This window comes from Canibacter zhoujuaniae, assembly GCF_011752005.1.
Taxonomy (GTDB): Bacteria; Actinomycetota; Actinomycetes; order Actinomycetales; family Microbacteriaceae; genus Canibacter; species Canibacter zhoujuaniae.
This window is the reverse complement of record NZ_JAAIJZ010000003.1, coordinates 57,672-115,342: the sequence shown is the minus strand read 5'-3', so window position 1 is coordinate 115,342 and position 57,671 is coordinate 57,672. Positions and strand designations below refer to the sequence as shown.

Genomic DNA, 57,671 nt, shown 5'->3' with positions numbered 1-57,671 from the left:
GAGTCTTTGGTGTTTTCGAAAACCTCGTCCCAAGCAGCTTCGTACTCTTCAGGGTTTTCCTCGGTTGAGAATCCTCGTGCCGTCATCTCCTGCACCGCAAGAAACTCTGCGTTACCTCCGAGCATAATGTCGGTGCCGCGACCGGCCATATTGGTGGCTACGGTTACCGCACCCAGGCGACCGGCCTGGGCTACGATGGCCGCCTCACGTGCGTGGTTTTTTGCGTTCAGCACCTCGTGGCGGATGCCCTTCTTCGCCAACAGGCGCGAGAGGTATTCGCTTTTTTCCACCGAGGTGGTGCCAACTAGCACAGGCTGACCCTTAGCGTGACGCTCAACAATGTCGTTTACTATCATGTCGAACTTCACCTGCTCGTTTTTATAAACGAGGTCTGGCTGGTCGACGCGCTGCATTGGGCGGTTGGTCGGAATTGGCACAACACCCAGTTTGTAGGTGCTCATAAACTCTGCGGCTTCGGTTTCAGCCGTACCGGTCATGCCGGAGAGCTTTTCGTAGAGGCGGAAATAGTTCTGCAGAGTAACGGTTGCCAGCATCTGGTTTTCCGCTTTTACCTGGACACCCTCTTTGGCTTCAATCGCCTGGTGCATTCCCTCGTTGTAGCGGCGCCCCGGCAGGATACGGCCGGTGTGCTCATCAACGATCATCACCTCGCCGTCTAGCACGACGTAGTCCTTATCGCGAGTGAACAGCGCGTTAGCTTTAATCGAGTTATTCAAAAACGAAATGAGCGGGGTGTTTACTGACTCGTAAAGGTTTTCGATACCGAGGTAGTCTTCAACCTTTTCGATGCCTGGTTCGAGCACTCCAACGGTGCGCTTCTTTTCATCAACCTCATAATCAACGCCGGCAACCAGTGTTTTTGCAATTTTCGCAAAGTCTGCGTACCACCGGTTTGCATCCCCCGATGAAGGGCCAGAAATAATCAGCGGTGTGCGGGCCTCATCGATCAGAATCGAGTCAACCTCGTCAATAATGGCGAAGTAGTGACCGCGCTGTACGCGGGCGTCGGCGCTTGAAGCCATGTTGTCGCGCAGATAGTCGAAGCCGAACTCGTTGTTCGTGCCGTAAGTGATATCTGCGTCATACTGTTTCCGGCGTTCTGCGGGGCTCTGGTTTGAGATGATGCAGCCCGTGGTCATACCCAGTGCGCGGAACACGCGACCCATTAGATCTGACTGATACTGCGCCAAATAGTCGTTTACGGTAATAACATGCACGCCGCGACCGGTGAGAGCATTTAGATATGCCGGCATGGTTGCCACAAGGGTTTTACCCTCACCGGTTTTCATCTCAGAGATATTGCCGAGATGCAGGTTTGCGCCACCCATGATCTGTACCGGATAGGGGCGCAAACCGATTGTGCGTTTTGCCGCCTCACGCACAGCCGCAAATGCTTCGGCCATAATGTCGTCGAGAGTTTCGCCAGCTTCGAGGCGTTGCCGAAACTCGGCTGTCTCTTCACGCAGCTCTTCGTCTGTTAACTCCTCGTAAAGTGGCTCTAGGTCTTCAACCTGCTTCGCAATCTTCTCAAGTTGTTTGCGAATACGACCCTCTCCAACACGGAGAATTTTCTCTATCACATTTGCCACGTGCGGCTCCATCAGGGTGTGCGTTAGTAAACCGTCTGCCGGGTTGGCAGACATACGTGACAAATTCTACCAATGCTGTCTGGGAACTACTCAGCCGCATCATCAAGCGAGATGACACCGTAGTTCCAGCCCTTGCGCCGATATACAACGCTTGGACGACCGTTAGCAGCATCAATAAACAGATAGAAATCGTGCCCGACCAGCTCCATCTGATCAACAGCCGCCTCTGCGGTCATCTCGACAGCTGGAAAACTCTTTGTGCGAATAAAAATGGGGGTGTAATCATCTTCCTGACCATTTTCATCTCGCCCAGCATCGCCGGTGTGCAAACCAAACGCCTCAGGCGGTGCTGCTTCAATATCCAAACCAGCAAAAGCGCCATCAGCAACTGAAACCTTTCCTTTACGGTGGTCAACCTTACGCTTATCTTTTGCGCGTCGCACACGCTCCAGCACACGACCGTAGGCGATATCGAACGCTGAGAATTTATCTCCGGATGTTGCCTCAGCGCGAATTACTGAACCGGGAACGACAATCGTGATCTCAACACGGTCACCGTGCTCGGGGCTTTTATCACTTGTGCGTGACACCCGCACCTCAAACTTTTGTGCCTTTGGTAGGAGAGAGGCAATCTTCTCTGTCTTGGCACCTACATAATCTTCAAAACGATCGGTGATGCTGACGTTACGTCCGCGAATGATGACGTCCATGATGGCCCTCCTTCAGTGCTACGCAAGGCGGGTGCCACCCAGGGTTGGGGGCAACTCTGCCCGCCTTAACCAAACCATACTCCCCTAAAGATGAGTTTTCAATCAAGACTTGTGACGTTTGGCGCTGCACAGTGTCACAGCCCCAAAAATCTTGCATCCCGTATCTGCAAGAACACTCGCCGCCGCGCTCAAAGTTGCCCCTGTTGTGCAGACATCGTCAACCAACAGTAACTGCGCTAATGGATATCGTTTGCGCAGACGTTGGAAATTACGTCGGTTGACTCGCACCCGCCGCGCGTTTCTCTCCCGATCACCCGCGGAGCTGCCAACTTGGGAGGTGCGAAAGTAACTCGCGCGCAGCAACCAACAAACTGGAATTCGTGCCGCAGTAGCGTCACGACAGCGCAGCAGCAACCGTAGGTGATTGTAGCCGCGCTCACGAGTTTTGCTGCGGCGCGAGGGCATCGGCACCAACACCAACTGCGGCGCAGCGGGGATTTTAGAGACAGCGCCGTTTAGAATAACCCCCAGCAGTTTCGCATACTGTGTTGCCCCCTGATGTTTGTAGCGCAGCAGACACTCTTTCAGAACACCTTCATAGCTTGCGAGATACCAAACTGAGAGGCCCCGAGCAGAATCTGACGTGCGGTAATAGACGGTGCGTGATTGCAGCGCCTCTTGACTGAGTGCTCGAATTTGGTGTCGACAGTCGCGGCACAGGAACCTGTCAAAACGGCCGCAGCCAAAACAGTTGCTGGGGAACAGCAGCGCTCGCAGATCAAGGAGCACGCGATACCAATAGGGGTGGGCAGTCATAAAATAATGGTTACGCAAGCTGGCCCCTACAAGCACAAACTCCTGAAAATCTGTGGATAATCTGTGCGAGAAATTCAGATACGTTTAGCCAGCAGCGCGATCTCGCTGGCAGCCTGCGTCCAGCCGTTGGCGCCTTGCGGGCGTAGCACAGTTCCGTCTGTATCAAGAACGCGCAATCCACGGCTGCTGTCTGCGGCGGCCACGCTAATACCGTTCGGCACTACGCCACGGTCGGTCGGCAACAAGCCGACACCGCCCACTGTCACCTTTGCCGCCTCGCTCACGCGGGACAGCACAACAAAGCGACTTCCGTCGATCCAGTCAATATCAACCGCATTACCGGTCTGAGTGAGCACTAGGTGGGCGGCGGGATCCAATCCGTTTGGGGCCCCGTGCGCATCACGGCTGATACCTGATACAAGCACACTGGTTTGTGAGTTGCGGGTGACGAGCATCGCGAGCAGATTGCCGTCAGCAGAGACGCGAATTTGCTGCAATCCGTCCAACTCCACCGCTGGAACTTGGAACTCGGTGGGTGCGCCCTCGCCGTTCTGCACGAAAATCTGACTGCTGCTACCGGGGGCAGCCGTCCAGACGTAACCCCACGGGTCTAGTGAGGGGTTTAACAGATCCTTACGTGCGTCAATCAGAGCCTCGCTATCGCCCTGCACAAGATGCACGCCCTTTGTTGTTAGCACCGCTGCGCGATCACCGGCGATATTCACCATTGCATCAAGGGGTTTTAACTTTTGCAGAGGCTCTGCCAACGCAGTCTGCCCCTCGATTAGTGAGCCGCGCAGCTCACCGAAGCTATTATTGCGCAGTGCGTAGGGGAACTTACTAAGCTCTTCTTCCTGCTTTGTCGCAACCCAGCCCTCTCTGACACTGCGGTTGCTGGCGGTTGAGATTGTGTAGTGATCGAGCACCCCAAGTGGCGCGAGCGTTGCGTTTAACTGGGCAGCGAAAGTGTCTATCGCGGTGTCGCTTAATTCAGCAAATGCGCTCGATAGCTCAACATTGATGCGGCCGTCGTCGATCAGTGGCGGTGACTGCAGCGCAACAGAGTTTGGAATAGCCGGGCTGTAGGCGAGCTGATGCATTGCAGAGGGCCCTGCAAGCAGTTGCTCAAGCACCCGCTGCATCAGCAGTGTATCGTTTACAAACCAGCGTTGATCGGCGAAAAGTGTGCCGGTGCTGTCGGGATAGTACAGGCTAATTTGCATCCACACAGTGGTAAACATGCTTCGATCGAGCACGATTCCGACGGGCGCGCGAGAGATGCGCCACTCGTTGCCGACCCGCTCAAACTCAAAATTTAGTTCGCTTGTTTGGCTCTGCGTTGGGTTGACGGTGAGGATGCCATTGCGATCAACCTGGGCGATGGTTGAAATCGAAACTGAGGCGGATGTTTCGCTAATCTGCTGAAAAGGTCTCGTGCCCTCATCGATCAAAGCGATAGCTCGTGGCTCCCAAACGTCAGCAAAAGCGGGAGTTAGGTATTCACGGGCGACAGCATAATCGTGGTTGGCTGATGAGGCGGCCACGAGGAAACCGCGCAACACCTCCTCCTGCGTTGCGCCGGGGAGCGGGCCGCTCGGATCAAAAACCACCTGTTCGTCAGTCTGTTTTAGATTGCTGAGCCCCGTTTGTACACTGCCAGAGGACGGCACACCAGCACAGCCTACTAATGCTAATGCGCTTGTGAGAAGCACAGTCAGCAGTACAAAAATTTTCTTGAAACGGTGCACTAGCGCCCTCCCTTCGAGAGCCATCGGCGCGGACGATCCAACCAGCCGGTTTGCTCTGACTGTGTAGCAGCGTCTGCAACATCTGCGGGGGTCAGCGGCAGCGGCGACAAAAACGTGTCTTGGTTGTCATTTTTCGGGAGGGTCAGCCTGAAGTTGGCGCCGGCATCTGGAGCAGACCAGACATCAAGCACACCGCCGTGTGCCTCAGCATCTTCACGAGCGATTGCAAGCCCTAACCCGGTGCCGCCGAGAGTGCGCTTGCGGCTCGGATCTGCGCGCCAAAAACGATCAAAGACGCGATCCACCTGTGCTTCGGTCATGCCGATACCGTAGTCGCGTACCGTAATCGCAACGGCGCTTGAGTTGGAATCCAGCGTGACGATAATTGGGCGCCCCTCACCGTGTTCAATTGCGTTACCCACTAGATTGCGCACAATGCGGCTAATGCGGCGCGGGTCTATTTCAATGGCGTTGTATGCCCCGAGTGGGCGCACCTCGATGATGCTTTGTGAGAGCGGCTGCAGTTGCTCGACCTGTTCCTGCACAAGCTGCACCAGTGATGTGGGCTCAGTGTCCAGCTGGACACGACCGGCATCGTAGCGTGAAATCTCGAGCAGATCATCAAGCAGCATGCCGAAGCGAGTGAGTTGTTCACCCATCACGCTCGCTGCTCGTTTCTCAACAGGCGGGAGATTTTCAGAATTTGTCAGCACCTCGCTTGCCAAGCGGATCGTGGTGAGCGGGGTGCGCAACTCGTGCGAAACGTCTGAGACGAAACGCTGCTGCATAACCGAGAGAGTGTCAAGCTCACTAATCCTGGCGCTTAGGGTGTCTGCCATCGTATTGAAGTTATTGCTTAGAGCATCAAAAGCGAAGTCACCCTGCTGTTCCATACGCGCCTTGGCGTCGCCTGACGCGAGACGTTTAGAAGCTTCAGCCGCCTCCCTAATTGGAGCAAAAAGCTGCACCGCTGCATACCACACTAGGAGCAACAGAATTATGAGCGTGAATACTCCGGTAACAACAAGGGTGCGGGTGATAAAAGTGAGCGAGTCATCAGTTTCTGCAAATGAATAACCGATGAATAGATCATAGGTGCCGATTCCGGCAGGAAAAACAAGCTCAGTGGCAACAATTATGCCGGGCAGGGTATCCGTGTCAAACCCAGAGGTGGGAAGCTCTACATACTGCCAGAGTTGTTCTGCGTCAGAGGTTGCAGCCGCGTTGCTCAACTCAGTAGTAACCGCCTCCATCACACCAGCTCCGGTGCGAAAATCTAGTGGCGCGTCTTGCGAGGCCGCTTGTCCGGCTTGCCTTCGCACATATATTAGTGAGCTGGAGGAAATATCGCGGATCGCTGAGCGCACTGACAGCATTAGTGATGACAAAGATGAACGGTCGCTCGCATCAGAGCTGTCGATTATTCGCTGTGCGGCAACGGTTGCGCGAGCGCTATCTTCTAAGGCGTTCTCGAGTTTGCTCGCGGTTAAATCTTCGCGCACGCTAGAGAGAATAAAAGTGCCACCAAATAGGGTTAGCAGAGAAGCAATAACCACCGTCATCGTAATAACACGCAACGGCAGGGAATTTTGCCAGCGGCGACGAATTGGGCCGAATACTGGATCGATCCGACGTAAAAACCGGAGTTTGCGCAGCCTCCGCCGCCGCCGTTTTTCTCTAGCAGGCATCGCCTGAGATTACTTCCCGCTACCTGCGCGGTAACCAACGCCGCGCACGGTCACTACGATAGTTGGGTTGTCAGGATCAACCTCAATTTTTGCGCGCAGGCGCTGCACGTGCACATTTACGAGACGATTGTCTGCTTTGTACTGGTAGCCCCAAACTTTTTCCAGCAGGGCATCTCGAGTGAATGCCTGATCCGGATAGCGGGCAAGCAATTCGAGCAGATCAAACTCCAGCGGTGTCAGCTGAATTACCTCGTCACCGCGCTTTACCTCGTGTTTGCTAACGTCAATGCAAACATCGCCAATGCGTAGTTTGCTGTCGTTTGAGCCCTCAATTTTGCGCAACCTGGCACGCACACGCGCAAGCAATTCGGTGGGGTTGAACGGTTTCATGACGTAGTCATCGGCGCCAGCTTCAAGCCCGGCGACAACGTCTTGCGTGTCGGTGCGGGCGGTGAGCATAATGATTGGGGTGCCGCTAGTTTCGCGGATGGTGCGGCAAACCTGAATACCATCCATCCCCGGCAGCATCACATCTAGGAGCACTAGATCGGGCTGCAGAGAGTCAAATTTTGCAACCGCGTCGTTGCCGTCCCCTGCATGTGTTGTCTGGAATCCCTCAGCTGCAAGCACCAGCCCAAGCATTTCAGCCAGATCAAAATCATCGTCAACAATTAGGACGTGCGCGTTCATTGCTTAGGGATCCTTACGTGATGAAAATGGTTTTTAGAAAATTTTACTTTGTATAAATAGTAAGTTCGTTTAGGCGGCTGCGACTCGGCAGCACAGGATAGGCGGCTGCGCCACTATCAGTGAATATACGCACACCGGCATGTATGGCTCCGTCGCTGGCAGGGTCCGTTTTAATAGTAAAAGTTTGGTCGGGGGCGCTCGCAGTAACAGCAGCTCGAGCGGGTATGGTGACGGTGCTTGATTTGCTGCTATCGGCCGTTGCAGTAAGGGTGACGGTTGCTGGTGCGGCGCTGCTGTTTGCGAGATACAGCTGCCCATTGGGAAGGATCGCGCCGGCGGCGCCATTATTTAACGCCGGAGCTGGGGAATACCACACCATATCGGTGTTTGCGCCACGGAGCGAGTCACCAACCGCCGCTGCGGCAATGTTTGTGTCTGCGATGATTAGCAATCCGGTGCTGTTTTGTGGCACCTCAATTTTGGTGTTCGTGAGGGTGTTTGCGGGCAGATCCACTTCGGCTAAGGCTATCTGCGTGCCAGCGTTGTCTAGTGAGTAGATTGTTGCGTGGCTTGCCGCTCCGGGTGAGATGATCTGGACATCAACAGCGGTGTCTGCGCCGGCATCAGAACCGGCCGTCGCGCGCTCGTTAGCGACACCCAATAGCAAGACCTCATTTGATCCTGCCACCTGTGAAGCGACAGTGTCTACCCCGTGCGGAGTGATGTCAGTGAGTGCGGAGGTGCCGAGCACCGCGCTGACCGCAGCACCGGTTGACTCAAGACGCAACGCAAGCGCCTCTGCGCCGGGGGTGATACCGTTTACCGAAACTGAGCGGGATTCACCAGCGGGCACCAAGAGACCGCTGATACTTGTGCTTTCGAGCTCACCTGCTTGTGTGAACCCCGTGATGTTGACAACAGCGGTTGTGTCGCCCGGGTTGGTGATAGAAACTGTGCTGTTGTTGCCGCCGAGTGTGCGCCCGCCGACAATCCACTGCACTGATTCGGGGGCGGCACAGGCGTGTGCTGCGAGGCCGCGCAGAGTTGGCTCGTTTAATTGCTGCCAGGCTGCTGCTGCCAGCGGGGTATCGCCGGAGCTGCTGTAGGTGTGGCCGGCGCTTTCTGGCGCACCGATGTTGCGTTTAATTTCACGCTGCGAGGAGCTGGTGGTCACGTACTGCGGGCTGCCGATTGGGGTGACTGCCGCAGGGTTACTCGGATCGGATCCGAGCTGCCCAAACCCACCGTCGCATGCTACTAGGCGGGTGCTGTTGCCAGCAGCATCAACCCCAATCGGTTGCGGGCTCGCCTCCCACGAGGGAAGGGAGATAACGTTGAGAGCGAAAACCGTTGCAACACCGACTGCGGTGACGGCGAAGCCGGTGACTACACGCCCGGTGTATTGACCCAATTTTGTGTGCTTAGTCATCGGCTCTCCTTCCCATTCTCAGCGTTATTTGCGTCGGCCTTTTCATGCAGAATCACGGCCGCATCGGTGTCACGTACGCGCATGCGCTTGCGCCGACGTGGCCGTTTGGGTGGTGTTTCCGTCACTTCGCCAGTCGGCAGTGCTAGCAGGAGCATCGCAAGGAGCAGCACAATCTGTGCCGCCCACAGGGTGTGTGAGGTTAACTGCAAAGCAGAGATGTTTAGGATCGGCAGTTTTGTGTCGAGTTCGGCTGCCTGATTCGCGGATGCAGTCGCGTTCTGCTGTGCGGCTTCTGTAGCAACTACGGTCCAGAGTTGACCCGCTTCGGTTGGGCCGGTTACCTCCAGCGCTACCTGCTGGTCGAAAACTTCTTGGAGGGCGGAGCGCAGCGCTGTGTCTCCGGTGTTGCGAAGCAGCACAAAGCTAACACCGTTTTGCACGAGTTGTTCGTTTAGTTCGGGGGAACCCTCGCTTGCGAGGATTGCTACCAGCTCAGCGAGCTGTTGATCCGCAGCAGAGAGTTCTGCCGTATAGTGGCCGGTGCGGATCTCGTCGAGCACAGTGCCAGAGCCGGTGATAATCTCAGCTTTAATGCTGTCGTCACCGAGTGCTTCAAGCGCCAGGGTGCGCATATTTTCGTTCGTGCTTCCCGCTGCTTGGATAATCGCCGGCACCGGAGTGCGGGTGTCGCGTGCCTCAGACTGGCCGGTCGCGAGACTTACCAGCAGCGGAGTCACAACGACCATATTTGCGATAATTGCTACCGCTGCAATTGGTGTTGCAGCTTTCCCGAGCATAGATGATCCTGATGCTGCGAGGGTGATAACTGCGATCCAGTAGAGGGCGAGACCCGAGCCTGTCCACAGCGGCACAACATTTTCGCCGCTGGTTGTGAGGTATGTGTTGGCGCTGAAAATAGCGGTAATGAGACCGAGCCCGCCGAGAATGGAAGCAAAAATTGTGACGTTTACTTTCCCGAGGTAGATGCCGATCGCGGCGAGCAGGGCGAGCGGCGCGAGGAGGACTCCAACCAAGAGGGTTGTCGGCGCATCGGCCAGACCGAGATTTGCAAAAATAGCAGCCCAACCCTCGAGCCCGTTGCGTGGAAAGCCGAGCAGCAGATGCCACAAATTGCCCGGTTCATAAGGAGTGTTTAGACCGGGATCACGCAACGCCAAAATAGGGTTACCCACTGAGAAGGAATGCCACACGATTGGAAACAGCAGCGCGGCAGGCGCGATTGCGGTAGCAGCAACGCGGGTGATTTGGCGTGGGTGCAATAACATTCCCGCAACCCACATGACAAGCGCCACCGGAATCAGCACCGGCGCTGTCGCAAGCCCTGCCGCAGCGAGGAGCGAGGCTGTGCCCGCCCACGACCATGATTGATGTGCACGCGTTGCTGCGATGAGTAGCCACGGCAGAATCACTGCCAGCGCAACTGTCTGCAGCCGGGCGTGGTCGAGTGAGCCCAGCAGCACGGGGCTGAGCGCCCAGCCAAACCCAGAGAGCACACGGCCCGCGGTGGTGTCGGTGAATTGCGCACCCCAGAACCAACCGCCCACTGTTGCAAGCGGAATTGCCAGCGCGAGGAAAAGCACAACAGCAAGGGATGGATTAAAGAATGTTGTTGAGCCGAGCGCGGCAAGCACCCACGTGAAAGGATCAGCCGGTATGCCGTCAGCCATTTGTGTGTTTCGCCACAGTTGGGTGAAGTTTGAGAGTGGCGCGGTGCCCCCCGCAGAGATCTGCTGCTCACCCGCGAGCCACCAGGTCAGCGCGGCCGACATCACAATGCTGATGAGCAGCGTCGCAAGCCCACCCGTAGAAATGAAATGAAGTTCTTTGCGGCTGCGACCCTGTGCTGCGAGAATCGCCTCACGGTCAATCATGCGTGCGGTGCGCACATCTTTCGGATCAGCGCGGAGCGGCCCGACAGCTCCCCAGCCCGCCACATTGTGTTTGCGCAGCCTTAGGCGGGCGCTAATAATTGCGCCCGGGTTAAAGAAGACTTTGAGAGCGGCTAGGAGCTCACCTAACATGTTGCCCGGTTGTTCACGCAGCAGCGCCCAGAAAATACGGAAAAGCCCGAGTAATGGGAGCAGCAGCCACATGCAGAAGGCGGAAATCGGATTTGCGTAAACGATTCGGCGGTGCATGTGTGAGGCGCGGGCGTGGTAGTGGTTGTGTCGCCTGGTTGTCGCGCGCCGATCCGAACGGGGGCCTGCAATACCTGAAAGCGCAACCCGCACGCGCGATTTGGGGGCAACAATTACACGGTGCCCAGCAAGCCTTGCGCGAACGCAAAAATCGAGGCTGTCATCGTAAATCGGCAGTGCCGGGTCAAAACCGTTAAGCTCTCGCCAGACATCGCGCCGCACAAGCACACCGATCGGGCCAACCCCGAGGGTGTCTTGCAGATGGTCATACTGCTGCTGGTCGAGCTCCTGACGGCGCAGCAGCCAGCGTGAGCCGTAGCGTGTCAGACTTTGACCGAGTTCGACGATACGCTCGGGGTGTTCCCAGTCGATGAGTTTTGGGCCGGCAACCGCTACTGATGGGGCGCTCATCACAACAGATAGGATGGCGCGCAGTGCTTTGGGCTCTGGCGCGGAGTCTTCGGTGAGCAACCACAGCCACTCAGAGACGGCATCGTCTGCGGCTTGCGCAAGCTGCAACGGCTCAATTTGACGCTCTGCTGCCGCTATTGCTGCGCCGAAAGAGGCCTGTTTTCCGGTCGCTACGAGCCTGGTTATACCAGCGTTTAAATACTGCTGTGTAATTTTGTCACTGCGCCCGTTAATAACGCCAATAATTCTGTCTGGTGGCAGAGTCTGACTACCCAGTGCTTCGAGAGTGGCGTCAAGCCATTCGCCAGACTGGGCTACAACGATTGCTGTAACTAAATTGCGCATACTGTTTCATACGATACGCGCGCCTGGGCTGGAAGTGTGTTGCCGCGCCGTTTAGCTTGCTTGTTGGCGGCGGAGTTTGCGGCGTTCGCGCTCTGATAGGCCGCCCCAGATGCCGAATCGTTCATCGTTTGCAAGCGCGTATTCGAGGCACTCTGCGCGCACCTCGCACTGTTCGCAGATGCGTTTAGCTTCACGGGTTGAGCCGCCTTTTTCTGGGAAAAACGCTTCGGGGTCGGTTTGTGCGCACAGTGCGTCTGCCTGCCAGGCGAGGGGGTTAGTGTCGTCGTCAGTGCTGTTACGTCGCACGCCAGGGATCCCAAGCAGCACTGGATCAATATGCCAGTCGCTTGGGACGGGGCCGTTTGCAATTGTGCTCACGCCCACTCCTTTCATCGTACGGCGGCGGGGGAGCCGTTGTTTAGTTATTTAATTACACCCGTGTAATTAGGGTGAAGTCAAACTAAAAAGCAAAAATCCTTAAACTTTTAAGTTAAGGTTTAAGGATTTTCGGCGTGTCGGATCGGCGTTACAGCAGTTGGGCGTTACCGGAGTCGCGCATATGGGAAACAAGTTTTTTGACGTCCTGAGCGTGTGCCTTATTCGTCACAAGCAAAACATCAGGGGTGTCGACGACGACAACATCATCCATTCCCACAACAGTTACAAGCCGCTTGCTGCCCGAAATTACAATGCCGTTTGATTTCTCAGCAAGCACACTAGAGCGCTTTCCCAAAACTGCCAGATCGTTTGCGCGACCGCGCGTCAAGAGGTTTGCGATACTCGCAAAATCTCCAACGTCATCCCAGCTAAAGTGCCCGGAGACGCAGAGCATTTTTCCGGCAGCGGCGGCTGGTTCTGCGACGGAGTAGTCGATAGCAATCTTCGGCAGCGTGTGCCAGAGACGCTCACGGGCTGCCGCTGCGTGCGGAGTGTTCCATGCATCCGCTATTTCATGCAGTGCCGCGACGAGCTCTGGCTCAGACTCCGCCATCTGTTCTAACAGAACGTCAGCGCGAGAGATGAAGATGCCGGCATTCCAGAGTTTGCCGTTGCGAATGTATCTCTCTGCGGTTTTTTTATCGGGCTTCTCAACGAACTTAGCGACGCGGAACACATCCATTGGCGCGATGTCTGGCCGCGGATCCGCCGTTTTTATATAGCCGAAGCCGGTTGCGGCGTGTGTTGGGCGAATGCCGATTGTGACAATTGCCCCCGTTGCCGCTGCGTTAACCGCGGTGTGCACCGCGCGCTGGAAAAGAAACTCATCACCGATGACGTGGTCTGCAGCAAAACTGCCGATAATGGCTTGTGGATCGCGCCGAAGGATCAACGCGGCGGCCAGGCCGATGGCGGCAGAAGAATCTTTGGGCTCTGACTCTGTTACGAGATTTGCTTCGGCAAGATCCGGAAGCTGCTCGCGCACTGAACGCTGATGCGCGTTTCCTGTGACCACCATAATGCGTTTCGGATCGGTGAGCGGAGTGAGTCGATCCCAGGTGGTTGCGAGCAGTGATTTACCGCTGTCGGTTAGATCTAACAGAAACTTCGGGGCGTCAGCGCGGGAGAGCGGCCACAGGCGAGAGCCCACGCCACCGGCCGGAATGACGCACCAAAAGTTTTCATTGTTTTGCATATTAAGCAGAGTAGCGCGCCGCCCGCCATTGGAACGGAGGCGCGGTGGGGCAATAAAAATCAGTAATTAAGCGCCTTAATAACATCAGATGAAGGAGCTTCGTAAATTCTTAAAATATGCCGTGAAAGGTGCGATAATTAGAGACACAGTAATTTCCCGCCAGAGGGTATTTAACATCTATCGAGGAGGATGTTCGTGGCAGCCGAAAAGGCGCAGCTCGCGCAGCCAGCTCAGCCGCAGGGTGAGCGACTGGGCGGCACTTTATACCGTGGAAACGAAGGCATGTGGTCGTGGGTGCTGCACCGGATTACCGGCATCGCAATCTACTTCTTCCTGCTTGTGCACGTGCTAGATACGGCACTCGTTCGGGTCAGCCCGCAGGTCTATGACGTTGTCATTGGCGCATATAAGAACCCAATTATGGGTCTTGGTGAGGTTGCGCTGGTGGGTGCGGTGGTTTTCCACGCACTGAACGGTTTGCGCATTATCTTGGTGGACTTCTGGAGTAAGGGCACCAAGTATCAGCGTCAGATGTTCTGGATTGTGATCGCAATCTGGGCGGTGCTGATGATCGGTTTCTGTGCTCGTCATCTACCAAACGTGTTTGCACACTAGGAGGCTCGTAAAAAATGTCAACTAACGCAAACAATCCGTTCATTAAGAATAAAAAGACCACCAACTGGGAAAAATGGGGTTGGATCTACATGCGCGTGTCAGGTGTCATCCTGGTCGTGCTGATCTTTGGCCACCTCTTCTACAACCTAGTGCTCGGTGACGGCATTAAAGCAGTAGATTTCGGTTTTGTCGGCGGCAAGTTTGCCAACCCTGTCTGGCAGTGGTGGGATGTTGCAATGCTGTGGCTTGCGATTATCCACGGTTCAAACGGTATGCGCACCATCGTGAATGACTACGTAAACAAGCCGAACCTTGCAAAGGCTTTGAAGATTGCAATCTGGTCTGCTGCAGCGCTGCTTATTCTGCTCGGCACCCTGGTTGTGTTTACCTTTGACCCCTGCCTGCCGGGGGCGCCTGAAGAGCTCGTTGCGAGCTTCTGCTCTTCCCTCTAAGTTTCGAGAAACAATTTTTAAGGACTGAAGTTGACTGACAACACAGCCGCAGAGGTAACCGTCAAAGACGGCGTAACCTATCACAAGTACGATGTCGTAATCATTGGCGCTGGTGGCGCCGGAATGCGTGCAGCGATTGAAGCTGCCCCGAAGGCACGCACCGCGGTAATCACCAAACTGTACCCAACCCGATCACACACCGGTGCGGCGCAGGGCGGTATGGCCGCTGCCCTTGCCAACGTGGAGGAAGACGGCTGGGAGTGGCACACCTACGACACTGTTAAGGGTGGCGACTATCTTGTAGACCAAGACTCGGCAGAGATTCTCGCGAAAGAAGCGATTGAAGCGGTTATTGACCTTGAAAACATGGGTCTGCCGTTTAACCGCACCCCAGAGGGAAAGATCGACCAGCGTCGATTCGGCGGTCACACCGCAGAGCACGGTAAGCGTCCGGTGCGCCGTGCATGCTACGCAGCCGACCGTACAGGGCACATGATTTTGCAGACCCTGTACCAAAACTGTGTAAAGCACGAGGTGGAGTTCTTCAACGAGTACTACGCACTCGATCTTGCAATGACCGAAGATGCGAACGGTCAAAAGCGTGTGTCGGCTGTTATCGCCTACGAGCTTGCAACCGGGCAGCTGCACGTATTCCAGGGCAAGTCATTCGTGTTTGCGACCGGCGGTTTCGGTAAGATCTTCAAAACCACCTCGAACGCACACACCCTCACAGGTGATGGTGTCGGTATCATTTGGCGCAAAGGTCTGCCACTGGAAGACATGGAGTTCTACCAGTTCCACCCAACAGGCTTGGCGGGTCTGGGCATTCTCCTCACAGAGGGTGCGCGCGGTGAGGGCGCAATCTTGCGTAACGCCAGTGGTGAGCGTTTCATGGAGCGTTATGCACCCACCATTAAAGACCTCGCACCGCGCGACATTGTGGCGCGTTCCATGGTGCAGGAGGTGCTAGACGGCCGCGGTGCCGGGCCGCACAAAGACTATGTCTACCTTGACTGCACCCACCTTGGTGCAGAGGTGCTTGAAACCAAGCTGCCAGATATTACGGAGTTTGCCCGCACATACTTAGGTGTCGATCCGGTTGTTGAGCCGGTGCCGGTTTACCCAACCGCACACTATGCAATGGGTGGGATCCCAACCAATAACGACGCAGAAGTTTTGCAGGATAACGACACCGTTGTGCCCGGCCTGTATGCCGCAGGTGAGTGCGCTTGTGTGTCTGTGCACGGCTCGAACCGTCTCGGCACCAACTCGCTGCTCGATATCAACGTCTTTGGTAAGCGCGCCGGAAATAATGCTGCCGCTTACGCTAAAACAGCAGATTTCGTGCCGCTGCCGAACGACCCGACCAAAAACGTCCGTGAGTGGGTTGACCGTCTGCGTCACACAACCGGCACTGAGAGCGTTGCGGGCATTCGCCGTGAGCTCCAGGAAGCAATGGACCAGGGCGCACAGGTGTTCCGCACCGAAGAGTCACTAACCTCTGTGCTTGAGACCATCCGCAGTTTGCGCAAGCGTTATGAAAACATCGCTATCCACGACCGCGGTCAGCGCTACAACACTGATCTGCTTGAGGGGATCGAGCTCGGATTCCTGCTCGATCTTGCAGAGATTCTGACGTTTACCGCCCGCAACCGGAAAGAAAGCCGGGGCGGTCACATGCGTGATGACTATCCAAAACGTGACGATGTGAACTACATGAAGCACACTATGGCTTACAAGGTTGAGGCAGACTCAGAGCTGCCTGAAGACCGCATCCGTCTTGACTGGAAGCCAGTGCGCATGACTCGATACGAGCCACAGGAGAGGAAGTACTAATGAGCACCGCAACAGTAGACGCTCAGAGTGTTGAGACGGCTGAAGCCGTTGAAGCTGCGGCACCAGAAGCCCCGCAGCCGTTCACTGTCACCCTCCTAGTGCGTCGTTACAACCCAGAAGTGCGTGAAGACGCCTACTGGGAAGATTTCGACGTTGAAATGTATCCGACAGACCGGATCCTCGACGCACTGCACCGCATCAAGTGGGAGCAAGACGGCACCCTCGCGTTCCGTCGCTCGTGCGCACACGGTATCTGCGGCTCAGACGCTATGCGTATCAACGGTCGCAACCGCCTGGCGTGCAAGACCCTGATTAAAGATCTTGACATCAGCAAACCGATCTACGTTGAAGCGATTAAGGGTCTGCCACTTGAAAAAGACCTCATCGTCGACATGGAGCCGTTCTTCGATGCGTTCCGCGCTGTGCAGCCGTTCCTGCAGACTGAGGCGAAGCCTGAGGGTGGAAAAGAACGCCTGCAGTCAATTGCGGATCGCGAGCGGTTTGATGACACCACCAAGTGCATTCTGTGCGCAGCCTGCACCACCTCATGCCCAGTATTCTGGACCGACGGCCAGTACTTTGGCCCGGCAGCGATCGTGAATGCGCACCGCTTCATTTTCGACTCCCGTGATGAGCAGGCTCAGGTGCGTCTCGACATCTTGAATGAGACCGAGGGCGTCTGGCGCTGCCGCACCACCTTTAACTGTTCAGAAGCCTGCCCGCGCGGTATTCAGATTACTAAGGCGATCGCCGAGGTTAAGTCTGCGCTGGTGTCTGGCAAAGTGAAGTAGTCGTAAGTCATTCAGCACCGTTTGCTAGAAATAGGCTGAACTGTTTGCAATAACCGCTGCTGGGGAGAGTTTCCCAGCAGCGGTTTTGTTGTGAGACGGCAAGCACAGCATTTTCAAAGACCGCTAAAATGTCAGGGTGACTAAGACCAATGACACAGCAGCTACTGCGGGCGCAGAAACAGCCAACCAGGGCAAATCATTGAAAGACAAAGTGCTGGCGCTCGTTGAGAAACTACAGCGCTCACGCCCGTTACGCGCAAACACGAACCTCACCGAAAATGGTGGCGAGGTGCTGTCTGCCGGCATGAGTTTCCAGGCACTTTTTGCAGTCTTTGCCGCCCTCTGGGTTGGGTTCAGCAGTTTTGGTTTCTATCTGCGCAGACAGCCGGAATTGCTGAAAGCGCTGATCGAAAATCTAGACACTCTGATTCCTGGCCTGTTTGGCGAGGGTGGTGCGATTGACGTCCAAGACCTGCTCGATAGTCCGGCGCTCGGCTGGTCAAACGCGATTGCTATTGCCTCTCTGTTTCTGTTGGTGCTCACTTGGTTCAACAGCACCCGCTCTTCAATTCGTCTAATTAACGGACTAGATGCCGTCCCCGGTCGGAATGGCATTATATTGAAGCTGCGCGATCTGCTGTTTGCAGTTGGTTTTGGGGTGCTCATTCTCCTGTCGTCAGTGCTGTCGATCAGCTCTACCGCGGTGCTAAATTTCATTGAAAACCTCGAAGTCCTGCCCGCTGACTCGTGGATTTTCGGCGGTCTCGGCACCCTCCTACGCTTTGGCACAATGTTCTTACTTAACTGGTTCGTGCTGTTTGCCATTCATAAATGGCTGGCTGAGCTCAAGATTCCAGCTAAGCGCATTTGGTTGGGCACGATCCCAGGCGCTATCGGGCTCGTAGTGCTCACCGTGCTCGGTTCTTCCCTGCTCGGCGGAGCATCTAGAAATCCGCTGCTCGCTTCCTTTGCGGTCATTGTCGGTTTGCTGCTCTGGTTCAACTTCATTTGCCGTGTGCTGCTGTTCACCGCGTCTTGGATCGCTGCCGGCGAAGATAAATCCTGCGGCCTGCCCGCTGCGCTGCGCGAAAAAGATTTAGAGCGGGCGCACTCTGAAGAAACTCTCGCCAACGCAGGTATCGCCTACACTGGAGCAGAATCTGGTGCGATTGACATTAACAGCATTGAGCCCGCTGCTCGAGTAAAACGCTAGACCGCAAGCAGTTTGCGGATCGCGGTTTCCAGCTCGACAAGCAGCCCCTCAGCCGCCCTTTTTCGCTCGGCAACTGTGCCCTCAGTGACGCACACATCAATGTAGAGTTTCAGTTTTGGCTCTGTGCCACTCGGGCGCACCATGACACGGCTCCCACCAGCAAGATCAAAACGCATAACGTTTGCGCGCAGTGTGCTCTCCGGGTGCTCAGCAAGATCCTGATATTTGACTACCGGAACAGTGCCAAACTGTTCTGGTGGATTTTGTCGCAGCCTTTCCGCGAGAGCTAACACCGCTTCAGACGACTCGAGTCGCACAGTAACCTGAGTGCTTGCAAATGCCCCAAACAGTTCGTAGGCGGCGTCAAGCTCATCCCATAAAGTTTTGCCCTGCGCGTGCAGTGCAGTCAGCATCTCAGCGGCTGCGACAGCTGCCGAAATGCCGTCTTTATCGCGAATTATGCTGGGGTTGACAAGATACCCCAAGGCTTCCTCAAAACCGAACACCAGACCGGGCACGCGCGACACCCACTTAAAACCAGACAGTGTTTCAAAATATGCGAGCCCGTAGTGGTCAGCCACAACCTTGAGCGCGGGTGAAGAAACGATTGTGCAGGCGAGCGCCGGTTGTGGCTCGAGAGCAGAGACGGCGAGGCCCTTTTCGGCGGCCTTCGCAGCAGCCTGACGTGCTGCACGCCAGCCCAAGAGGAGGCCAAGCTGATTGCCGGTTAACATTTTCCAGCGGTCAGTTTTGGCTCCGTTAGCATCGCGTTCAGGCAGTGCGATTGCGAGGCGATCCGCGTCAGGGTCGTGGGCGATAATCGCGTCAGCGCCCACGACCCTGGCGCGGGTGATGGCCAAATCTAGCGCTCCCGGCTCTTCTGGGTTTGGAAAGGCAACGGTTGGGAAGGTGTCGTCAGGCTCCACCTGCTCGGGCACGAGCTCAAGCTCTGGCAGCCCCGCAGCGGCAAATAAAGACACTGTTGGGGCGGTTCCGACACCGTGCATCGCCGTATAGACGAGCTTCGGATGGACTGCGGCTCCCTGCTGCTCGGCGCCGAGCACTGATTGCGCCGTAGCCCGCAGATAATCGTAGATGATTTCCGCACCCACAAGCTGCACTCCGTCTGCGTTGCGTGGGTAGTCACTAATTGGAGTGGCGGCTACCTCATCAATAAACTCTGCGATTAAACCGTCAACCGGTGGCACGATCTGCGATCCTGCATCAGCGTCACCAAGATACACTTTGTAGCCGTTATCGTTTGGTGGGTTGTGGCTCGCGGTGATCATCACCCCAGCTGCAGCGTTTAAATGTCGCACAGCGAACGCGGTTACGGGAGTCGGCAGTGGGCCCGGCAACAGATGCGCATCAAACCCGGCGCCAGCAAAGATTTCTGCGGCATCACGGGCAAATATCTCTGAGTTTTTACGCGCATCAAAGCCGATAACAACGCGTTTTTTTGCAATCTCACCCTGCATAAAGCGCAGTTGTAGAAACTTCACGAAACCGGCGGTTGTTTGCTGCACAACCACCCGATTCATACGCTGCGGCCCCGCACCAAGCTCAGCTCTAAGACCTGCGGTGCCAAACTTCAGTCTGCCGGAAAAACGCTGCGTGAGATCGTGCGCTGCGGCCCGATCCTCCCCCAAAGCCTGATCGAGCAGAGCCTGTAACTCAGATGCTGTCGTAGGGTCGGGGTCGGCGGCGATCCACTCGCTGACGCGAGCTAGCAGTTCTTGGGCGAGTGTCATGTGCGGCCTCTCGTTATTAAGTGCGTGAATAGTGCAGCGTGTGTTGCGAATTATGGCAGCCGGTGCACAATTTTGGTGAGCAGCTCACTCAGGCGAGACTCAGCCGCTTTGCCTGCGGCAATAACCTCTGCATGGCTGAGCGGCTCATCCTGCAAACCCGCAGCCGGGTTGGTGACAAACGAAAGCCCCAAAACCTTTAACCCGAGTGAGCGTGCTGTGATAGCCTCTAGCGCGGTAGACATGCCAACCGCGTCAGCCCCTATCGTCTGTAGGTAGCGAATTTCTGCGGGTGTCTCAAAGTGTGGGCCGGGCAGCTGTGCATACACACCCTCCCGCAGCTCCGGCGCCACCTCGCGAGCAACTGCCCGCAACTCTAGAGCGTAAAGATCGGTCAGATCAACAAACTCTGCGCCCTTCAGCGGGCTGACAGCGGTGAGATTTAGATGGTCACTGATCAACACAACCTCACCAACCCCGTAGTCCGGGTTGACTCCGCCAGCGCCATTGGTGAGCACGAGAGTTTCAACGCCTGCGGCATGCGCAGTGCGCACACCGTGCGCCACCGCATCAACCCCGCGCCCCTCATAGAGGTGGGTGCGCGCCCCAATAATTAGCACATTGCGGCCGTCAGGTAGACGTAAAGCGGTGAGCTTACCGGAATGGCCGATTACACCATTCGCATGAAAACCCGGCACCTCAGAGGCCGGCACCTCAGCAATAATCTCACCCATCGCCTCGGCGCTTTTGCCCCAGCCAGAGCCCAAAGTGAGGGCAATATCAAACTTTTTAACCCCGCTTTTTACAAGCAAAGTCTTGGCAGCTTCTGCTGCGAGGGCACTATTTTCCTGCTGTAAGTCACTCATATTTAGAGCCTAAACCCCCTTCCTATGAGTTGCTAGCGCTGCTGGTTGGTTTCTCTAATTTGCTTGCCGCTGAGGCCGGCAAACACAGCCGACAAACACGGTGTCGCAAGCAAAGTAGACTGATTAGTATGGGAAACAGTGAGCGCAAGCATCGGATTGTGATCCTGGGTGGCGGCCCGGGCGGGTATGAGGCAGCTTTCGCAGCAGCACAGCAGGGGGCTGAGGTCACCCTCGTAGAGCGCGCCGGTGTTGGTGGCTCAGCGGTGCTCACAGACGTCGTGCCCTCAAAGAGTTTGGTTGCAACCGCAGACGCTGTCGCCGCTGTGCGTGAGAGTGAACAGCTCGGTGTGCAAACCACAGTGCCCGGCGCAGCAGGTAAACCAGTGCGGCCAGAGGTTGTTGTAAATTTTGCAACCATCAACAAACGTCTTATGTCTATGGCCGCAGCACAGTCGGTAGATCTGCAGCACATGCTCGAAGAAGACGGCGTGCGCATTGTGCACGGAGAGGGGCGGATCGAAGCACCCGGCACAGTTGTTGTCGCCACAGCCAAGGGCGGGAAAGACTTTGACACTATTACGGCAGACACTATTGTGGTTGCCGTTGGCGCAAGCCCGCGCGAGCTAGACTCAGCAAAACCAGATGGTGAACGCATCCTCACATGGAAACAGCTCTACGATTTGAAAGAGCAGCCGGAGCACTTAATCGTCGTTGGTTCGGGTGTAACCGGCGCTGAATTTGCAAGCGCCTACCGCATCCTCGGCAGCGAGGTCACGCTGATATCGAGCCGTGAGCAGGTGCTCCCGGGTGAAGATAAAGACGCGGCAGAACTAATTCAAAACGTTTTTGAGAGATCGGGTATGCACGTGCTCTCAAGGTCGCGCGCCGACAAAGTTGAACGCACCGCAGATGGCGTGCGAGTGACCCTCGCAGACGGGCGTGAAGTATTCGGTTCACACTGTCTTATGGCCGTTGGCTCAATCCCAAACACTGCCGGTATCGGTCTTGAAGAACTCGGTGTGCAACTGACAGAGAGCGGGCACATTAAGGTCAACCGTGTCGCCTCGACAAACGTCCCTTCAGTCTATGCAGCGGGCGACTGCACCAACTTTTTCCCGCTCGCATCGGTCGCGGCAATGCAGGGACGCACCGCCATCATGCACGCTATGGGTGACGTGGTGCGCCCAATCGATCTGCGCAATGTCGCATCAAACGTTTTCACCTCACCGGAGATCGCAACCGTCGGATACTCTGAGCAAGATTTAGAGCAGCTCGGTGAGCTGCACACTCGATCAGTGGTGCACAAAATTCCGCTCGGCGTAAACCCGCGAGCAAAAATGTCGGGTGTCAAAGACGGTTTCGTCAAGATCATTGCCTCAAAGCGCACAGGCGTTGTGCAAGGCGGTGTGATCGTCGGCCCGCGAGCGAGCGAACTCATCTTTCCGCTCGCGCTCGCGGTTGAGCATATGCTCACAGTAGACCAGATAGGCAGCGCCTTTGCTGTCTATCCTTCCATGACCGGTTCAATTAGTGATGTGGCGCGTGATTTGCATGTTCGATAGTTTTTCAATCCAAAAGAAATCAGGGCGCATTATTGGGCTCGCTATGGCTGGCTTGTTGGCGGTAGGGGTGGCAGGTTGCAGCCCCACCAAGCCAGAGGTAACAGCCTCTGCGGAGGGGGTGACCGCCGCGGTTGAGGTGAGCGCTGTAGACAACGCATACTATCCGCAAACTGTGACAGTTAAAGTCGGTGAGGCTGTGCGGTGGACGTTTGACGGCGGTGCCAAACACGACGTTGTTGCAGCTGACGGCTCTTTCGTGAGTGAGCTGCAAAAGGATGGCTCATTCACACACGTTTTCACCGAGCCCGGCAAATATGACTATGACTGCTCGATCCACCCAGAGATGCGCGGCACAGTTATTGTCGAGGAGTAAACGCTACGAGATTAGTCGGCGCTGGTAGAGCCCGCGTCACGGCGCACGCGGCGCCCGATGCGGCGCACACGCCCGGTCTTCGCTGTTCCCTTCGCAGCAGCTCCTGCTGCCTGTGCGCTGCGGCTCTGTTCAAACACGGTCGCAGCATCGAGCCCAGACTCAGAAGTTTCAAGCCCGAGGATTGGTTCGGCGAGTGGCAGCTCGACCCTGAAGGTTGCGCCGCCGCCCTCGGTCTCAACACAGCGGACTGTGCCGTTGTGAGCATCAACAATAGAGCGCACGATTGAGAGCCCCAATCCGCTGCCACCGGTTTCACGGTTGCGGGAGGTGTCTGCGCGCCAGAAACGATCAAAAATTTTGTCGCGAATCTGTTCTGGCACGCCGTCTCCGTGATCACGAATCTCAAAAACGGCGTGCTCTCTACTGCAGGTGACAAACACCTCAATCGGAGTGCCCTCATTAGTGTGGCGGAGCGCGTTACCGATTAGGTTGGTCATCACCTGACGAATTTTGTGTTCATCGCCAAGCGCTCGCGGGTTGTGCGGGCACTCAATCGCGGTGATCACACGATTTGGTGCCTGTGCCATACCGTCGAAGGCGGCATCGCGTGCAAACCTGTTTAGGTCAAGCGGTTTTAATTCAAGCTCACGTTTCGCGTCAAGCCGTGCCAGGTTGAGCAGATCTTCAACGAGTGAGGTCATGCGGATCGCTTCCTTCTCGATACGATCCATAGCCTGCTCTATATGCTCAGTCTCCTGCAGCATACCCATCCGGTACATTTCTGCGTAGCCGCGCAAAGAGACCAGCGGCGTGCGCAGTTCATGGCCGGCATCACCAACAAAGCGGCGCATTTTATCGATTGTTTCGGCGCGCTCATTAAAGGCGTTATTGATCTGGTCGAGCATCACGTTTAGTGACGTTCCCACATGGCCGACCTCCGTGTTTGGCGACGCAACATGAATACGTTTGGAGTAGTCACCGCGTGCGATTTCTCTAGCGGTTCGTTCAACCTCAGTGAGGGGTTCGAATGCAGCAGAGACGAAGATCCGCGTGAGCGCTGCGCCCAACAGAATCACCGCAATCCCAAAACCGGCGAAGATGCCAATATATTGCGCAGCAACCTGTTCGATTAGTTCGGTGGATCCGGCAACAAGCAGATAACCATCGATGTTGCCAAAGGCTGAGCCATAGACAGGAACCACTACGCCGCGCCAAACGACGCCATCATCGTCGGTGAAATGGACGATTTGGTCTATCTCACTGGGGCTGTCTTCGATGTCGAGGTCGTTATCATTGCCCTGCGGGAAACCGCCGCCAAGTCCGTGACCGCCGGGGGAGACCGCTTCTATCTGCAGATCATCAATCTCAAGATGTTCGATCTCGGGCAGCACCGCAGCCTCAGAGTTTCGATTGTCGTAGAGAAAGTCTCCCTCCGCATCAAACATAGCTACGTAGTTGCGCCCCGGCGCATAAATCACATCGTTCCGGGTTATCTGATCCTGCTGCGCCCCGGGTTGCAGGGCGGTCACAGGGTTATTACTGATCGCTCTGAGCTCAGTATCTTGGTTTGCGTAGAGTGAGGGTTTCAGCAATGACATTGTGCCGACACCAGCAACCAACAGGCCGAGGCTCAAAATCAGCACCGTCACACCGGTCATTTTGGCGCGCAGAGGCACATCAGCCCAGCGCTGCAGCAGTGACCGATTAGTTTTAATCTTCATCAACCTTCAGCATGTATCCAAAACCGCGCTTTGTTTGAATCAGTGATTCCTCAGTGAGCGGATCAAGCTTGCGCCGCAGATACGAGATATAAGACTCAACGATGCCAGCATCGCCGTTAAAATCGTACTCCCAAACATGATCGAGGATCTGGGTTTTTGACAGCACGCGGTTTGGGTTCTGCATCAGATAACGCAGCAGTTTGTATTCAGTCGGGCTGAGCTCAACAGAATTATCACCGACCTGCACTTCATGGGTGTCCTGATCCATGCGGATCGGCCCGATAGTGAGTGCGGTGTTGTCCTCTTCGGGCACAGTGCGGCGCAGAATTGCTTTAATGCGGGCAATGATCTCATCGAGGCTGAACGGTTTAGTAACGTAGTCATCGCCACCAACGCTTAAACCTTTGACCTTATCTTCCACATCATCTTTTGCGGTTAAGAACAGGATTGGGGAGGTGTAGCCTGCCTCGCGGAGCCGCTCGGTTACGCTAAAGCCGCTCATATCGGGGAGCATCACGTCGAGCAGGATGAGGTCTGGCTCCTCTTCCAGCACGGCAGAGATGGTCTGTGCGCCGTTTACAACCGCGCGCACACCGAACCCAGCGAAGCGCAAACTGGTCATTAGCAGTTCGCGGATGCTTGGCTCATCATCAACGATTAGGATTCGTGGACCTTTATTTTGCTGTGGCATAAGCTTAGTTTCTTATAGTTACCTATGAGTCTGCTGAATATTTGGCAGCCAGGTCTTGAACTGTCAGCAGCTCATAGGCGTAACCCTGTTCGGCGAGAAAGCGCTGTCTGTTTTGCTCAAAGTCCTGGTCTACTGTGTCGCGGGTCACTAGCGTGTAGAAGTGGGCCTGCTTGCCGTCTGATTTCGGGCGCAGAATACGCCCGAGTCGCTGCGCCTCCTCCTGACGCGAACCGTAGCTGCCTGAGATCTGGATCGCGACAGACGCCTCAGGCAGATCGATAGAAAAGTTAGCAACCTTTGACACCACAAGAGTCTGCACTCGCCCCGCTCGAAAGGCTGCAAACAGTTCTTCACGATCGCTCGTCGGGGTTTGCCCGGTAATTAACGGCACGTCTAAAGCCTCGGCTATCTGCTCGAGTTGGTCAATATACTGACCAATAATAAGGGACTGCTCACCGTCGTGGTGGGCTAAAATTTCCCGCGCAATATCTATCTTCTGCCTTGCGGTAGAGGCGATCCGATAGCGTTCGCGATCCTCTGCAGCGGCGTATTGCATTCTGGTATCGGGGTCGAGATCGATCCGCACCTCAAAACAGGTTGCCGGGGCGATGAACCCAGCGGCGGTCAGCTCATGCCACGGCACATCGAAACGTTTTGGCCCGATGAGACTGAAAACGTCACCCTCCCGACCGTCTTCGCGCACGAGTGTGGCGGTCAGCCCGAGGCGGCGTCGCGCCTGCAACTCGGCGGTAAGTTTGAACACAGGAGCCGGCAGCAGGTGCACTTCGTCGTAAATTATTAGCCCCCAGTTTTCGACACTCAGAAGCGATAAATGCGCATAGTTGCCGCCGCGTTTTGCGGTCAGAATCTGGTACGTCGCTATCGTAACGGGTTTTATTTCCTTGACTTCGCCTGAATACTCACCGATGTCATCGGGTGTTAGATCGGTGCGTCGCAATAGCTCTTCTCGCCACTGCCGGGCACTTACTGTGTTGGTCACTAGGATCAGTGTTTTTGCTGAAACTTCGGCGACCACGCCAGCGCCGACAAGAGTTTTTCCAGCGCCGCACGGCAGCACAACAACGCCCGAGCCGCCGCGAGTAAACGCTGATACGGCCGCACGCTGATAGTCACGCAACTGCCAATCATTCTCTACCAGGGCGACAGCGTGCGGGTCACCGGGGGTGTATCCCGCATGATCTGCCGCAGGCCAACCGCGCTTTAGAAGCTGCTGTTTTAGCTCGCCACGCGCCCAGTCTGAAACCTCATAAGTGCTTTCGTTGCGTTCACGCAGCAACAGTGGCGCGATCTTTTTATCGGTTACCACCTCGCGCAAAATGTCTGGTCTGTCACTTCTGATGAGCAGCGCGCCCTCTGCATCACGCACGATCTCGAGTTTGCCGTAGCGTGCAACAGTGTCGCAGATACTGTTTTTAACTGCCTCCGGAATCGGAAACTTTGCGTAGGAATTAAGTGTGTCTAGTATTTCTTCGGCATCGTGCCCTGCGGCGCGTGCGTTCCACAGCCCGAGACGAGTGATGCGATAGGTGTGAATATGTTCCGGTGCGCGCTCAAGCTCGGCAAACACGGCCAAGGCTTCTCGTGCAGCGCCCGCCTGTGGGTGATAGGTTTCCAACAACACAGTGTTGTCGCTCTGCACGATTAGCGGGCCAAAACTCATAACTATCCAGCCTACTCTGGCCGGGATAGAATCTCAGCTTCACAAATCGCACTCACCGGCACTGTTCGCTCTACCTGCTGAACTGCATCGTAGAGGCGCACACGATCTGCGCTTAAAGTTTTTGCTACCGCAACCACTTCTATTTGACCTGTGTTAGAAGTGAGTAGTAAACGAAGGTTTGCGCCGGTGTGTATCGCGTACTCTAAACAGATTGAGATGCGGTCTGCGCTGCTCTCTTTGAGATGCGCAGCAGTTTTTGTGAAGTCTTTAGCGGGCGGAGTGTTGGTGCGCCTGTGCCTTGGTTGCAGCTGCGCTGCCGCGGCAAGCATTTCTGAAAATGGTCGCTGTGCGACAAAGTAGTGAGCATCCTGTAAAACGGCAGAGATATTAAGCGGCGCGAGCGGGCTTGTGAGTGTCGTTTCGCTGGACCCTGGCGTGAGTGAAAGCGCCTGCAGGGCGCGATCCTCATGCATTAATTTGGCTGTGTTTACTGATTTTGTATGAAGCAGTGTGAGCCGGCCAGACTGGTGTGGCGTTAAGCGCACAACCCGGTCAGAGTCGCGTATGTCTTTGATTAAGAAAGTGAGTGAGCTGGGTACGTCAGTGATGCTTAGCTCTGCCAACAGGCTCAACCACTCCTGCGTGGTGCGACTGTCGTTGAGCACACCGCGTGCGATGCTGGCTTCAGTGAAGCGGTAGACCGTCGCCACGCCGCTCTGCTCAATATCTGCCAACTCTAAAAGCAGAATTTCTGTTTCTGGCGATAGCGGTTGCGGCGCAATAGCCGACAGATCTGGTTGGATAATCACCTGCTGGCCGGGGGATGGCAGTAGCGCGCTAAGTTCTGTGGCAGCTTGGTTCAGCTCGTTGATGCTGCTCACTGCGGGAACTGCAAGCAGCTGCAACAGAGTCGCATCAGATTTCAGCTGCTGTGCGCGTTTTGGTGACTGCGGGCTGAGCTGTGCAAGCAAGCGGCTAACGGCTGTCAGCGCGTCGGTTTGGGTCACTGCAATTTCGGCAAGCAATTGCGGATCGGCGCTTGAGTATCCGGCTGCAGCGAGAATTCGCCAGCTAGCGGCAGTATCTGCGGTGAGCCACTCTCGTAACTGTGTGCCCGCGCTTGAAAAACCAGTGCTATCTGTTAGCAGGTTACAGTCTAAAGCGAGGTTTAAAAGCATTAAAGTTTGGTGCTCACTGAGCGCGAGCGTTTGCGCTGCTCGACCAAGCGATTTTGTGACGACTCTGGTGGTGTCACTGAGGCTGATGGGGTTGCGGATCAGGTGCACGCAAAGCTGGGTTACCTGCGCGACGGCTGTCGCGGCGTGCGTCCACCAATTTGTGCGATCTGTTGGGCTGTTATAAATCGCAAAGTTTTGTGTGTCACGGTCGGGCATGAGCATCGCGCGCCAGCGCTGCGCTGCGTGCTCGAGTGCTGCAATATCAAGCGACGGCTCTTCCGCTGTGTTAGCAGTCGCATGCACGGTGCGCGCCCAAGATTTAACAGGTTCTGGTATGCGCGTCGATCCGCCCCTCTCTTTGTATGCTAACCCGAGAGTGTGCAGAGTTTCTAGCCAAGCTGCTGGGGCGGTGTGTGCGACAGCGGGGTGGGCAAGCGCCGCAAGCTCGGCGCGTGTGAGAAACGCACTGCAGGCGTTGATACTGTTCGGCTGCAACAGCTGGGCAGCAAGCCGTACGAAAGTATCTGCTCGGCGCGGTTTTCGTAACGCGATGAGGCTCAGCAGATGCTCGAGCGAGAGGGTGCTCAGGTGCTCCGCAAGATGCAGGATATCCGGCATCTATTTTGCTAACTGCTTTTTACGACGCTTCCTGGAATCAAGAAAAAGCAGGGTGAAGAGCATCGCGAACCCGACCGGGAGGCCAACGTAGGCGATCCAGACAAGCTGGCGGATCCCGTTGCGGTTGAGCTCTTCAGGTGAGAGAAATGCCGCAAAGATAAGTGTTACAAAAAATGCGAGCACCGAAATTAGGATCAGTGAAACCGAGCCCCACCCGAGGAATAATTCTAGCCGTGACGACTGTTTTTTACTCACAGGGCTAAGTCTAGTCGACAGCGCAATTACGGCGCTAAGCTAGGTGTGAAGAAAACTGTAAAGAAAGAGGGCATATGCCAACCGGAAAAGTTCGGTTCTTTGACGAAGAAAAGGGATTTGGTTTCATCTCAGGTGAGGGCGGTCAGCAGGTTTATGTGCACGCCTCGGTGCTTGGTGATGACGATGAGCTGTATCCTGGCGCCCGTGTTGAATACTCCGTGGTGGACGGGCGTCGTGGCCCGCAGGCTCTCTCGGTAAAACTGCTAACCGCCCCACGCCCGGTGCGTCGCAACCGGAAGCGCCCAGACGATTTGACGGTTATCGTGGAAGACCTGATGAAGCTGCTCGACGCTGCGGGTGAGAAGCTCAAGGTTGGTCAGTATCCGGATCGGAAGCAGTCGCGCATGCTGGCCACTCTGTTGCGCAGCGTGGCAGAAGAATTTGACGCTTAGAGATTAAAAATACATGGCAGTAAACACTGAAGATAACGGCAGCGAAAATATCGTGCTGGAGCTTGACGCCGCAACTATTGAGCAGGGAGTCAAGCTCGCCCGTGAAACTCTGTTAGCAGACTTAGCCACAGCCGAGGAAGTCGGCGAACTTGTGAGCGTGCGAGCAGAGGCGCCGCGGGTGGCCACAATACTGTTTGCATACAGCGGCACGACCTACGAAGGTTGGTTGTGGGCGGTGAGCGTGACTCAGGTCGCAGATGGTGCGCCGCTGACCGTGCTTGAAACTGAGTTGATTGCGGGAGAGAATTCCATTGTGGCGCCAGAGTGGGTGCCATGGAGTGTGCGTTTGGCACAGTTCCGTGAGGCACGCGCGGCTGCGGCCGCCGAGGAAGCTGCAGCCGCTGCTGCCGCTCACGAGGAGCTTGACGAAGACGACGTTGACCCCGAAGACGATCTGCTCGAAAACGACTTCACGGACTTTGACGACGAGATGGACGGCATCGACATCGACGAGCTTGACGACTCCGACAGTGAGGACGAGCTTGACAGCGAGGACGAACCCGATAACGAAGACGAGTCTGCTGAAGACTCAGAAGACGATTAGTCGAGGCGCTCAACCACGTAGTCGATGCAGGCGATCAGCTTCTCAACGTCTGTCGGATCAATCGCAGTGAATGTTGCAATACGCAACTGATTGCGACCGAGCTTACGGTATGGCTCAGTGTCCACGATGCCGTTTGCGCGCAAAGCTTTTGAAATCGCGCTTGCGTCAACATCTGCATTGAAATCGATTGTTGCAACCACCTGTGAGCGCGCATCAGCGTCAGCTACGAATGGAGTTGCGAAGCTGCGCGCTGCTGCCCAAGTGTAGAGCAGCTGTGATGAGTGCTTGGTGCGCTCAGACGCCCACTCAAGGCCACCCTGTGAGAGGATCCACCGCAGCTGCTCGTCCATCAACGCCAGCGGCGCGATAGCCGGAGTGTTGAGAGTCTGCTGGAGCCTAGAGTTAGTAACCGCGGTTTGCAGGTTCAGGGTGTCTGGAATGTAGCGGTCGGTGCCGTCTATCTCGGCGATGCGTGCGATAGCAGCGGGAGACATTAGCGCAAACCAGATGCCACCGTCACTCGCAAAATTCTTCTGCGGTGAGAAATAGTAAACATCAACATTAGCGGCATCAAAGTCGATCCCACCGGCGGCGCTTGTTGCATCTACAACGGTCAGTTGCCCATCTTTGCCGTATCGGCGGATCGGGCTCATAACGCCGGTCGAGGTTTCGTTGTGTGCGTACGCGAAAATATCGACATCGCTGGCGTCAACATTTTGCGCGAGGGTGCCAGGTTCACCCTTGATAACCGCAGGATCCGCAAGCCACGGAGCTTTTTTAGCAGCCGCAGCAAACTTCGAGCTGAACTCACCACAGGTGGCAAACTGGCCTTTTTCTTTGATGAGTGAGTGCACAGCCGCATCCCAGAAGCTGGTTGCGCCGCCGTTACCGAGCACAATTTCGTAACCCTCCGGTGCCCTGAAAAGGTCACGCAGCTGTTCTTGCACACTATTGACAAGATTCTTAACCGAAGCCTGCCGGTGCGAAGTGCCCAGCACAGTCGGCTGTAAGCTTGCCAGGAAGCTCACCTGCTCATCGCGGACTTTTGAAGGCCCGCATCCGAAGCGGCCATCGACGGGACGAATTTCAGCAGGAATCTCAATATGCGCCATACTCCTATTTTAAACGGCATTTTTCAGGTCTGCGGCACTATGCTTGAGGATAATTGCGACCATCAAGGAGGATTCCCAAGTGACCGACCTCATCGATACAACAGAGATGTACTTGCGAACGATCCTCGAACTGGAGGAAGAAGACATCGTTCCTCTGCGCGCCCGTATTTCTGAACGCCTGTCTCATTCGGGGCCGACGGTGTCACAAACAATTGGGCGAATGGAGCGCGATGGGCTGGTTGTGGTGACCGGCGATAGACACCTTGAACTGACAGACAGCGGTCGCACGCTGGCGGTGCGAGTGATGCGCAAACACCGTCTAGCGGAACGGCTCTTGCACGATGTGATCGGGCTCGAATGGGAATATGTCCACGATGAGGCGTGCCGCTGGGAACACGTTATGAGCGAGCGAGTCGAGCGCCGCATTCTGGAACTTATTGAGCAGCCCACAAAGTCACCATACGGGAATCCGATCCCCGGCCTGGAAGAGTTGGATGTCAAAACACGCGGCATGTTTTTGATGAGTGTTGTCGATGTTATGACCGTCTTTACAGAAAACGCAATCGACGACTTTGAAGCTGAGATTGCTAGGCTTGCCGAGCCTGCGCAGGTGGATCCTGAGCTGCTGCGCGCATTCGATGCGGCGGGCATTAAACCGGGTGCGCGGGCAAGTTTTGTGCTTGAAGATGAAATTGTGCGGATCGCTGTTGGGGTGTTTGAGCCGCTGGAAATTAGTCGCGCGATGGCTGCACACATTTTTGTGATTGAGCAGTAGGCTCGAGCGCGAACCGGTAAGCTGGTTTAGCCAGCCCCAGTAGCTCAGTGGATAGAGCACTTCTCTCCTAAAGAAGGTGTCGGAGGTTCGATTCCTCTCTGGGGCACTAAAACCACTGCGGCAGCGGTGTGGTGAATCAAAGCAAGGCTTGATTAGCTTAAGCTTCCCGCAGGCTGCGAGCGTAATCTTCTTTTGCTGTGTTGATGTGCAGCCAGGAGGAAATCTCGCCGACCAACCCGGTGGCACGCAGTGCTTCTAAAAAGTCAAAAATGACTCGAGGAGTGGCAGCAGTCACTGTCACGATCAGGTCAAAAGAGCCTGAACACGTTGTAGCAAAATCAACCTCTGGGCGGCCGCGTAAGAACTCGAGCACAGGATCTAGCGGCCCACACAGGGAGATGCCCAACCCAATCGCTATCTGCGAGTTAATGACACCGCGCTCTTCAACCGCCGATATGCGAATTACATTCGCCTCAACCATGCGATTCACGCGGGCGCGCACGGCTGACGGGCTAAGATTCACTTTATTTGCAATTGTGCGATAGTTCATGCGGCCGTCAGTTTGCAACAGATCGACGATCTGCCGATCCCGCTCATCGAGGGTGATATCTCCGCGATACTCAGCAACAAAAAAGCCCTTAACCACCCGCAGATAGCGGTTTGTTTTGACGCGCTGCACACGAGGTAGGCCCCGCAGATACTCGAGAAACAGTTGCAGCTCTGCTTCTGTGCGCAAACGTGATTCAACAACGACATTGCTGCTGCCTGTGACAGATGACACAAACACGGTCTCTGCCCGATCCTTGAGAAGCTTGAGCAGTTCAGCAGTGGGGCCATTAACCGTCACAAGGTGATGCGCGAGCACGCGATCCCCAGAATATCCAGGATCGAGCGCCGCCACTACACGTAATGCGCCGGATCTAAGGAGTCGGCCCAGACGATCGGCAACAACCGCTCGCGGTTGCCCAATATCTGCAGCGATAGCGCTGATGCTGGCGCGCCCGTTGTGCTGCAGTGCTGCAATGAGCGCAGTATCTAGAGACGGTTTCTGAATGATTTCACACCCTTTGTGGCTAAATCGTTATTAAAAAATGTTTGTTCCCGAAATGATCAAAAAGTTTGCATAACGCGTTTCAGACACTTATTTTAACGTCGATTTTATCTAAAATTACACAAATGATTTGTATATCACGCAATCGCATTGATTATTACTCACATATGATCGTTAAATCTGGATAGTATCTCCCACATACCTGTAGGCAAGGGAGCTTAATAATGACTGCAACTCAAACTTGGACCCCCGCAGAGCGCAAACGCGCGTATCGTGCCGGTTGGGGCGCCTTTGTCGGTACCACGATTGAATGGTACGACTTTTACGTCTACGCAACGGCTGCCGCAATATACTTTCCAACGCTGTTCTTTCCGGAACAGGATCGTTTCGTCGGAACGATCGCCGCGCTCGCAAGCAGCGCAGTCGCATTTTTCTTCCGCCCGCTCGGCGGAATCATTTTCGGCCACATCGGTGACCGCCTCGGGCGCAGACCCGCTCTTGTTATCACTCTGGTAATGATGGGTGTCGCCACTGTCGCGGTAGGCTGCCTTCCGACATACGCAGCGATTGGGGTTGCAGCGCCGATCCTTCTTCTCCTGTTCCGCGCTGCGCAGGGTTTGGCTGTCGGCGGAGAGTGGGGCGGTGCCGCACTCATGAGCGTGGAGAGCGCGCCGGCAGATAAGAAGGGCTTTTTTGGCGGCTTCACGCAGCTGGGCAACCCCGGTGGCGCCCTCCTAGCGACCGGTATCTTCTACGTGATGGAGCTGTTTGGCAAAGAGTGGATGATGGAGTGGGGCTGGCGCATCCCATTCTTGCTGAGCGCAGCCCTCATCGCTGTGGGCTTTTGGGTGCGTAAGAAAACTGAAGAAACCCCGGTCTTTGAGACTGAGGTGGAATCAGCAGAACAGGGTGCGCCCGTGTGGTATGCGATCCGCCGCAACTGGTGGCCGATCATTCTCGGAGCTTTTATCGTGCTGGTGCCGTCAGGTGGCTACACCATGGCAACCACATTTGTGCAGAATTACGCAACGAGCCCAGCCATCGGATTTAGTGAGCGGCATATTCTGCTTGCGATGACCATCGCATCTTTTGTGGAATTCCTGGTGACACTGCCGGTTGCGGCCCTCGCCGACAAGCTGGGTTCAAAGAAGGTGATGTACATCGGCTTAATTGGTGCGGTCGTCTGCATGATCCCGCTAATGCTCGCAATCGGTGGGCAGCAGCTGGCTTTGACCTACATTCTCGTATCCCTGATCCGTATCGCGATGAGCGCAACCTGGGCGCCGCTCGCAACTATCATGGCGCAGATGTTCCGCCCGCAAGCACGCTACACCTCAATGTCAATGGCATACGGTCTCGGTGCTGCGCTGTGGGGTGGCCTCATGCCAATCGTTTCGGTCACACTTGTGGAAATGACCGGCACAGACTGGAGCGTTGTCTGGCAGTTTATTGTGATGGCGGCGCTAAACTTCATCGCCATGTGGCTCGCGCCGCAGTACATCGATGAGCTGCCCAGAACCACCGCTGTGAAAACAAGCGGCGCGCGATAGACCTTGACGTCTAATCGCCGCCCAGGCGGGAATACATTATGAAATCACTTGCAACATTTGATGACCGTAATTCTTCCCTAACGATTGTGACCGCAGAGCGTATTCACACTCTGAACCCTGCTGCTGAGAGCGCAACTGCGCTGCTTGTGCATAGGGGATCAGTGCTCGCCGTTGGCTCTGTTGCTGAGATCGAGCGGATCGCGCTGACACAGCAGGAGGAAGTGAACAGGGTGGACTATCCAGGCGCAACAATTGTGCCCGGTTTTATAGACGCGCACGCTCACCCGCTGATGTACGGACAAATGCTGTCATGGGTGGATGTTGGGCCGAACAAAGCTAAGAACATTCCGGAGATTGTGGCCCTGCTGCGGGAGGCAGAAAAGCAGCTTCCGCCGGGGGCTGCGCTGCGCGGCTATGGATACGAACAGCGCAACCTTGCCGAACGGCGACACCCCACCCGACAGGAGCTCGACCAGGTCTCAACATCACGCGAGGTCTACATTATGAATGCCTCCGGGCACGGCGGGGTCGTAAACTCCTTTACTTTTGCAGTGCACGGGGTGACGCGTGACACACCTAACCCGGACGGTGGCGAATTTTTTCGAGACGCTAACGGAGACCTCACCGGTGAACTCTCAGACGCCGCCGCCAATGTACTGACCGGCATCCACGGTGTCAAAATTGGCCACCACGGCCCGAACTTTCATCTCAGCGATGAGCCCGCCGAGCACCGGCGGCAGCTGCGCACTGTGCAGACCGAATTCTTTCGCGGCGGGGTGACCACTGTCGGTGATGCGCAGGTGAGCAAGCGTGAGATGGCCGCCTACCTTGACTTGGCTGAGCACGGCGAGCTGAAGATGCGTGTCTCAATGTATTTTCTGTCGCATCTGCTTAACCAGATTCTTGATCTTGGGCTGGTTGCTCCATTCGGCAACGCCCGCCTGGCAACAGCAGGCATCAAGCTCTATGCTGACGGCACCCTCGGCGGCTGGACCGCGTATTTTCCTGAAGGATATGCGGGGGATCCGTGCCGCACTGGGCTGCTCTATCACTCACCTGAGGAATACACCGAGCTGGTGAGACTGGCGCACGCAGCTGGGCTGCAAACCGCAACCCATGCCCAATCGCCAACTGCGATTAAAATGTGCGTCGATGCAATTGAGGCTGCACAGCTTAAGTATCCGAACGCAGATGCTAGGCATCGCATCGAGCACTGCGGCCTGCCCGCCCCTGCAGAAATCACCAGAATGGCAGCCCTCGGGATCCGCCCCGTCAACCAGACGCAGCACTATTACAATTGGGGCGAAGGCGTGACCCAAGCGATTGGGACACCCGGTGAGCGCTTCAATCCGCTCGGAGAGTTTCGCGACGCGGGAGTGCCGATCACAATCTCATCGGATGCTCCGGTGGCACCGCCGAAACCACTCGAAGCGATCCAGGCAGCCGTGACCCGTGTCACACGTCGCGGTGTGCAGCTGGGAGCTGATGCGCTGCGCATCTCAGCACGTGAGGCGCTTCTGGCGCACACGTATGAAGGCGCGGTCACACTCGGGCGCGAAAATGAATTGGGATCGCTTGCGGCGGGAAAACGCGCCGACTTCGCCGTGCTCTCAGCCGACCCCCTGTCTGTTCCAGCGGAGCAGATAGGTAAAATTTCTGTTTTGAGCACTTGGATAGACGGCGAATGCGTCTGGGACACCGACACTGATAACCCACTATAAACACAGCATGTAGAGAGAAAATATATGCCTACGACACAGAAGCGCACTACCGGATGGGTTGTGCTGGAAACCCTAGCCAACTACGGCATTAACACTGTCTTTGGGATCCCCGGCACACACAACCTTGAGTTTTATCGACCACTCGAGACGCTGGGTATCCGGCCGGTGACAACCCGACACGAGCAAGGAGCCGGCTACGGGGCAGATGCCTGGTCGCTCCAGACGGGGCTGCCTGGTGTTGTGATCACTACGAGCGGTCCCGGACTATTGAACGCGCTCTCAGCAGCAGGCACCGCATTCGCAGAGTCACGACCGATGATTATTCTCTCACCCGGTGTCGCCCTCGGCGCAGAGTTCTCTGACTCAGGCACACTTCACGAAACTAAGGATCAGCTCTCAGCTGCTGCCGCGATTGTTGAATGGGGTCGCCGAGTGAAAACCGCAGAAGAAGCGGTTGCGGCGGTGCACGACGCCTTCGAGCTGTTTGCGACGGGGCGCCCACGACCGGTTTACATTGAGGTGCCACTAAACATCCTTGAGCAAGAAACCTCGATCTCTGCCTCTGAACTTGCCGCAAAACAGTTCGAGCCGGTGCCAAGCCCCGATAAGAAACTGATTGCAGAGGCTGCTGCGCTGCTTTCTGATGCGGTGAATCCGGTGATTCTGGCTGGCGGCGGTGCGCGACGGGCGGGGCAAGAGATACAGGCTCTCGCTGAAAAACTTGCTGCTCCGGTGGTTACAACACTCAACGGCAAGGGCGTTATCGATGAGCACCATCCACTCGCACTCGGCTCTAATCTGCGTCTTGCAGCTGCAAGAGAGGTAGCTCAGAAAGCTGATGTCTTGCTGGTGGTCGGATCAAAACTCGGTGAGGCTGAACTCTGGGTGGATGCCTTGCGCGCGCAGGGCAAAGTTGTGCGCATTGATGTGCTCGAATCACAGCTCAACAAGAATCAGCCAGCAACCGTTGGTATTCGTGCCGACGCGGCTGCAGCCGTGGCCGCGATCACAGAGCTGCTTGACGATGCGGATCGCACCTCGGCCATTGACGTGCCCGCAACACTTACCGCAATTAGACAAGAATCCGAAAAGCTCGACGCACTCAACACCTCGGTCGGCCAAGCGATTGCGCGGGCGCTGCCGGAAGATGCGATCCTGACCACAGACTCCTCAAAGATTGCCTACTGGGGGCTGCTGAACATGTTGCAGGTGCGCAACCCGCGCTCTGTGGCCTATATGGCAACATATGCGACGCTCGGATATGGGCTGCCGGCCGCGATCGGTAGCAAACTCGCATCCCCAGAGCGGCCTGTGGTCGCGGTCACCGGCGACGGGGCATTTATGTTCAGCTTCAACGAGATGCTTACGGTTGTTGAACAGAATCTTGACATCGTCATTCTGGTTGTTGACAACGGCGGCTTTGCCGAGATTAAAGACAACGAGATCGCGGCAGGTATCAACCCGGTTGCCGTTGATCTCGTGCAGCCGGATTGGGCTGCGCTCGCTAACGCTTGTGGCGGTGCAGGCACACGCATTAGCTCCGCAGAGGAGCTTGATAAGGCTATTGAAGCAGCAGTTGCTGCTGGCGGTCTGCAGCTCATCCATCTGCCACTCGCATAGCTCCGTTTTACCTGTTTAGGCCAGCCGCCCCACTGTTTTGGAGGATCCATTATGAATGAAAACCAGAAGCCGGTTGCGGTTTACACAGATATGGACGACACCGACTTTCAAAGCGGTGTGCGTCTGCTTGAAGACGCCGGATTTGAGGTGCGATACCTCGGCACGCGAAACACTGAACGCATTATTGCCGCGTCACAGGATGCGGAAGTGCTCTTGCTCGGTTATGCGGAGGCGCCGCGCAGCTTGATTGAGGCACTGCCCAAGCTGAAACTTATCGCCTTAATGTCGATGGGCTTTAACAATGTTGATATTGAGGCGGCGAATGAGCACGGAGTGTGGGTCACAAATGTACCGGGTGCCGCAACCGAAGAGGTTGCAACGCACGCGCTCGCACTGCTGCTCGCCGCTGTGCGGCAGCTGTCGTTCTACACCGCACACGCGGTTGCAGATGCTGAACAGTGGAACGCTCGCGCTCCGCTTGCCCCTGTGCGCCTGAGTGAGAAAACACTCGGCGTTGTGGGGCTCGGCCGGATTGGGAAGGCCTTCGCCGCGATCGCCGGACCGTTGTTTCAAAGGGTTGTGGGCTACGATCCCTACCTTCCGGACACCGACGAAACCCGCGCAGAGCTTGCACGCTACGGTATTGAGCGCAAAAGCCTTGCAGATTTGCAGAGCGGCGCTGATGTGCTTTCCCTGCATGTGCCGCTGACGGATGAAAACGAGGGGATGATCAACCGTGCGTTTATCGCAGAGCTTCCCGATGGTGCAATTATTGTGAACGTCTCACGCGGTGGGCTGATCGACTCACAAGATGCCCGTGATGCGCTCGATGCGGGCAAGCTCACGGCTCTCGCTCTGGATGTGCTTGATGAAGAACCGCCGGCAGCAGACCATCCGCTTCTCTCTCACGACCGCGTTGTGCTCACCCCGCACATTGCGTACTACTCGAATCGAACCGATGCAGAATATGTTCGAATTCAAGCCGAGAACGCTACGAGCTGGCTAGCAACCGGGAGCCCAAAGAACCCCGTGAACACTCCCTGAGATTGAGCAGCTGCAGCAATAGCCTGTCGATTAGTGCTGTGAGGTCGGTTGCATACCGGCCTCTTTCAGCATCTCCTCGATGCTATCGAACTTGTGTCGCGCCCGCCCACTGCGTGCGGCCTCAATCTCCTTCTGCTCGATCCGCTTCCAACCGTCATAGTCGATTGTGCTGCCGGGGGCGAGATTGAGCCCGGCCACACCAGACTTTGTGCTGTTAAGATCGGCGAGATCCGCACCAATAATTTTTGCAAGCTCAAGCGCATCGATTCGCTGTGAGGCGATTGTGCCCCGAGGCCCGCGGCGAGCCCAGCCACCCACGTAGAGACCTTGTTCAATCTTGCCGGTCTCGCGCCCTGCCTCAGTAACCGGAACAAGCGGATCACCCTGAAAGCCAATGGCGGTGATAACACTGTCGGTCTTTATTAGTGCGTGGGTGCCATCTTCGCCCACGATTTCGAGTGTGTCTACGAGATTGCCACCGTGCACTTCGTGCGGTGCGAACCCAAACCACCAGTGAATAACCCCACGTAGCTCTGGGTCTGCATCGGTGCATTTATCCTGCAAGATGGTGAGGATATCCCGCCGATTCTCGTTTGTCACCGCGGCTAGGTCACCCGACCCAAAGTGAAGTTCATGGCGCACATGCTCAAAGTGAGTCATCTCACGCAGCATGGAATCATCGAACTTCGCTTGATCAACACCGCTGCGACTGACGAGGTGGAGCTCACGGAGCTTCCCGCTAAGCTGCTGATGATTGTCGTCGTGCACATCTGAGCCGGTAAACTCAGTGCCGTTCTTAGTCAGGAGCCGCATGCAGTCGATCGCTACGTTTCCCGCCCCGACAACGATGCAGACTTCGCCGAGCGAGTAGTCAAGTGGCAGCTTTGCTTCGGGGTGACTATTTAACGCGCGGGTGATGTATCCGGCACCAACCACACCGGGTGTAGCGCTTCCTGGGATGTCGAGTTGCCGATCCTCATGGAGTCCGGTTGCGACAATAATCGCGTCGAAGTGCTCGCGGATCGTATCTAACTCAACGTGCTCGCCAACATTGAGATTGCCAACGAACTTGACACCCTGACGCTCGAAAAGACGCGCAAATTGCTTTGTGACACCCTTGGTGCCCTGATGGTCAGCTGCAACACCAAACCGCGCAAGGCCGAATGGAACTGGCAGACGATCAAACACCGTAATTTCTGCATTTGGGACGGTCTTAAGCAGTGCCTGTGCAGAGTAGCAACCCGATGGCCCAGAACCGATAATGGCTATTTTAGGTGAGTTTGAGTCAGACATCATTATCCAATCAATGCGCGTCGTTGCAGACGAAGATGTATTAGCGAATAGGCGGCGTTTGTGTGTGATTTATTCAAAAGCTGCGAGGGCCTCTGGTGCCCATGCAACCGCAAGATCCGATGCATCATCCGGTGATGCCGCATCGTGACGCCCATACTCCCCAACACGAGATGCGCCGAGCGATTCAAGAGCGGCAACTACTCGCTCGCTGCCCTTCGAATAATTTTCGTAAGTGCTGTCGCCAAGCCCAAACACTGCGAATCGCACGCCAGTGAGATCGGGCTTTTCATTTTCTAGTGCGGCAACAAACGGCTGTGCGCTGTAGGGCAGATCGCCCTCGCCGTGTGTTGAACAGATGATGAGATGGCGATCGTCGCTATTAAACGCATTTACGTCAACGTTTGCAAGATCATCTACATCAAGATCTTCGCTAGTTTCTGCTGCAAGAGCATCTTCGATATCGGATGCGACAAGCTCCGCGTTACCGCTCTCGGTGCCAAACAGAATGCGAACAGCCATTAGAGACTTCCCTTCTTGGGTGCAACGCTGCACCCTGATTTACTTGAACCAGTAGTAACTTTATCTATTTTGCGAACTTCGGTGAGCAAATGCAAATGGACACGAATACGGCGCGGCGAGCTGCAGAAAAGCCTGAAACTTCGGGGTTTTCTGCGGTGTTAGGCAGCTACGAAGATTTAACACGCGGTGCGGTTAAGTAAATTTTGCAAAAGCGCTAACATTGTGATCTAATTCTTTTTTGTCAAAGGCAATGACGCTGAAGATAAGGATATCTAATGACTGATAGCACCACAGTAGCTGCTCTCTCAAATGCTCATGATGAGCACTCAGAACAGGGATTCAAACGTGAAATGGGTTTCTGGGGAAACCTCGCGCTTGGATTTACGTATCTATCTCCCGTAGTAGGTGTTTACACCACCATCGGGCTCGCGCTTGCGATAGCGGGCCCGATTTCATTTTGGACGCTTGTAGTCGCGGGCCTCGGGCAGCTACTTGTTGCTCTTGTCTTCGGCGAGATTGTCTCCCAATACCCGATTGCCGGCGGTATTTACCCTTGGAACCGCCGCCTCTGGGGCGCAAAATGGGGGTGGATGAGTGGTTGGGTATACGCAGTCGCGATAAACGCCACGATTGCTTCCGTTGCGTTTGGTGTCGGGCCGTTCCTCGGCGCATTCTTGGGAATCGAGACGAACCCAGGCACAAACGTGATTCTTGCTCTGGTGGTGATCGCCTTCTCCACGCTCATGAACTTTGGTGGAACCAGACTCCTGTCAGTTGTTGCGTTTATCGGTTTCTCGCTTGAAATTATTGCAACCATAGTAATCGGAATTTGGCTGCTTGTTGCCGCTCGTCAGCACGACCTCAGCGTATTCTTCACTGATTTCCGCCCACTAGACGTACAAGAAAACGAACCACTGTTTGTTGCATTTGCATTCTCTGCAATCCTCGGAATCTTCCTGTACTACGGTTTCGAGGCAAACGGTGACGTTGCAGAAGAGGTTAAGGATCCGGGTCGGGTGATCCCGAAAGCAATGCGCACCACGCTTTACGTTGGTGGTGTTGCCTCAATGTTCATCGGCATGGGCTTGATCCTTGCAATTCCAGATTACGCAGCGGTGATTCGCGGTGAGAACACAGACCCGGTCACCGGAATATTCCAGACCACATTCGGCCCAATCGGTTTTAAAATCGTGCTGCTGCTCATTATGATCTCGTACGTATCGTGCACGATCTCCCTCCAAGCAGCTGCATCACGACTCCTATTTTCAATGGGACGAGACAAGCAGCTTCCAGGTTGGAGCGCACTGCGCAAGTTCTCTGTGAAACGAGCTGTTCCGCCGTACGCGCTGCTTGTTGCGGGTATTCTGCCAGCATTGATCGTGGTTGTGTCGCTCTTCTCGGCCGACGCGCTGATTGCGGTTATTTCGTTTGCATCACTCGGCATCTACCTCGCCTTCTTCTCGGCGGTGCTTGCATCATTCCGTGCTCGCCTAAAGGGATGGCAGCCAAAGGGGCCGTTCAAGATGGGCCGTTGGGGATGGCCAGTGACCATCGCTGCCGGTCTTTACCAAATCGCTGCGATGATCATGTTGGTTTGGCCGGTTGAAGACGCTGAAAACTGGTTCCAGCGCTATCTCGTCTCTGCTGTCGGTGTGATAGTGCTTGTAATCGGTGTCATCTATCTCTTTACTACACGTCCAGACAAACGCGGTGGTGGGCCAGCAGGTGACGCACACACGGGTGTCGTTAACATGCACTACGCAAGTCCAATTGCTCCGTCCGAAGAAATTGTTGATATGGCCGTGCTCCTCTCTGGCGGCAAGCCACACTACTACCCCCACGCTCCTCAAAATGAGTCGAGCAGCGATTCGTCAGCGAAAAATTCACAAAATACTGAAGGGGAAAAATAATGTCGGAATCCGCGTACCTAGATATTGCTGATAGCAATTTCGCTATCAGCTCTGATGAAGTTGAACAGGCACGAGAAACAAATTGGTACGCAAAAACTAACTACGGGCTTGCGGTGCTCAGTTATGAAGACAATGCTGCTTTGATGAAGAGTAAAAATCTTAAGCAGGGCAGTGCTGAGTGGCCTGATCTGAACGGTGTCCACAGTGGTGTCTTCTATGACTGGTGGAAAGAAAACCTGCTTGTGCTTGAAGGTGACGATCACGACCGCCTACGTCGCCTTGTGCAGCCAGCCTTCTCGCCAAGAAAGATTAAAGATCTTGGCGATCGCTTCGATGCCTTAGCAAACGAGCTTATTGACAACTGGATCGATAAGGGTGAGGTTGAGTTTGTTGAGGAGTTCGCAGCTCCGTTTGCCACCCGTGTTCTGTGCATCATGCTTGGGATCCCTGAAACTGAGTGGGCTCACATCAACGATCTAGGGTCGAAGGTCGGCGCAGCGCTTGGTATCACCATTAAGGAACAGATCGAAACTATCGATGCTGCGTTAAAGGAGCTGCAGCAGTATGGTCGCGATCTGCTCGAGGATCGTCGCAAGAACCCACAAGACGATTTCGTGACGCGACTTGTTGAAGCAAACGCAGAGGGCGACCAGTTGTCTAACGAAGAGCTGGAGAACATGATTGTGCTCCTCATTTTCGGAGGCATGGATACTACCCGGAATCAGCTGGGGCTTGCGCTGTCGTCGTTTGCGAAACAGCCTGACCAGTGGGAGAAGCTTGCGGCGGATCCTGACAAGTATCGAAAAGCGGCTGTTGAGGAGGCACTGCGTCTGAACCCAACCACTCGCTGGGTGACACGCGAAGCGGCTGAAACGTTCGAGCACAAGGGATTGACGATTGAAAAAGGCACCACAGTGCACATGTTCACTGAAACCTCTGGGCGTGACCCGGAGGCGTTCGAAGATCCAAACAGGATTGACCTCGATGCCGTCCGCAAACCTCACTTTGCCTTTGGCGGCGGTGCTCACCACTGCATCGGTCACTTCGTCGCGAGGTCTGACATGATGGCGGCACTGCCTGCGCTGGCAACCCGCATCACTGATCTCAAACTTGGTGAGGATCAGGAATGGCTGCCAGATTCAGGAAACACGGGCCCAGAGCGTCTTCCCGTGTCATTCACAAAACGCTAACGACCCGGTGTGCGCGGCAACGATGCAGCAGCACATCACATAAATAAAAATCGGATGGAGATATGGCCACTACAGAAAAATCACAGGTTGGAGCAAAGATCGTTGCAGCGCAGAAAGCTGGTAAGGATCTTGCAAAAACCTTTCACAAAGAACTCGAAAAAGCTCTCGCTGACAACGGTGCGGCGAGCCGCCACCGGGAGAACAATCTAAAACAAGAGACTGTTGCAGAGCTGAGTGAAAAAATTGAGCGTTCAGGAGTGAAGTACATCTACTATATGCTCCCAACGCTTGGTTCACGCACCGTTGCGAAGATGGTTCCAGCAAAACACTTTGTTCGCAATCTCGAAAAAGGAATCGCATTTCACCGCACCGCGTTGAGCGATCTGCAAACGAATATTTTCGGCAACCTTATTGGTGGCGGTGTCGATGCGAAGGAATTCATCGGCCTGCCAGATCCGGAAACTTTCCAAGCACTGCCTTGGGACGGTGAGGTTGGTCGCATCTTCTGCTCAGCATACGAGCCAGATCACTTCAACGAGGTTGGCGGGCGGCCACTGCAGGTGGATTCACGCGCTACCATGAAGCGGATCCACCAGGTTATGAAAGATGTGTTCGGCCTGACGATGAAATCTGGCACGGAGCCTGAAATGGTCTGGGCTGGTGAGTCGATTAAGACGAATATTATTCCTGGCCACAGCCCCGCCTATCAGGTGGACAACCTTGAGGTCATGCGACCTATATACAAGCGTGTGCAGGAGTATGCAACAGAGCTTGATTTTGACATGATCGAAGGCGACTTTGAAGACAGGGGTCAGATCGAGCTGAACTGGATGTTCGATGAGATCGAGAACACAGCGGATCGTCTTGTCACCTACCGCCAGATCTGCAAGCAGGTTGCTCGCGAATTTGGTGTTCAAGCAAGCTTCATGCCAAAACCTTACGCCGGTTCAATGGGTAACGGCTGCCACCACAACATTTCACTGTGGGATGAGGAAGGCAACAACACCTTTGAAGACCCGGGCCGCACTGAGCTGCACCTGTCCCAAATCGGCCGGTGGGTTGTCGGCGGCATCCTGAAGTATGCGCCCGGCATGATGGCAGTCTTCTCGAGCACCGTGAACAGCTACAAACGCTTTTGGGATCCAGGCCAGTTTGCGCCAGCTCGCGGCAACTGGGGTCTTGATTCACGCGGCGCTATGGTGAGAATCTCGGCAAACGGTCGCGCGGAAGTGCGCGTACCAGATGCTGCGGTGAACCCGTACCTGTCACACGGCCTGCTTGTTGCTGCGGCTGCGGCTGGTATCGGTGAGCAGATCGAGCCACCAAAGCCTGACACTGAGGGCGATGCGATGCCGATGAACCTTGGTGATGCACTTGAGTTGTTTAAATCAAGCGAACTTGTGCAGGCCGTGCTCCCGCCAAAATTGGCAGAGCTTTACTATGAGATGAAATATGATGATTGGGCTCGCTACTGCGGTGCGATTACCGAGTGGGAGTTCAACCAGTACTGGGAGGCGATCCCCTAATGACAGAAAAACTTCGATTGGCGTGTATCGACTCACCCGCGATGCCACTGTTTGGGCTCGCAGATGCGAACGGTGTGCGCGACGGTTATGAACCAGAGGTTGCTAAGCTGCTCGCTGAAGCAACCGGCAGGGTAGTCGAGTGGGTTATGATGCCCTGGGATGACATGCTGCCATCGGTGCAGCAGCACCGTGTTGATGCAGTGCTGTGCGGCCAGGGAATTATCCCCTCACGAGAAGAGCAGGTCGACTTTGTGCGACCCTATGCGGTCTTCAACGAATCGGTGCTTGTGCGGGCAGGTGATCCGGCGCGCAGCCCTGAAGATCTCAACGGGTACAAGGTTGCTGCGATTGCTAACAGTGCAAATATGCGATTGGCAGAAACTTTCCCTGGCGCTATTCTGGTGCCGTTCGGAGCCAGCGATGATGTCTTCTCAGACATGATTGAGGCGGTTCGATCCGGTGAGGTTGACGCGATGGTGGATGATGATGTGGTGACGGTGCCGCTCGGTGAAGAAGCTGACTTTGATCTAGCATTCACCGCAGAAACCCGAAACCCGTGGGGTGTTGGGGTTGCGAAGGATCGTCCCGAGATGTTCCGTCTCCTCAACGATGCGATGACCACGATCATCGAGAACGGAAAGCTCAAAGCAGCGTGGAACAAGTGGTTTCCGCACCTGCCGTATCCGGAAGAATCCTTAGAGGGAGCAACTAAGTGAGTGAAAAACCGCTGATCGGAGTCCCTGCTATGTCCTCTGCGCAGGTCAAGGGGCTCCGCAAGAGCGGATCCACAGTATCGGATACCGTCGTGAAAGCTATTACGGCTGCCGGCGGAATTCCCGTGCTCATCAGTCCCTTTGCGCCTGATGAGATCTGGGATAGCGTAGCGGGAATCGTCCTCCCCGGTGGGAACGATGTGACCCCGAGCCGATACGGGCAGGATCCTCACCCAACTTACGGGCCAACCGATTTTGAGGGTCAGGATGAGGCCGATCTGCGTGCTATTTCTGTTGCTGAAGAACGCCGCATCCCTGCGCTTTTAATTTGCCGTGGAATGCAATTGTGGAATGTGCACCGTGGCGGTGACATGATTCAAGATATTGAAAATGCGAAGGATCATGTGGGAACAGAGCATGACGTTGCGATTGCTTCTGACTCGCTTTTGCATTCTCTGTTCGACGGTGCTGACACGGTTAACGTGTCGAGCTATCATCACCAGGCGCTTGGCCGCATAGGGGATGGGCTGCGGGTCGTCGCGCATGGATCAGACGGCACCGTTGAGGCGATTGAAGACCCAGAGTTCGAAATCGTGGCGGTGCAGTGGCATCCAGAAGACCGTTTCGAGCGTATCGCGTCTGACGCGCGATTGTTTGAATGGGTTGTCGCGGCCGCGAAATCACACAGAACCACAGCGTAAACCACGCATCACGGCGCGCTGGCAGGAGGAAATACCTGTCAGCGCGCCGCTGTGTGTTTACCGCACGTCCCAACAGAGGGCGGCGGTACGGGATTAACGGCGGCGGTCTCTGCTACCGCCCAAAGAGCCTAGCGAAGAATCCTTTTTTCTTTTTCTGTTGGGGCGTTGCCGATCCGACAAGTGCCGCAGCCTCGCCGCCTGTCGCACCAGGGGTGAGCGCCTCAGGCCCAACCCCATCATGCTCATCAACAGCGGATGAGATGTCTAGCACAACATTAACGTCGGTCAGTGTTGTGGTGTCACCAATTTCACGGCCCTCGGCAATATCGAGCAGCACGCGACGCATAATCTTGCCCGACCGTGTCTTTGGCAGCTCATCAACTATGAACACATCGCGTGGGCGCGCAATCGGGCCAATAATGTTCGCAACGTGTTTTTTCAATTCAGCTTCCGCGCTGTCTGCGGTCACCAGATGCTGTTGACTCTTCAAAATGACAAAGGCCGCAACCGCTTGGCCCGTAGTTTCATCAGAGGCACCCACAACCGCTGCTTCGGCGACAGCGTGATGCTCAACCAGCGCTGATTCAATTTCAGCGGTAGAGAGACGGTGCCCAGACACGTTTAGCACATCGTCCACACGACCGAGAAGCCAGACATCTCCGTCGTCATCAAACCGCGCGCCGTCACCGGCAAAATACTTATCGCCAAATTTTGACCAGTAGGTGTCAATGTAGCGTTGATCGTCACCGAAAACGGTGCGCGCCATTGACGGCCACGGCCGCTCAACCACAAGCAAACCACCCGAACCGTGCGGCACCGGCACAGCCTCATCGGTCACGATATTTACCGCGATCCCCGGCAGCGGCACCTGAGCAGATCCCGGCTTTAAGGTGGTGAGCCCCGGCAGCGCAGAAATCATGATCGCACCGGTCTCAGTTTGCCACCAGGTGTCAACGATAGGGGCAACCCCGCCGCCGATCACCTCGTGATACCAGCGCCACGCCTCCGGGTTGATCGGCTCGCCGACGGATCCGAGCAGGCGCAGAGATGATAGATCATACTGCGCGGGCACTTGGCGCCCAACTTTCATGCAGGAGCGAATAGCGGTTGGCGCAGTGTAGAAAATTGAGACTTTATATTTCTCGATGATCTGCCACCAGCGCCCCCAGTCAGGAGTGTCTGGGGTGCCCTCGTAGAGCACCTGCGTTGCACCGTTTGCGAGCGGGCCGTAAACAACATATGTGTGACCGGTGATCCATCCAACATCGGCGGTGCACCAGTAAACATCTGTCTCCGGCTTCAAATCAAAAACATTTGAATGAGTTGTCACAGCCTGCGTGAGATAGCCACCACTGGTGTGCAAAATGCCCTTCGGTTTGCCGGTTGTGCCGGATGTGTAGAGAATAAACAGCGGATTCTCGGCGGGGAACCCAACCGCTTTGTGATCCCCCTCAAACGCGGTTATCTCCTCGTGCCACCATAGGTCACGCCCGTCTACCCAGTCAACATCTTCACCAGTGCGCTGCACAACGATAACACGCTCAACGCTTGATGTTTCACCATCGTTACTAGCAAGCTGAAGAGCCGCGTCTACCGTTGGCTTTAATGGTGACACTTTGCCTTTTCTAAAGCCTCCGTCAGCCGTGATAACAAGCTTCGCCGCAGCATCGTCGATACGCGCTCTGAGACTGTCGGCGCTGAAACCACCGAATATCACCGAGTGGGTTGCGCCCAGACGCGCGACCGCGAGCATCGAGATAACTGCCTCAGGAATCATCGGCATATAAATCGCGACCCGATCCCCCGCCTGCAGCCCGAGAGCTGCGAGCATGTTCGCAGCGCGTTTCACCTCGAAGGTGAGCTCCTTATAAGTAATGGTGCGAGTATCACTACGCTCACCCTCAAAATGCAGCGCAACACGGTCGCCATTGCCCGCGAGTACGTGGCGGTCAAGACAGTTAAAGGCCACGTTTAGTTCACCATCTGCGAACCATTTCGCAAACGGCGGATTCGACCAATCTAAAACCTCAGTAAACGGTTTTGACCAGGTTAGTCGCGTGCGCGCCTGCTCAGCCCAAAAGGCATCAGGATCAGATTTTGCGGTGTCGTAAATAGTCGCATCACTGATATTCGCCTGCGCTGTAAATTCAGCCGGTGGCGCATATGTTTCGCGCTCCAGCCCGTGCAGCGAGAGACTTTCGATTGTGCCGTGATCTTCAGACATTGACTTACCCCGTTGTTTGCCGTTAAATAACTGCATTAATTATAGACAACTCCGCTGTGGATGCTCTTTCACGGGCAGAGTTTTACAGTTAAATTTAGCTGCGTGAGTTCTCTAAAATTAGTGACACCCGATCGCGCAAATAGGCTTCTAAACTTGGCGCCTGCGCAAGATCCGCTGCGGCGCGCCAGCGCACTTTCAGGGTGTTACCGGAAAGCGCAATCACAGCTTGCGGATCTGCCGCCAGAGCTCGCAAATCCTGTTCGTCTTGCGGCATTTTTGTGCAGCCAAAATTTATCACCGTGCCAGTCGCATATCCGGAGTCGTATGCGAGCCCGGCAAGATCGCGTCGATACTCCTGCGAGTTTGAAACAACGCCAAGACGTTCCCGTTTTGCGGCACGGGTCTGCCCCTCGGCGCACCAAATTTCACCACTTTCTGTCAGCAACAGCACCCCGACTCGATAGGCTTCACCCAGTGTCTCCAGGCGCCATTTGCCACCGAATAGCAGGAGTTTGCGACGCCTACGCCAGTTTGCGAGCATCTCAGGCCGCGCACCAGCATTCTGCAGATCGCGCACAGCTTCAAGCACAAGCTTTGGAATCTGAGACTGCACAAAATCTGTCATGCTTAAAGTATGTCTAAAAATGCGAGTGTGCATCACGAGGTTGAGCTGAAGTTTGAGGCGCCAGTTGGAGCTGAGCTGCCAGAGCGTTGGCCCGCCCACTTAGACCCTGAGCCGATTCAAGTGGTGCAGCTTGAGGCGGTCTACTTCGATACGCCCGATCGCGCGCTTGCCAAGGTGGGCACTGCGGTGCGGCGGCGTGCCGGTGGGCATGACGCAGGGTGGCATATTAAAACCCGGATTAATGAGACTACGCAGGAAGAGACCAGCTGGGAGTTTTGCGACGAAATTCCGGCGGGTGCGGCTACACACCTCAACACTCTTGTGCCAGGCAGCGCGGAGCGGCTTGAGGTTGTTGCGGAAATACGTACTGAGCGTAAAATCACGTTTCTGCACGATCAGGCGACCGTTGCCCGTTACGAAATCGCCGATGATGCCGTAGTCGCTACAGACCGGACGAATGGCGTCACTCGAGCTTGGCGGGAATGGGAGATTGAGGCACTCACCACGGATCACAGCGCGCTGCAAACACTGCAGGAAGCGCTGCTCGCTGCGGGTGCTGCACGCTCTCTCGCAGATAGCAAAATAGCGCGCGCGGCAGGAGCATTAATTCTGCGGGCGCTAGCTAGCGGGGTTGCGGCGGAAAGGATCGCGGCGCTAGCTGTGCAAGATCTTGCGGATCGGCTTGCCGCACAGGAACTGCAAGCCGGCACAGCGGATGTAACGACTTCTGAACGAAACACCCGTATTCAAGAATTACGCGGCATCGCGCGGCGGATTGGTGCAAACAAATGAGCAAAAAGGTAACCCGCAAGCAGCGTATCGCGCAGGTGGTGCTCGGGATTTGTGTTGGTGTTGTAGTCGGTTTTGTGTGTGCGCTCATTTTTAACTTCTGGTTGTGGACTCTCACCGGCGCCGTTTTCGGTGCGATTGTTGGCTTGGTCACCACACCGGGCGGCCCAGAAGAGCATGTGAGAAAGCGTCGTTAGACGGGTGCAAGACCCTTGCTGCTGTGGTGCCTAGGCTCTTCACTAGAATTGGGTGTGTGCTTAACAGGCGCTAATTAAACTGCAATGTTTGGAGAATAATGTTTGATTGGAAGCTACACGGTAACGGTAAAAACGTGGCTCCGGATGCTCGTGTGCTTCCAGAAGAGCGTATGACCTGGGCGCGCACCATCGGGTTTGGTGCGCAGCACGTGATAGCGATGTTTGGCGCGACCTTCCTAGTGCCACTGATCACAGGCCTGTCACCGACAGCTACACTCTTCTTCTCTGGTTTAGGCACCCTCATCTTCCTTGCGATTACGGGTAATCGGGTGCCGAGCTATCTCGGTTCTTCTTTTGCGTTTATCGCCCCAATCGGGGTGGCAATTGCGGCTAACGACGGGGATACAGGGGCCGCTGGCTTCGGGCTTTTTGCAACGGGTTTGCTGCTGTTCCTGATCGGTTTGCTGGTGCATTTTGTTGGCTCGGGGTGGATCAACCGACTGATGCCGCCTGTTGTGATGGGCACAATTGTGGCGCTGATCGGTTTCAACCTGGCGCCGGTTGTGCGCGACAGCTTTTCTGTTGCACCGTATATAGCGCTGATTACAGTCAGCTCAATTCTTCTTATAACCGTGGTTTTCAGAGGGTTTATCGGGCGACTCTCAATCGTGCTCGGAGTCATAGTTGGCTACATTGCGGCGCTTCTTGCTGGGCAGGTTGATACCAAAGCAATCGCGGATGCAGCGTGGTTCGGGCTGCCGTCCTTTAATCTCATGGCGAATCCGTTTGCAAACCCGGCGCTCTGGGGTTTGCTACCCGTTTTCTTGCCGGTGGTGCTGGTGCTTATTGCCGAAAACGTTGGGCACGTAAAATCGGTTGGGCTAATGATTGATCGGAACCTTGATCCGGTGACCGGTAGAGCGCTTTTCGCTGACGGTATTGCCACTGCTCTAGCCGGTTTCGGTGGCGGTGCTGGCACCACCACTTACGGAGAAAACATCGGTGTTATGGCAGCCACTCGAGTGTTCTCAACCGCTGCCTATTGGGTTGCGGGCCTGTTTGCGATAGCGCTCTCTTTCTCACCTAAAATCGGTGCGGTTATCAACTCGATTCCGGCCGGGGTGCTCGGCGGCGTCACAGTTGCGCTGTACGGCCTGATCGGTTTAATTGGGGTGAAAATTTGGATCGATAACCGGGTTGATTTCAACAGGCCGGTAAACCAGTTCACTGCCGCTATTGCGCTGATTGTTGGTATCGCTAACTTCACCATCGAAAGCGGTGATTTTTACTTTAACGGTATCGCCCTCGGCACCGTTGCAGCCCTCGTTGTTTACCACGGTATGAGTTGGGTCGGGCGGCTGCGCGGTGACCGCAATCCTGATACGGCGGATCGGGCAAACTTGACGGCCTAGTTAGCTGATCCGGCTACTTCTCTGCTGCGTGCATGCTGAAGCAGAGTTAGCGCTGTGTGTATGTGCGTTTTCTGGAATATAAATCACAGCTAGTCGGCGCTGTTCGGGGAAATTCAAAGAATTTCGCAATAGGCTGTTTAGGTGTGGTCTTTTGGAAAGTTATTTGGTCGTAACAGCAACGCCGGCAATGGTGCTGGTCAAGAGCTGCCTGCAGACACCGGTGAAACAGAGGTAATTCACACTGGCCGTTTTGAACCAGGCGCTTTTACAGCTGGCCCGGTAGAGACTGGGCCGGTTGCGCCCACACACCCAGCGGGTGCGCAGGCTGCTGAGGCGCGGGCTGCGAAGGCGGATCATCCTGCGCAGGGAGACAACCGCGCTGCTGAGGAAGCGGTTGCTGAGCAGCCGGTGCTGAAAACAGCGGGGAGTCAAAAACCGCTTAGCGGCACTGCCGCAGAGGCTGCAACCGCACAAGCACCACATGCTGAGAAGTCCGCTTCGATGCCGGCTCCGACTCCAAAATTTGATGTGCTCCACGCTTCCTGGCGGGAGGCTATTGCCCGTCTCGGTGGCGTTAATCCACTGTTGCACTTCGAGGATAAAGAGCGCAACCGCATTGATCTTTCGACCACACACCCAAGCGGTCTTGCGCAGTTTATTACCGGCCAAAAAACCCTTCTTTCTCAACTGATACGCGATGATGTTGCGTTGCGCAAGGCGAAGCGTGCTGCGGCTAATGTTGCTGCGAAGGCTCTCGAGATGCGAAATGTGCGCGGGCTTGAGACTGTGCACCTTGGCGTTGGTATCGCTAAATGGGTGTTCGAGGGGGAGAACTTTGCAGCTCCCGTGCTTTTGCGCCCGCTCGCTATTCGCCGCTATGGCCGCGATTTTGAAATCAAACTGAAGGGCACGGCGACTGTCAACCCTGAGTTAATTCGGGTGCTCTACCAACAGTTTGGTATTGCGATAGACGCTCGCACTCTGCTCGCGCTATCGCAGTCCGAGGGTGTTTTTAAACCGCAACCGGTTATCGACCGTCTCCGGATGATGGCTGCAGGGGTTGCGGGTTTCACCGTTGAGCCGCGTCTTGTTGCCTCATCGTTTAGTGGAATATCACACCGTATGGTGCAGGACTTAAAAGACCTTGACACCCCTGTTTTGCGCGCTGTCGCAGGTGATCAGGCCGCGATCGAACAGCTGCGCCGTGCATACAAGCCGGTGAACCCCACGCCGTTAAACAGTCGCACACCTGAAAATGATCGACTGCTCTATGACGCTGATTCGCAGCAGGATGACGTCATTAGTCAGATTGCTGCCGGGCACTCACTAACCGTACACACCCTGCCGGGCACCGGTGGCACCCAAACCGTCGTTAACGCTATCGGTGAGCTAGTGCGAGCAGGTAAACGAGTGCTGGTTGTCTCCCCGCGTCATGCGACCATTGAAGGAATTTCGCACCGTCTAAACCGAGTCGGTCTGGGCGGTCTCGCCGTGACCCCACGACGGCTGCGTCGCTCACTTGTGGAGGCGATTCGCAGAAATGAGGTCAGCAACCAACAACCAGCTGTTGACGTTGATCAGGCGTTGGTGCGCCTGCGCAATCTGCTGATTGATTATCGCGATGCGCTTGATACCGAAGACAAACAGCTAAACGTGACACCGTTAACGGCGCTGCGAGAGCTGGCGAAACTTTCGATGCTTCCCAACGCGCCACAGACAACTGTGCGCTTGAGCCAGTCCGCGCTGCAGTCACTGGCGCTTGATCGCAGCGCTGTTGCGGATGCTTTGATAGAGGCAGCGCGACTTGGTCAATTTGATTACGGGCCGGCAGACTCACCGTGGTACGGGGTGAGCTTTAACAGCACAGAAGAAGCGCGCAGCGCCTATTCGCGTGCAGTGGATTTGGCTGAAACCAAGCTGCCGCGCCTGCACTCAGTAGCCGGTGAAATGGTTGTGCAGACTTCACTGCGCCCATACGAAAGCATCACCGAGCTGGGGATTTACATTCGCCTGTTTGAGGGTATTCGTGAGACCCTAGACCGTTTCGTGCCAGAGGTTTATGAGCGGTCGCTCAGTGAGGTCATCGCGGCGCACGCACCGCGATCCGCAAACGATACTATGTCAGCGGCAAACCGCCGCCGCCTGAAGAAACTAGCCCGTGAGTATGTGCGGCCGGGTGTGACCGTAAACGATATGTTTGAGCGTTTGAAGGCGATTCAACAGCAGCGGGTGCTGTGGCATCGGTACTGCACTATTCCTGGTGCGCGCCAAGAGGTGCCGCTCGGCCTAGCTGAGGTCGCAGCAAACTTTGAGCGTGTCTACGATGACCTTGAAAAGCTTGATGCGGTGCTGGGTGTAGCTAGCGATGACCAGCGGTTACGCAACCTTTCAGTTTCAGCTCTCGCACATCGCATTTCCGCCCTTGCGCAGGAGAGCGAAGTCCTTAAAAATATTCAGGAACGCACCGCGATCATGGAGCAGTTGCGTGACGCTGATCTTGGGCAGCTGCTTGATGATCTGTCAGCACGCCATGTGCCAGCCGATGAAGTTGCGGCAGAGTTAGAACAGGCGTGGTGGCAGACCGCGCTGGAAACGATGCTGCATAATAATCCCGCCCTGCTCAGTGCAAATACCGGTGTTGTGGAGCGTCTCGAGTCTGATTTCCGTCTCGTTGATGATGCGCACGCGGGTGCTAATGGCGCAATTCTTGCGTCGCAGTTGGCTGATATTTGGCGAGTCGGAGTGATAGACCACCGGAATGAGGCGAAGGCATTGCGTGAGGCTTTGCGCGCTGGTGGCGCAAGCCCGACCGCTCTTTTAGAAACTGCTCCAACGCTGATGAGTATTTTAGCGCCGGTGTGGGCGATGAGCCCGTACGAGGTGTCGCTTCTGCCTTCGCAGATGCGCTTTGACACTCTGCTGATAGTTGATGCTGCCGGCATCTCGCTGGTTGAAGCTGTTGGCGCTATTCGGCGCGCCAAGCAGGTTGTTGCTTTCGGCGATCCGGTGATTCAGCAACCCTCAAGCTTTGAGGTCGGTGTGCGTGAAACAGATAGCGTCGCAGCTGGCGCTCAGCCACTCACCGAGAGCGTTTACAGTGCGCTGCGGAAGGTGCTGCCAGAACTGCAGTTGACGCGCAGCTATCGGGCGGGCGGGGCTGATCTCACCAAACTCGTGAACGAGAAGTTCTATGAGGGTCAGATTGAGTCGATGCCGTGGGCAGGTTCTTTCCTCGGCCGTTCGAGTCTTGTGCATGAGTATGTGCGCGGCGGTCAGGGCTTGCCAGATCCGGAAAGCGGCGCTGTTGAAAGCACCGACGCTGAGGTTGAGCGTGTAGTTATTCTCGTATTAAAGCACGCTGAGGAGCGCCCGAATGAGTCGCTGATGGTTGTCACCGCCAGCGCAAAACACGCTGTGCGTGTGTGGCAGTCGGTGCTGTCTGCTTTTGCGAAACGTCCTGAGTTGCGCGACTTCCTGTTGGGTGAGCACGCCGAGCCGTTCACGGTTGTGACGATCGAACAGTCGAGTGCGCTCAGCCGCGATCGCGTGATTTTCTCGATTGGTTACGGGCGCACGCCGCACGGGCGTGTGCTGTCTGATTTTGGCCCGCTCAGCCAGCCGGGCGGTGAGCGTCTTATCGCGGTTGCGATGACGCGTGCCCGTCGTGCGATGACTGTTGTCAGCTGTTTCAGAGCGCAGCATCTTGAGAGCATCAATCCTCGTTACGGTGTGCATCAGCTGGCTGCCGTGCTGGGAGCTGAACCGGCTCCGGAGATTGAGGCAACGCTGCCAGCAGAGCCTGACTCTATGGTTGCTGAGCTGGCAGAACGGCTGCATCGCTTGGGTCTGAAGGTGGCTTTGAACTATCAGGGTGTGATTCCGATTGCGGCGGCGTTGGGTGATCGCGCGATTGCGATTGACATCGATTTCAGCGGCGAAGATGAGAGTATGAGGCACACTCTGCGTTTGCGCCCGGCGCTTTTGCGTCGTCTCGGGTGGCACTATCAGCGGGTGCAGAGCTTCGACCTGTTCAGCGACCCACAAGAGGTTGCGGAGCGCGTGGCGGGCATCATCGGTTGGGATCGCGAAACCGCTGCTGCTCGCGAACGGCTGGCAGAGCAGGAGACTGTCGCATATACCGAAACAGAGATCGTGAATGTTGTTGAAAATGACACAGCCACTATCTTTGAGGAGCGCGCAGCCGGAGCGGCGGCGGTAGCTGAATTTGCCACCACTGTTGCTGAAACTGAAACTGAGGTGTCTGACAGCGCAACTGAAACCGCTCAGGGAGCGGAGGATGGGTCTGAAGACCAGCACTCTGCAGGTGCTGTGGAAGCTGCCGCAGCAGCGGAAGATTCTTCAGAAACGGAAGAATCAGCCACCGATGACTAAGGCAGGGCAGTCTGAGAGCGCAGAGCGGCAGGGACGCAAAAGTCGCCGCGTGACGCGCCCGACACCTGCTTACGTAGATGACGCTCCGACGCTCGGTGCGCTAGACTCGCAGCCGCTTGCGGATCGCCCAGAAACCTGGGGTGATCAGTCTTTTGGTGGGAATGAGAAGTCTGAGAATGCGGCACGTTTGCGGGCAGAGGTGCCGCCTCATTACGGGAAAACCCACTAGATTACGCACTCTAATGTAGATCTATAATTGCATAAGCAATTAATATTTGCTTTTCTTGTTAAGGCGTGCTACCTTTGTCAAAAATTTAATATGAGGCACTTCGATAGCAAATTTTTTGCTAAGTCGCAGCAATATACTGTGATACCCCAAAATAATCAACGACGATCAATATCGGTGGGTAATCATGTACACACAAACGATTTCAAAACCCAATAACAAACAAAAAAATAAATTCAAAACTCTTCTAGTAAGTCTGTTAGCAGTTTGCTCCATTGCCACTTCTTTGATGGGAGTGAATGCAGCATCCGCTGCCTCCGGTTACTCTCTTTGGTGCATGGTAAGAGTCGGGCAGCCGGTGAAATCAGGTGCCAAGCTCTCTGTCTCGGGAGGTTGGGGCCCCTGCCATGATTCAGACAATAGGGTGGCCGTGCTTGAGCTGCATAAGCAAGAGGGATGGTGGCACCCATATGTTGGTGGCACTAGCGCAGATGCAGTCTTTGGTAACGGCGGACTCAGCCTGTCGAGCTGCTTCCCAGCACAAATTGGTGTAGCGGCAAATTATTTTGCACAAATCCGCTTACAAAATAAAACTCAAATCGGTGACTGGGTTTTCTCCGAGTCAAAGTTAGGTGTAAAAATTGGTTGCTAAAGTGGCTGCTGCTCCGATAGTCGAGATTATCGGAGCAGCAGCTTCTTATAGGCGCATAGGAAAACCTCAAATACAGGGTTTAGATTTTGTTGCCAATGATGAGATAACCGCGCTTATCGGTAGAAACGGTGCGGGAAAATCAACCCTCATGAAAACCATCCTTGGGACGGTGAGGTTGCGTACTGGTGAGATTCAAGTGCTCGGGTTCAACCCTTTCCTGCGCCGCGAAAGACAGCTGCTTATGTCGGATGTTGGCTATTTACCGCAGCAGTTTGGTTACGTGCCAAGTTTTACTGTGTTGGAATTTGTTGCCTACGCGGCTTGGCTGAAAGGGCTTCCTTCAGCTACAGCAAGAACCTGTGCGGAACTTGCGCTCGAACGGGTTGGCATTACTGAGCTTCGCAGTAAGAAGATGGGGCAGCTCTCAGGTGGCATGCGAAGGCGAGCAGGAATCGCTCAAGCAATTGTTCACAGCCCAAAACTATTAATTCTGGATGAACCAACAACTGGTCTTGACCCTGAGCAGCGGGTGAA

The 57,671-nt window shown here is 55.5% G+C and carries 49 protein-coding genes, 1 tRNA gene and 1 pseudogene (2 of these 51 cut by a window edge); 27 read left to right on the top strand and 24 right to left on the bottom strand.

From position 1 onward, the window contains the following. From secA to HCR00_RS05970, 10 genes are all read right to left on the bottom strand, one after another. On the bottom strand, window positions 1-1,610 hold the 5' portion of the coding sequence (secA, locus tag HCR00_RS06015) for a preprotein translocase subunit SecA (protein WP_167143762.1). 1,015 nt of this gene lie to the left of the window's left edge; 1,610 of the gene's 2,625 nt are visible here — the first part of the coding sequence; it begins with the start codon at window positions 1,608-1,610; the stop codon falls past the left edge of the window. Window positions 1,611-1,696: 86 nt separating this feature from the next. Then, window positions 1,697-2,320: a ribosome hibernation-promoting factor, HPF/YfiA family gene (gene hpf, locus HCR00_RS06010; RefSeq protein ID WP_167143670.1), complete on the bottom strand. Its 624-nt coding sequence runs from the start codon at window positions 2,318-2,320 to the stop codon at window positions 1,697-1,699. Between the two features lie 102 nt (window positions 2,321-2,422). Next, the gene (locus HCR00_RS06005) at window positions 2,423-3,136 is read right to left on the bottom strand and encodes a ComF family protein (protein WP_167143667.1); all 714 of its coding nucleotides are present in this window, start codon (window positions 3,134-3,136) and stop codon (window positions 2,423-2,425) included. Between the two features lie 74 nt (window positions 3,137-3,210). Continuing rightward, window positions 3,211-4,884: an LpqB family beta-propeller domain-containing protein gene (locus HCR00_RS06000; RefSeq protein WP_167143664.1), complete on the bottom strand. Its 1,674-nt coding sequence runs from the start codon at window positions 4,882-4,884 to the stop codon at window positions 3,211-3,213. After that, window positions 4,884-6,572 (bottom strand): MtrAB system histidine kinase MtrB, encoded by a 1,689-nt coding sequence (mtrB, locus tag HCR00_RS05995; protein WP_167143661.1) that lies wholly within the window; start codon window positions 6,570-6,572, stop codon window positions 4,884-4,886. Before mtrB ends, HCR00_RS06000 begins: the two co-directional genes overlap by 1 nt. A gap of 9 nt (window positions 6,573-6,581) precedes the next feature. Further along, window positions 6,582-7,262, bottom strand: coding sequence for an MtrAB system response regulator MtrA (gene mtrA / locus HCR00_RS05990; protein ID WP_166986791.1), 681 nt, complete (start codon window positions 7,260-7,262; stop codon window positions 6,582-6,584). 43 nt (window positions 7,263-7,305) lie between these two features. After that, complete coding sequence (locus tag HCR00_RS05985; protein ID WP_167143658.1) at window positions 7,306-8,691, bottom strand: DUF5719 family protein; 1,386 nt, start codon at window positions 8,689-8,691, stop codon at window positions 7,306-7,308. Continuing rightward, complete coding sequence (locus HCR00_RS05980) at window positions 8,688-11,606, bottom strand: glycosyltransferase family 2 protein (RefSeq protein WP_167143655.1); 2,919 nt, start codon at window positions 11,604-11,606, stop codon at window positions 8,688-8,690. Before HCR00_RS05980 ends, HCR00_RS05985 begins: the two co-directional genes overlap by 4 nt. A gap of 51 nt (window positions 11,607-11,657) precedes the next feature. After that, a complete protein-coding gene (locus HCR00_RS05975; protein WP_424945202.1) occupies window positions 11,658-11,930 on the bottom strand; it encodes a WhiB family transcriptional regulator in 273 nt (90 codons plus the stop codon). A 202-nt stretch (window positions 11,931-12,132) separates the two neighbouring features. Then, the gene (locus HCR00_RS05970) at window positions 12,133-13,239 is read right to left on the bottom strand and encodes a mannose-1-phosphate guanylyltransferase (protein ID WP_166986803.1); all 1,107 of its coding nucleotides are present in this window, start codon (window positions 13,237-13,239) and stop codon (window positions 12,133-12,135) included. A gap of 189 nt (window positions 13,240-13,428) precedes the next feature. Between HCR00_RS05970 and sdhC the strand changes: the two genes are divergently transcribed. The 5 genes from sdhC (at window position 13,429) to HCR00_RS05945 (ending at window position 18,146) form a co-directional block, all read left to right on the top strand. Beyond that, window positions 13,429-13,854: a succinate dehydrogenase, cytochrome b556 subunit gene (gene sdhC / locus HCR00_RS05965; protein WP_167143652.1), complete on the top strand. Its 426-nt coding sequence runs from the start codon at window positions 13,429-13,431 to the stop codon at window positions 13,852-13,854. A gap of 14 nt (window positions 13,855-13,868) precedes the next feature. Beyond that, window positions 13,869-14,306: a succinate dehydrogenase hydrophobic membrane anchor subunit gene (locus HCR00_RS05960; RefSeq protein ID WP_167143649.1), complete on the top strand. Its 438-nt coding sequence runs from the start codon at window positions 13,869-13,871 to the stop codon at window positions 14,304-14,306. A gap of 30 nt (window positions 14,307-14,336) precedes the next feature. Next, window positions 14,337-16,142 carry a succinate dehydrogenase flavoprotein subunit gene (sdhA, locus tag HCR00_RS05955; RefSeq protein WP_167143646.1) on the top strand — a complete coding sequence of 602 codons (1,806 nt, stop codon included), beginning with the start codon at window positions 14,337-14,339 and terminating at the stop codon, window positions 16,140-16,142. Continuing rightward, complete coding sequence (locus tag HCR00_RS05950; RefSeq protein ID WP_166986814.1) at window positions 16,142-16,933, top strand: succinate dehydrogenase iron-sulfur subunit; 792 nt, start codon at window positions 16,142-16,144, stop codon at window positions 16,931-16,933. Before sdhA ends, HCR00_RS05950 begins: the two co-directional genes overlap by 1 nt. A 136-nt stretch (window positions 16,934-17,069) precedes the next feature. Beyond that, window positions 17,070-18,146: a YihY/virulence factor BrkB family protein gene (locus tag HCR00_RS05945; protein WP_167143643.1), complete on the top strand. Its 1,077-nt coding sequence runs from the start codon at window positions 17,070-17,072 to the stop codon at window positions 18,144-18,146. Here the strand turns inward: HCR00_RS05945 and HCR00_RS05940 are convergent. Together HCR00_RS05940 and HCR00_RS05935 are read right to left on the bottom strand one after the other, a co-directional pair. Continuing rightward, window positions 18,143-19,897, bottom strand: coding sequence for a phospho-sugar mutase (locus tag HCR00_RS05940; RefSeq protein ID WP_167143640.1), 1,755 nt, complete (start codon window positions 19,895-19,897; stop codon window positions 18,143-18,145). The genes HCR00_RS05945 and HCR00_RS05940 overlap by 4 nt on opposite strands. Before the next feature lie 50 nt (window positions 19,898-19,947). Beyond that, window positions 19,948-20,760, bottom strand: a complete 813-nt coding sequence (locus tag HCR00_RS05935; RefSeq protein WP_167143637.1) for a purine-nucleoside phosphorylase — start codon at window positions 20,758-20,760, stop codon at window positions 19,948-19,950. 128 nt (window positions 20,761-20,888) lie between these two features. On the opposite strand from HCR00_RS05935, the gene HCR00_RS05930 reads away from it, so the two are divergent. Both HCR00_RS05930 and HCR00_RS05925 read left to right on the top strand, forming a co-directional pair. Further along, window positions 20,889-22,322 (top strand): NAD(P)H-quinone dehydrogenase, encoded by a 1,434-nt coding sequence (locus HCR00_RS05930; protein WP_167143635.1) that lies wholly within the window; start codon window positions 20,889-20,891, stop codon window positions 22,320-22,322. After that, a complete protein-coding gene (locus HCR00_RS05925; protein ID WP_167143633.1) occupies window positions 22,312-22,695 on the top strand; it encodes a cupredoxin domain-containing protein in 384 nt (127 codons plus the stop codon). Before HCR00_RS05930 ends, HCR00_RS05925 begins: the two co-directional genes overlap by 11 nt. Window positions 22,696-22,706: 11 nt before the next feature. Here the strand turns inward: HCR00_RS05925 and HCR00_RS05920 are convergent, their stop codons facing one another. The 5 genes from HCR00_RS05920 to HCR00_RS05900 are packed head-to-tail and all read right to left on the bottom strand — an operon-like array spanning window position 22,707 to window position 28,839. Continuing rightward, window positions 22,707-24,416 carry a sensor histidine kinase gene (locus tag HCR00_RS05920; protein WP_167143630.1) on the bottom strand — a complete coding sequence of 570 codons (1,710 nt, stop codon included), beginning with the start codon at window positions 24,414-24,416 and terminating at the stop codon, window positions 22,707-22,709. Next, on the bottom strand, window positions 24,406-25,107 hold the full coding sequence (locus HCR00_RS05915; protein WP_166986836.1) for a response regulator transcription factor: 702 nt from the start codon (window positions 25,105-25,107) through the stop codon (window positions 24,406-24,408). Before HCR00_RS05915 ends, HCR00_RS05920 begins: the two co-directional genes overlap by 11 nt. A 22-nt stretch (window positions 25,108-25,129) precedes the next feature. Further along, window positions 25,130-26,788 carry a DNA repair helicase XPB gene (locus HCR00_RS05910; RefSeq protein WP_167143627.1) on the bottom strand — a complete coding sequence of 553 codons (1,659 nt, stop codon included), beginning with the start codon at window positions 26,786-26,788 and terminating at the stop codon, window positions 25,130-25,132. An 11-nt stretch (window positions 26,789-26,799) separates the two neighbouring features. Beyond that, entirely contained in the window at window positions 26,800-28,584 is a 1,785-nt protein-coding gene (locus HCR00_RS05905) for a helicase-associated domain-containing protein (protein WP_167143624.1), read from the bottom strand. Beyond that, window positions 28,585-28,839, bottom strand: a complete 255-nt coding sequence (locus HCR00_RS05900; RefSeq protein ID WP_167143621.1) for a hypothetical protein — start codon at window positions 28,837-28,839, stop codon at window positions 28,585-28,587. It lies immediately after the preceding gene. A 74-nt stretch (window positions 28,840-28,913) separates the two neighbouring features. On the opposite strand from HCR00_RS05900, the gene HCR00_RS05895 reads away from it, so the two are divergent. Both HCR00_RS05895 and HCR00_RS05890 read left to right on the top strand, forming a co-directional pair. Continuing rightward, window positions 28,914-29,291, top strand: a complete 378-nt coding sequence (locus HCR00_RS05895; protein WP_166986849.1) for a cold-shock protein — start codon at window positions 28,914-28,916, stop codon at window positions 29,289-29,291. A 13-nt stretch (window positions 29,292-29,304) separates the two neighbouring features. Beyond that, a complete protein-coding gene (locus HCR00_RS05890) occupies window positions 29,305-29,895 on the top strand; it encodes a DUF3027 domain-containing protein (protein WP_167143618.1) in 591 nt (196 codons plus the stop codon). On the opposite strand, the gene serC is transcribed toward HCR00_RS05890, so the two are convergent. After that, complete coding sequence (serC, locus tag HCR00_RS05885; RefSeq protein ID WP_167143615.1) at window positions 29,892-31,007, bottom strand: phosphoserine transaminase; 1,116 nt, start codon at window positions 31,005-31,007, stop codon at window positions 29,892-29,894. The genes HCR00_RS05890 and serC overlap by 4 nt on opposite strands. 79 nt (window positions 31,008-31,086) lie before the next feature. Here serC and HCR00_RS05880 point away from each other — a divergent pair, with 79 nt between their 5' ends. Beyond that, window positions 31,087-31,782 carry an iron-dependent transcriptional repressor DtxR gene (locus HCR00_RS05880; protein WP_166986858.1) on the top strand — a complete coding sequence of 232 codons (696 nt, stop codon included), beginning with the start codon at window positions 31,087-31,089 and terminating at the stop codon, window positions 31,780-31,782. 33 nt (window positions 31,783-31,815) lie between these two features. Continuing rightward, window positions 31,816-31,888: transfer RNA gene (locus HCR00_RS05875), tRNA-Arg, on the top strand. A gap of 51 nt (window positions 31,889-31,939) precedes the next feature. Here HCR00_RS05875 and HCR00_RS05870 read toward each other — a convergent pair. Both HCR00_RS05870 and HCR00_RS07050 read right to left on the bottom strand, forming a co-directional pair. Continuing rightward, window positions 31,940-32,683, bottom strand: coding sequence for an Lrp/AsnC family transcriptional regulator (locus HCR00_RS05870; RefSeq protein WP_166986861.1), 744 nt, complete (start codon window positions 32,681-32,683; stop codon window positions 31,940-31,942). Window positions 32,684-32,707: 24 nt separating this feature from the next. Beyond that, window positions 32,708-32,836: pseudogene (locus tag HCR00_RS07050) on the bottom strand (AsnC family transcriptional regulator); the annotation flags it as partial. 221 nt (window positions 32,837-33,057) lie between these two features. Between HCR00_RS07050 and HCR00_RS05860 the strand changes: the two are divergent. The 4 genes from HCR00_RS05860 to HCR00_RS05845 are packed head-to-tail and all read left to right on the top strand — an operon-like array spanning window position 33,058 to window position 38,768. Beyond that, window positions 33,058-34,383, top strand: a complete 1,326-nt coding sequence (locus HCR00_RS05860; RefSeq protein ID WP_167143611.1) for an MFS transporter — start codon at window positions 33,058-33,060, stop codon at window positions 34,381-34,383. A gap of 38 nt (window positions 34,384-34,421) precedes the next feature. Then, window positions 34,422-36,104, top strand: a complete 1,683-nt coding sequence (locus tag HCR00_RS05855) for an amidohydrolase (protein ID WP_167143608.1) — start codon at window positions 34,422-34,424, stop codon at window positions 36,102-36,104. Window positions 36,105-36,128: 24 nt separating this feature from the next. Further along, window positions 36,129-37,724 carry a thiamine pyrophosphate-binding protein gene (locus HCR00_RS05850; protein WP_166986879.1) on the top strand — a complete coding sequence of 532 codons (1,596 nt, stop codon included), beginning with the start codon at window positions 36,129-36,131 and terminating at the stop codon, window positions 37,722-37,724. Window positions 37,725-37,775: 51 nt separating this feature from the next. After that, entirely contained in the window at window positions 37,776-38,768 is a 993-nt protein-coding gene (locus tag HCR00_RS05845) for a C-terminal binding protein (protein ID WP_167143605.1), read from the top strand. A 30-nt stretch (window positions 38,769-38,798) separates the two neighbouring features. Here HCR00_RS05845 and HCR00_RS05840 read toward each other — a convergent pair whose 3' ends face one another. Then, window positions 38,799-40,061, bottom strand: a complete 1,263-nt coding sequence (locus tag HCR00_RS05840; protein WP_167143603.1) for an FAD-dependent oxidoreductase — start codon at window positions 40,059-40,061, stop codon at window positions 38,799-38,801. 69 nt (window positions 40,062-40,130) lie between these two features. Continuing rightward, window positions 40,131-40,580: a flavodoxin domain-containing protein gene (locus tag HCR00_RS05835; RefSeq protein WP_167143601.1), complete on the bottom strand. Its 450-nt coding sequence runs from the start codon at window positions 40,578-40,580 to the stop codon at window positions 40,131-40,133. Between the two features lie 275 nt (window positions 40,581-40,855). Here HCR00_RS05835 and HCR00_RS05830 point away from each other — a divergent pair, with 275 nt between their 5' ends. The 5 genes from HCR00_RS05830 (at window position 40,856) to HCR00_RS05810 (ending at window position 46,620) form a co-directional block, all read left to right on the top strand. Beyond that, the gene (locus HCR00_RS05830) at window positions 40,856-42,490 is read left to right on the top strand and encodes an APC family permease (protein WP_166986895.1); all 1,635 of its coding nucleotides are present in this window, start codon (window positions 40,856-40,858) and stop codon (window positions 42,488-42,490) included. After that, window positions 42,490-43,680 carry a cytochrome P450 gene (locus HCR00_RS05825; protein ID WP_166986898.1) on the top strand — a complete coding sequence of 397 codons (1,191 nt, stop codon included), beginning with the start codon at window positions 42,490-42,492 and terminating at the stop codon, window positions 43,678-43,680. The genes HCR00_RS05830 and HCR00_RS05825 overlap by 1 nt, the downstream gene beginning before the upstream one ends. Window positions 43,681-43,742: 62 nt before the next feature. Continuing rightward, complete coding sequence (locus HCR00_RS05820) at window positions 43,743-45,206, top strand: glutamine synthetase family protein (protein WP_166986901.1); 1,464 nt, start codon at window positions 43,743-43,745, stop codon at window positions 45,204-45,206. After that, window positions 45,206-45,922 carry a substrate-binding periplasmic protein gene (locus HCR00_RS05815; protein WP_167143599.1) on the top strand — a complete coding sequence of 239 codons (717 nt, stop codon included), beginning with the start codon at window positions 45,206-45,208 and terminating at the stop codon, window positions 45,920-45,922. Before HCR00_RS05820 ends, HCR00_RS05815 begins: the two co-directional genes overlap by 1 nt. Continuing rightward, entirely contained in the window at window positions 45,919-46,620 is a 702-nt protein-coding gene (locus HCR00_RS05810; protein ID WP_167143598.1) for a gamma-glutamyl-gamma-aminobutyrate hydrolase family protein, read from the top strand. The genes HCR00_RS05815 and HCR00_RS05810 overlap by 4 nt, the downstream gene beginning before the upstream one ends. Before the next feature lie 112 nt (window positions 46,621-46,732). On the opposite strand, the gene acs is transcribed toward HCR00_RS05810, so the two are convergent. Beyond that, a complete protein-coding gene (gene acs, locus HCR00_RS05805; RefSeq protein ID WP_167143596.1) occupies window positions 46,733-48,844 on the bottom strand; it encodes an acetate--CoA ligase in 2,112 nt (703 codons plus the stop codon). Window positions 48,845-48,938: 94 nt separating this feature from the next. Continuing rightward, the gene (locus HCR00_RS05800; protein WP_167143594.1) at window positions 48,939-49,469 is read right to left on the bottom strand and encodes a hypothetical protein; all 531 of its coding nucleotides are present in this window, start codon (window positions 49,467-49,469) and stop codon (window positions 48,939-48,941) included. A gap of 9 nt (window positions 49,470-49,478) precedes the next feature. Here HCR00_RS05800 and HCR00_RS05795 point away from each other — a divergent pair, with 9 nt between their 5' ends. The 7 genes from HCR00_RS05795 to HCR00_RS05765 form a co-directional block, all read left to right on the top strand. Beyond that, window positions 49,479-50,261 (top strand): CYTH domain-containing protein, encoded by a 783-nt coding sequence (locus tag HCR00_RS05795; protein WP_167143592.1) that lies wholly within the window; start codon window positions 49,479-49,481, stop codon window positions 50,259-50,261. Next, window positions 50,258-50,455, top strand: a complete 198-nt coding sequence (locus HCR00_RS05790; RefSeq protein ID WP_166986919.1) for a hypothetical protein — start codon at window positions 50,258-50,260, stop codon at window positions 50,453-50,455. The genes HCR00_RS05795 and HCR00_RS05790 overlap by 4 nt, the downstream gene beginning before the upstream one ends. A gap of 98 nt (window positions 50,456-50,553) precedes the next feature. After that, window positions 50,554-51,867, top strand: a complete 1,314-nt coding sequence (locus HCR00_RS05785) for a uracil-xanthine permease family protein (RefSeq protein WP_208317310.1) — start codon at window positions 50,554-50,556, stop codon at window positions 51,865-51,867. 141 nt (window positions 51,868-52,008) lie between these two features. Continuing rightward, on the top strand, window positions 52,009-56,259 hold the full coding sequence (locus HCR00_RS05780; RefSeq protein ID WP_208317309.1) for a DEAD/DEAH box helicase: 4,251 nt from the start codon (window positions 52,009-52,011) through the stop codon (window positions 56,257-56,259). Then, window positions 56,252-56,488, top strand: a complete 237-nt coding sequence (locus HCR00_RS05775; RefSeq protein ID WP_167143590.1) for a hypothetical protein — start codon at window positions 56,252-56,254, stop codon at window positions 56,486-56,488. The genes HCR00_RS05780 and HCR00_RS05775 overlap by 8 nt, the downstream gene beginning before the upstream one ends. A gap of 184 nt (window positions 56,489-56,672) precedes the next feature. Then, window positions 56,673-57,137, top strand: coding sequence for a hypothetical protein (locus HCR00_RS05770; protein WP_167143589.1), 465 nt, complete (start codon window positions 56,673-56,675; stop codon window positions 57,135-57,137). Further along, window positions 57,127-57,671, top strand: partial view of an ATP-binding cassette domain-containing protein gene (locus tag HCR00_RS05765; protein ID WP_167143588.1) — the 5' portion only. It continues 268 nt past the right edge of the window; only the first 545 of its 813 coding nucleotides appear in the window; the start codon lies at window positions 57,127-57,129; its stop codon lies beyond the right edge, outside the window. Before HCR00_RS05770 ends, HCR00_RS05765 begins: the two co-directional genes overlap by 11 nt.

Bases quoted from the DNA above. Each gene is read 5' to 3' on its own strand.
- HCR00_RS05985 (WP_167143658.1), bottom strand. From the start codon at position 8,691: ATGACTAAGCACACAAAATTGGGTCAATACACCGGGCGTGTAGTCACC.
- HCR00_RS05840 (WP_167143603.1), bottom strand. From the start codon at position 40,061: ATGTCTGACTCAAACTCACCTAAAATAGCCATTATCGGTTCTGGGCCA.
- HCR00_RS05935 (WP_167143637.1), bottom strand. From the start codon at position 20,760: ATGAGTGACTTACAGCAGGAAAATAGTGCCCTCGCAGCAGAAGCTGCC.
- sdhC (WP_167143652.1), top strand. From the start codon at position 13,429: ATGTTCGTGGCAGCCGAAAAGGCGCAGCTCGCGCAGCCAGCTCAGCCG.
- HCR00_RS05820 (WP_166986901.1), top strand. From the start codon at position 43,743: ATGGCCACTACAGAAAAATCACAGGTTGGAGCAAAGATCGTTGCAGCG.
- HCR00_RS05950 (WP_166986814.1), top strand. From the start codon at position 16,142: ATGAGCACCGCAACAGTAGACGCTCAGAGTGTTGAGACGGCTGAAGCC.
- HCR00_RS05855 (WP_167143608.1), top strand. From the start codon at position 34,422: ATGAAATCACTTGCAACATTTGATGACCGTAATTCTTCCCTAACGATT.
- HCR00_RS05860 (WP_167143611.1), top strand. From the start codon at position 33,058: ATGACTGCAACTCAAACTTGGACCCCCGCAGAGCGCAAACGCGCGTAT.
- HCR00_RS05920 (WP_167143630.1), bottom strand. From the start codon at position 24,416: ATGAAGATTAAAACTAATCGGTCACTGCTGCAGCGCTGGGCTGATGTG.
- HCR00_RS05845 (WP_167143605.1), top strand. From the start codon at position 37,776: ATGAATGAAAACCAGAAGCCGGTTGCGGTTTACACAGATATGGACGAC.
- HCR00_RS05775 (WP_167143590.1), top strand. From the start codon at position 56,252: ATGACTAAGGCAGGGCAGTCTGAGAGCGCAGAGCGGCAGGGACGCAAA.
- acs (WP_167143596.1), bottom strand. From the start codon at position 48,844: ATGTCTGAAGATCACGGCACAATCGAAAGTCTCTCGCTGCACGGGCTG.
- serC (WP_167143615.1), bottom strand. From the start codon at position 31,007: ATGGCGCATATTGAGATTCCTGCTGAAATTCGTCCCGTCGATGGCCGC.
- HCR00_RS05910 (WP_167143627.1), bottom strand. From the start codon at position 26,788: ATGAGTTTTGGCCCGCTAATCGTGCAGAGCGACAACACTGTGTTGTTG.
- HCR00_RS06005 (WP_167143667.1), bottom strand. From the start codon at position 3,136: ATGACTGCCCACCCCTATTGGTATCGCGTGCTCCTTGATCTGCGAGCG.
- HCR00_RS05905 (WP_167143624.1), bottom strand. From the start codon at position 28,584: ATGCCGGATATCCTGCATCTTGCGGAGCACCTGAGCACCCTCTCGCTC.
- HCR00_RS05770 (WP_167143589.1), top strand. From the start codon at position 56,673: ATGTACACACAAACGATTTCAAAACCCAATAACAAACAAAAAAATAAA.
- HCR00_RS05915 (WP_166986836.1), bottom strand. From the start codon at position 25,107: ATGCCACAGCAAAATAAAGGTCCACGAATCCTAATCGTTGATGATGAG.
- HCR00_RS05895 (WP_166986849.1), top strand. From the start codon at position 28,914: ATGCCAACCGGAAAAGTTCGGTTCTTTGACGAAGAAAAGGGATTTGGT.
- mtrB (WP_167143661.1), bottom strand. From the start codon at position 6,572: ATGCCTGCTAGAGAAAAACGGCGGCGGCGGAGGCTGCGCAAACTCCGG.
- HCR00_RS05925 (WP_167143633.1), top strand. From the start codon at position 22,312: ATGTTCGATAGTTTTTCAATCCAAAAGAAATCAGGGCGCATTATTGGG.
- HCR00_RS05890 (WP_167143618.1), top strand. From the start codon at position 29,305: ATGGCAGTAAACACTGAAGATAACGGCAGCGAAAATATCGTGCTGGAG.
- HCR00_RS05930 (WP_167143635.1), top strand. From the start codon at position 20,889: ATGGGAAACAGTGAGCGCAAGCATCGGATTGTGATCCTGGGTGGCGGC.
- HCR00_RS05850 (WP_166986879.1), top strand. From the start codon at position 36,129: ATGCCTACGACACAGAAGCGCACTACCGGATGGGTTGTGCTGGAAACC.
- HCR00_RS05960 (WP_167143649.1), top strand. From the start codon at position 13,869: ATGTCAACTAACGCAAACAATCCGTTCATTAAGAATAAAAAGACCACC.
- HCR00_RS05970 (WP_166986803.1), bottom strand. From the start codon at position 13,239: ATGCAAAACAATGAAAACTTTTGGTGCGTCATTCCGGCCGGTGGCGTG.
- HCR00_RS05815 (WP_167143599.1), top strand. From the start codon at position 45,206: ATGACAGAAAAACTTCGATTGGCGTGTATCGACTCACCCGCGATGCCA.
- HCR00_RS05795 (WP_167143592.1), top strand. From the start codon at position 49,479: ATGTCTAAAAATGCGAGTGTGCATCACGAGGTTGAGCTGAAGTTTGAG.
- HCR00_RS05940 (WP_167143640.1), bottom strand. From the start codon at position 19,897: ATGACACTCGCCCAAGAACTGCTAGCTCGCGTCAGCGAGTGGATCGCC.
- HCR00_RS05785 (WP_208317310.1), top strand. From the start codon at position 50,554: ATGTTTGATTGGAAGCTACACGGTAACGGTAAAAACGTGGCTCCGGAT.
- HCR00_RS05835 (WP_167143601.1), bottom strand. From the start codon at position 40,580: ATGGCTGTTCGCATTCTGTTTGGCACCGAGAGCGGTAACGCGGAGCTT.
- HCR00_RS05790 (WP_166986919.1), top strand. From the start codon at position 50,258: ATGAGCAAAAAGGTAACCCGCAAGCAGCGTATCGCGCAGGTGGTGCTC.
- hpf (WP_167143670.1), bottom strand. From the start codon at position 2,320: ATGGACGTCATCATTCGCGGACGTAACGTCAGCATCACCGATCGTTTT.
- HCR00_RS05830 (WP_166986895.1), top strand. From the start codon at position 40,856: ATGACTGATAGCACCACAGTAGCTGCTCTCTCAAATGCTCATGATGAG.
- HCR00_RS05980 (WP_167143655.1), bottom strand. From the start codon at position 11,606: ATGCGCAATTTAGTTACAGCAATCGTTGTAGCCCAGTCTGGCGAATGG.
- HCR00_RS05800 (WP_167143594.1), bottom strand. From the start codon at position 49,469: ATGACAGATTTTGTGCAGTCTCAGATTCCAAAGCTTGTGCTTGAAGCT.
- HCR00_RS05825 (WP_166986898.1), top strand. From the start codon at position 42,490: ATGTCGGAATCCGCGTACCTAGATATTGCTGATAGCAATTTCGCTATC.
- mtrA (WP_166986791.1), bottom strand. From the start codon at position 7,262: ATGAACGCGCACGTCCTAATTGTTGACGATGATTTTGATCTGGCTGAA.